54 protein-coding genes and 2 pseudogenes (2 of these 56 only partly in view) are annotated in these 57,671 nt (G+C 53.7%); 30 read left to right on the top strand and 26 right to left on the bottom strand.

The window, feature by feature from the left end; translation table 11 throughout:
* The 10 genes from C3708_RS08315 to C3708_RS08270 all read left to right on the top strand — a co-directional run.
* Positions 1–324: the 3' portion of a phage tail assembly protein gene (locus C3708_RS08315; RefSeq protein WP_103948397.1), read on the top strand. The gene continues 9 nt to the left of window position 1, outside the view; 324 of the gene's 333 nt are visible here — the last part of the coding sequence; its start codon lies beyond the left edge, outside the window; its stop codon occupies positions 322–324.
* Between the two features lie 105 nt (positions 325–429).
* Positions 430–2,334 carry a hypothetical protein gene (locus C3708_RS08310; protein ID WP_103948396.1) on the top strand — a complete coding sequence of 635 codons (1,905 nt, stop codon included), beginning with the start codon at positions 430–432 and terminating at the stop codon, positions 2,332–2,334.
* Between the two features lie 125 nt (positions 2,335–2,459).
* Complete coding sequence (locus tag C3708_RS08305) at positions 2,460–3,830, top strand: DNA circularization protein (RefSeq protein ID WP_103948634.1); 1,371 nt, start codon at positions 2,460–2,462, stop codon at positions 3,828–3,830.
* Positions 3,827–4,900, top strand: a complete 1,074-nt coding sequence (locus C3708_RS08300; RefSeq protein WP_103948633.1) for a phage baseplate assembly protein — start codon at positions 3,827–3,829, stop codon at positions 4,898–4,900. Before C3708_RS08305 ends, C3708_RS08300 begins: the two co-directional genes overlap by 4 nt.
* A gap of 32 nt (positions 4,901–4,932) precedes the next feature.
* Entirely contained in the window at positions 4,933–5,526 is a 594-nt protein-coding gene (locus C3708_RS08295) for a phage baseplate assembly protein V (protein WP_165790669.1), read from the top strand.
* The gene (locus C3708_RS08290; protein WP_103948632.1) at positions 5,523–5,960 is read left to right on the top strand and encodes a phage GP46 family protein; all 438 of its coding nucleotides are present in this window, start codon (positions 5,523–5,525) and stop codon (positions 5,958–5,960) included. The genes C3708_RS08295 and C3708_RS08290 overlap by 4 nt, the downstream gene beginning before the upstream one ends.
* A 1-nt stretch (position 5,961) precedes the next feature.
* Positions 5,962–7,137: a baseplate J/gp47 family protein gene (locus C3708_RS08285; RefSeq protein ID WP_103948631.1), complete on the top strand. Its 1,176-nt coding sequence runs from the start codon at positions 5,962–5,964 to the stop codon at positions 7,135–7,137.
* Positions 7,134–7,697 (top strand): YmfQ family protein, encoded by a 564-nt coding sequence (locus C3708_RS08280; protein WP_103948630.1) that lies wholly within the window; start codon positions 7,134–7,136, stop codon positions 7,695–7,697. Before C3708_RS08285 ends, C3708_RS08280 begins: the two co-directional genes overlap by 4 nt.
* Positions 7,698–7,742: 45 nt before the next feature.
* On the top strand, positions 7,743–8,693 hold the full coding sequence (locus tag C3708_RS23775) for a hypothetical protein (RefSeq protein WP_199184155.1): 951 nt from the start codon (positions 7,743–7,745) through the stop codon (positions 8,691–8,693).
* A gap of 12 nt (positions 8,694–8,705) precedes the next feature.
* The gene (locus C3708_RS08270) at positions 8,706–9,107 is read left to right on the top strand and encodes a tail fiber assembly protein (protein ID WP_103947619.1); all 402 of its coding nucleotides are present in this window, start codon (positions 8,706–8,708) and stop codon (positions 9,105–9,107) included.
* A gap of 210 nt (positions 9,108–9,317) precedes the next feature.
* Here C3708_RS08270 and C3708_RS08265 read toward each other — a convergent pair whose 3' ends face one another.
* A complete protein-coding gene (locus C3708_RS08265) occupies positions 9,318–9,734 on the bottom strand; it encodes a serine acetyltransferase (RefSeq protein WP_233210404.1) in 417 nt (138 codons plus the stop codon).
* Between the two features lie 962 nt (positions 9,735–10,696).
* Between C3708_RS08265 and C3708_RS08260 the strand changes: the two are divergent.
* Positions 10,697–11,059: pseudogene (locus C3708_RS08260) on the top strand (DNA adenine methylase); the annotation flags it as partial.
* A gap of 361 nt (positions 11,060–11,420) precedes the next feature.
* On the opposite strand, the gene C3708_RS08255 reads toward C3708_RS08260, so the two are convergent.
* From C3708_RS08255 to C3708_RS08245, 3 genes and pseudogenes are all read right to left on the bottom strand, one after another.
* A complete protein-coding gene (locus tag C3708_RS08255) occupies positions 11,421–11,849 on the bottom strand; it encodes a hypothetical protein (protein ID WP_103947617.1) in 429 nt (142 codons plus the stop codon).
* A 446-nt stretch (positions 11,850–12,295) separates the two neighbouring features.
* Positions 12,296–13,448: pseudogene (locus tag C3708_RS08250) on the bottom strand (IS3 family transposase).
* Between the two features lie 154 nt (positions 13,449–13,602).
* Positions 13,603–13,839, bottom strand: coding sequence for a hypothetical protein (locus tag C3708_RS08245; protein WP_103947616.1), 237 nt, complete (start codon positions 13,837–13,839; stop codon positions 13,603–13,605).
* Positions 13,840–14,457: 618 nt separating this feature from the next.
* On the opposite strand from C3708_RS08245, the gene hinT reads away from it, so the two are divergent.
* The 8 genes from hinT (at position 14,458) to C3708_RS08205 (ending at position 20,543) form a co-directional block, all read left to right on the top strand.
* A complete protein-coding gene (hinT, locus tag C3708_RS08240; protein ID WP_006809243.1) occupies positions 14,458–14,817 on the top strand; it encodes a purine nucleoside phosphoramidase in 360 nt (119 codons plus the stop codon).
* A 1-nt stretch (position 14,818) separates the two neighbouring features.
* The gene (locus tag C3708_RS08235; protein ID WP_095281604.1) at positions 14,819–15,193 is read left to right on the top strand and encodes a YcfL family protein; all 375 of its coding nucleotides are present in this window, start codon (positions 14,819–14,821) and stop codon (positions 15,191–15,193) included.
* 9 nt (positions 15,194–15,202) lie between these two features.
* On the top strand, positions 15,203–15,853 hold the full coding sequence (gene lpoB / locus C3708_RS08230; RefSeq protein WP_217450018.1) for a penicillin-binding protein activator LpoB: 651 nt from the start codon (positions 15,203–15,205) through the stop codon (positions 15,851–15,853).
* Entirely contained in the window at positions 15,834–16,658 is an 825-nt protein-coding gene (gene thiK, locus C3708_RS08225; protein ID WP_103948629.1) for a thiamine kinase, read from the top strand. Before lpoB ends, thiK begins: the two co-directional genes overlap by 20 nt.
* Before the next feature lie 11 nt (positions 16,659–16,669).
* Positions 16,670–17,695 carry a beta-N-acetylhexosaminidase gene (nagZ, locus tag C3708_RS08220; protein ID WP_103948628.1) on the top strand — a complete coding sequence of 342 codons (1,026 nt, stop codon included), beginning with the start codon at positions 16,670–16,672 and terminating at the stop codon, positions 17,693–17,695.
* A 35-nt stretch (positions 17,696–17,730) separates the two neighbouring features.
* Complete coding sequence (gene ycfP, locus C3708_RS08215) at positions 17,731–18,273, top strand: alpha/beta hydrolase YcfP (RefSeq protein ID WP_095281607.1); 543 nt, start codon at positions 17,731–17,733, stop codon at positions 18,271–18,273.
* Between the two features lie 234 nt (positions 18,274–18,507).
* Positions 18,508–19,812 carry an NAD(P)/FAD-dependent oxidoreductase gene (locus C3708_RS08210; protein ID WP_095281608.1) on the top strand — a complete coding sequence of 435 codons (1,305 nt, stop codon included), beginning with the start codon at positions 18,508–18,510 and terminating at the stop codon, positions 19,810–19,812.
* Between the two features lie 191 nt (positions 19,813–20,003).
* On the top strand, positions 20,004–20,543 hold the full coding sequence (locus tag C3708_RS08205) for a glycine zipper 2TM domain-containing protein (protein WP_095281609.1): 540 nt from the start codon (positions 20,004–20,006) through the stop codon (positions 20,541–20,543).
* A 64-nt stretch (positions 20,544–20,607) separates the two neighbouring features.
* Here the strand turns inward: C3708_RS08205 and C3708_RS08200 are convergent, their stop codons facing one another.
* Both C3708_RS08200 and comR read right to left on the bottom strand, forming a co-directional pair.
* The gene (locus C3708_RS08200) at positions 20,608–22,800 is read right to left on the bottom strand and encodes a TonB-dependent siderophore receptor (RefSeq protein ID WP_103948627.1); all 2,193 of its coding nucleotides are present in this window, start codon (positions 22,798–22,800) and stop codon (positions 20,608–20,610) included.
* Positions 22,801–23,000: 200 nt separating this feature from the next.
* Entirely contained in the window at positions 23,001–23,636 is a 636-nt protein-coding gene (comR, locus tag C3708_RS08195; RefSeq protein WP_095281611.1) for a TetR family copper-responsive transcriptional repressor ComR, read from the bottom strand.
* Positions 23,637–23,882: 246 nt separating this feature from the next.
* Here comR and bhsA point away from each other — a divergent pair, with 246 nt between their 5' ends.
* A complete protein-coding gene (gene bhsA, locus C3708_RS08190; protein ID WP_103948626.1) occupies positions 23,883–24,140 on the top strand; it encodes a multiple stress resistance protein BhsA in 258 nt (85 codons plus the stop codon).
* An 81-nt stretch (positions 24,141–24,221) separates the two neighbouring features.
* Here the strand turns inward: bhsA and C3708_RS08185 are convergent, their stop codons facing one another.
* From C3708_RS08185 to C3708_RS08175, 3 genes are all read right to left on the bottom strand, one after another.
* Positions 24,222–25,181 carry a L,D-transpeptidase family protein gene (locus C3708_RS08185; RefSeq protein ID WP_103948625.1) on the bottom strand — a complete coding sequence of 320 codons (960 nt, stop codon included), beginning with the start codon at positions 25,179–25,181 and terminating at the stop codon, positions 24,222–24,224.
* A 148-nt stretch (positions 25,182–25,329) separates the two neighbouring features.
* Positions 25,330–28,776 (bottom strand): transcription-repair coupling factor, encoded by a 3,447-nt coding sequence (mfd, locus tag C3708_RS08180; protein WP_103948624.1) that lies wholly within the window; start codon positions 28,774–28,776, stop codon positions 25,330–25,332.
* Positions 28,777–28,914: 138 nt separating this feature from the next.
* A complete protein-coding gene (locus tag C3708_RS08175) occupies positions 28,915–29,988 on the bottom strand; it encodes an acyltransferase family protein (RefSeq protein WP_103948623.1) in 1,074 nt (357 codons plus the stop codon).
* A 269-nt stretch (positions 29,989–30,257) separates the two neighbouring features.
* On the opposite strand from C3708_RS08175, the gene lolC reads away from it, so the two are divergent.
* From lolC to cobB, 5 genes are read left to right on the top strand one after another with little or no spacing between them, the layout of a single operon-like run.
* Positions 30,258–31,457 (top strand): lipoprotein-releasing ABC transporter permease subunit LolC, encoded by a 1,200-nt coding sequence (gene lolC / locus C3708_RS08170; RefSeq protein ID WP_103947609.1) that lies wholly within the window; start codon positions 30,258–30,260, stop codon positions 31,455–31,457.
* Entirely contained in the window at positions 31,450–32,151 is a 702-nt protein-coding gene (gene lolD, locus C3708_RS08165; RefSeq protein WP_095281617.1) for a lipoprotein-releasing ABC transporter ATP-binding protein LolD, read from the top strand. The genes lolC and lolD overlap by 8 nt, the downstream gene beginning before the upstream one ends.
* Positions 32,151–33,395, top strand: coding sequence for a lipoprotein-releasing ABC transporter permease subunit LolE (gene lolE / locus C3708_RS08160; protein WP_103948622.1), 1,245 nt, complete (start codon positions 32,151–32,153; stop codon positions 33,393–33,395). Before lolD ends, lolE begins: the two co-directional genes overlap by 1 nt.
* A 54-nt stretch (positions 33,396–33,449) precedes the next feature.
* Positions 33,450–34,361, top strand: a complete 912-nt coding sequence (nagK, locus tag C3708_RS08155; protein WP_095281619.1) for an N-acetylglucosamine kinase — start codon at positions 33,450–33,452, stop codon at positions 34,359–34,361.
* A gap of 15 nt (positions 34,362–34,376) precedes the next feature.
* On the top strand, positions 34,377–35,198 hold the full coding sequence (cobB, locus tag C3708_RS08150) for a Sir2 family NAD+-dependent deacetylase (protein ID WP_103947606.1): 822 nt from the start codon (positions 34,377–34,379) through the stop codon (positions 35,196–35,198).
* 266 nt (positions 35,199–35,464) lie between these two features.
* On the opposite strand, the gene potD is transcribed toward cobB, so the two are convergent.
* Genes potD through potA form a run of 4 tightly spaced genes read right to left on the bottom strand, consistent with a single transcriptional unit; the run spans position 35,465 to position 39,273 of the window.
* A complete protein-coding gene (gene potD / locus C3708_RS08145) occupies positions 35,465–36,511 on the bottom strand; it encodes a spermidine/putrescine ABC transporter substrate-binding protein PotD (protein WP_103947605.1) in 1,047 nt (348 codons plus the stop codon).
* Positions 36,508–37,299 (bottom strand): spermidine/putrescine ABC transporter permease PotC, encoded by a 792-nt coding sequence (potC, locus tag C3708_RS08140; RefSeq protein ID WP_103948621.1) that lies wholly within the window; start codon positions 37,297–37,299, stop codon positions 36,508–36,510. Before potC ends, potD begins: the two co-directional genes overlap by 4 nt.
* Positions 37,296–38,153: a spermidine/putrescine ABC transporter permease PotB gene (gene potB / locus C3708_RS08135; protein ID WP_103948620.1), complete on the bottom strand. Its 858-nt coding sequence runs from the start codon at positions 38,151–38,153 to the stop codon at positions 37,296–37,298. Before potB ends, potC begins: the two co-directional genes overlap by 4 nt.
* The gene (potA, locus tag C3708_RS08130; RefSeq protein ID WP_095281624.1) at positions 38,137–39,273 is read right to left on the bottom strand and encodes a spermidine/putrescine ABC transporter ATP-binding protein PotA; all 1,137 of its coding nucleotides are present in this window, start codon (positions 39,271–39,273) and stop codon (positions 38,137–38,139) included. Before potA ends, potB begins: the two co-directional genes overlap by 17 nt.
* Before the next feature lie 250 nt (positions 39,274–39,523).
* Between potA and pepT the strand changes: the two genes are divergently transcribed.
* A complete protein-coding gene (pepT, locus tag C3708_RS08125) occupies positions 39,524–40,747 on the top strand; it encodes a peptidase T (RefSeq protein WP_095281625.1) in 1,224 nt (407 codons plus the stop codon).
* Between the two features lie 99 nt (positions 40,748–40,846).
* Complete coding sequence (locus C3708_RS08120) at positions 40,847–41,338, top strand: transposase (protein ID WP_103948619.1); 492 nt, start codon at positions 40,847–40,849, stop codon at positions 41,336–41,338.
* 141 nt (positions 41,339–41,479) lie between these two features.
* Here the strand turns inward: C3708_RS08120 and C3708_RS08115 are convergent, their stop codons facing one another.
* The 7 genes from C3708_RS08115 to C3708_RS08085 form a co-directional block, all read right to left on the bottom strand.
* A complete protein-coding gene (locus C3708_RS08115) occupies positions 41,480–42,601 on the bottom strand; it encodes a cupin domain-containing protein (protein WP_095281627.1) in 1,122 nt (373 codons plus the stop codon).
* Positions 42,602–42,691: 90 nt separating this feature from the next.
* Positions 42,692–44,155, bottom strand: a complete 1,464-nt coding sequence (gene phoQ, locus C3708_RS08110; RefSeq protein WP_095281628.1) for a two-component system sensor histidine kinase PhoQ — start codon at positions 44,153–44,155, stop codon at positions 42,692–42,694.
* The gene (gene phoP, locus C3708_RS08105; protein WP_095281629.1) at positions 44,156–44,827 is read right to left on the bottom strand and encodes a two-component system response regulator PhoP; all 672 of its coding nucleotides are present in this window, start codon (positions 44,825–44,827) and stop codon (positions 44,156–44,158) included.
* A gap of 124 nt (positions 44,828–44,951) precedes the next feature.
* Complete coding sequence (purB, locus tag C3708_RS08100) at positions 44,952–46,322, bottom strand: adenylosuccinate lyase (protein ID WP_103948618.1); 1,371 nt, start codon at positions 46,320–46,322, stop codon at positions 44,952–44,954.
* A 19-nt stretch (positions 46,323–46,341) separates the two neighbouring features.
* Positions 46,342–46,971 carry a high frequency lysogenization protein HflD gene (gene hflD / locus C3708_RS08095; RefSeq protein ID WP_095281631.1) on the bottom strand — a complete coding sequence of 210 codons (630 nt, stop codon included), beginning with the start codon at positions 46,969–46,971 and terminating at the stop codon, positions 46,342–46,344.
* Positions 46,972–46,998: 27 nt separating this feature from the next.
* Positions 46,999–48,108: a tRNA 2-thiouridine(34) synthase MnmA gene (gene mnmA / locus C3708_RS08090; protein ID WP_103947600.1), complete on the bottom strand. Its 1,110-nt coding sequence runs from the start codon at positions 48,106–48,108 to the stop codon at positions 46,999–47,001.
* Between the two features lie 40 nt (positions 48,109–48,148).
* A complete protein-coding gene (locus C3708_RS08085; RefSeq protein WP_095281633.1) occupies positions 48,149–48,622 on the bottom strand; it encodes an NUDIX hydrolase in 474 nt (157 codons plus the stop codon).
* Positions 48,623–48,740: 118 nt separating this feature from the next.
* On the opposite strand from C3708_RS08085, the gene C3708_RS08080 reads away from it, so the two are divergent.
* On the top strand, positions 48,741–49,238 hold the full coding sequence (locus C3708_RS08080) for a methylglyoxal synthase (protein ID WP_095281634.1): 498 nt from the start codon (positions 48,741–48,743) through the stop codon (positions 49,236–49,238).
* On the opposite strand, the gene rluE is transcribed toward C3708_RS08080, so the two are convergent.
* Positions 49,233–49,895 (bottom strand): 23S rRNA pseudouridine(2457) synthase RluE, encoded by a 663-nt coding sequence (gene rluE, locus C3708_RS08075; protein ID WP_103948617.1) that lies wholly within the window; start codon positions 49,893–49,895, stop codon positions 49,233–49,235. The genes C3708_RS08080 and rluE overlap by 6 nt on opposite strands.
* Before the next feature lie 108 nt (positions 49,896–50,003).
* Here rluE and icd point away from each other — a divergent pair, with 108 nt between their 5' ends.
* A complete protein-coding gene (gene icd, locus C3708_RS08065; protein WP_103948616.1) occupies positions 50,004–51,254 on the top strand; it encodes an NADP-dependent isocitrate dehydrogenase in 1,251 nt (416 codons plus the stop codon).
* Between the two features lie 105 nt (positions 51,255–51,359).
* Here icd and C3708_RS08060 read toward each other — a convergent pair whose 3' ends face one another.
* From C3708_RS08060 to C3708_RS08040, 5 genes are all read right to left on the bottom strand, one after another.
* A complete protein-coding gene (locus C3708_RS08060; protein ID WP_103948615.1) occupies positions 51,360–52,040 on the bottom strand; it encodes a DUF1120 domain-containing protein in 681 nt (226 codons plus the stop codon).
* A gap of 332 nt (positions 52,041–52,372) precedes the next feature.
* Positions 52,373–52,951: a helix-turn-helix domain-containing protein gene (locus C3708_RS08055; protein WP_103948614.1), complete on the bottom strand. Its 579-nt coding sequence runs from the start codon at positions 52,949–52,951 to the stop codon at positions 52,373–52,375.
* Positions 52,952–53,055: 104 nt separating this feature from the next.
* Complete coding sequence (locus C3708_RS08050) at positions 53,056–53,610, bottom strand: hypothetical protein (RefSeq protein ID WP_103948613.1); 555 nt, start codon at positions 53,608–53,610, stop codon at positions 53,056–53,058.
* Positions 53,607–56,051: a fimbrial biogenesis usher protein gene (locus C3708_RS08045; protein ID WP_103948612.1), complete on the bottom strand. Its 2,445-nt coding sequence runs from the start codon at positions 56,049–56,051 to the stop codon at positions 53,607–53,609. The genes C3708_RS08050 and C3708_RS08045 overlap by 4 nt, the downstream gene beginning before the upstream one ends.
* 19 nt (positions 56,052–56,070) lie before the next feature.
* On the bottom strand, positions 56,071–56,769 hold the full coding sequence (locus C3708_RS08040; RefSeq protein WP_103948611.1) for a fimbria/pilus chaperone family protein: 699 nt from the start codon (positions 56,767–56,769) through the stop codon (positions 56,071–56,073).
* Positions 56,770–57,036: 267 nt separating this feature from the next.
* Here C3708_RS08040 and C3708_RS08035 point away from each other — a divergent pair, with 267 nt between their 5' ends.
* Positions 57,037–57,671 carry the 5' portion of a DUF1120 domain-containing protein gene (locus C3708_RS08035; RefSeq protein WP_103948610.1) on the top strand. The gene runs 28 nt beyond the window's last position, so only the first 635 of its 663 coding nucleotides appear in the window; it begins with the start codon at positions 57,037–57,039; the stop codon falls past the right edge of the window.

Below are 57,671 nucleotides of genomic sequence, written 5' to 3'. Positions count from 1 at the left end.
ATCTATGAATTACCGGAAGAGGAAACGATCCCCCTCAGCCACCCGATTTCTATGGGCAAAGAACACCGTGAATACGATGAGATCACGCTGAGGGAGCCCTCTCTGGATGAGGTGGACAATTTCTACAAGGAAAGAGGAAAGGAAGACAGTTTGCTTTCGGGTATGGGGCTGCTGATTTCGCTGGTGTCCGGTGTGCCGCGCCCTGCTGTGAGAAAACTGAAATTCCGGGACTACAAGCGCTGCGAGGTGTGGTTAACCCGTTTTTTGACGTGGGTGCCGCCGGAGAAGGGCGAGGAGAGCGGGGACGCCTCAGAGCCAACCTGACGTTTTACTGGAAGTGGGGGCCGGCTGATGTCGGCCCCCTGACCTTAAGGCAGGCGAAATACTGGGAGCGTCAGGCGCTCCGGATCAACAAAATCAGGAGTGGCGATGGCGGGTAATCGTTTTGACTTTGAGCTGGTCGCTAAGGATGAGGCCAGCGCCACCATTAAAGAGCTGGAAGCGACTGTTGCGAAAATGCTCCCCAACCTGGATAAGGCCGGGAGTAAGGTACAGCTGGGAGGGAAAAAGACCATTGAAGGCCTGGATGACCTTGGGAGCCGGCTGTCGAAAATCAATACCTTCGCGAAAAGCAGTGTGCAGTATTTTGGCGATATGGTGCCACCACTGAAGCTCGCCGGCGAACTCGCCGGCCGTTATGGCGGAGCTATCGCCAAAATAGGCGTGGGTGGGGCGGTTGCTTACGGCGTGGGTCAGGGGATCGCGTCCCTTGCCGGCAGCATGAAAGATGCCGCTGAAGATGCGTATAACCTGAATGTTCAGGCGATGGATGCGGGAATGAGTATTCATGACCTGACGCAGGTGGCCGGGGGAATGCGTATTCTCGGGGCTGACACCAACAAGGCGCGGGATTCGGTTGAAGCCTTATCCCGATCATTAACCGATGCCATGAACAATCGCCAGAGCACTCTTACCGGCGTACTGAACCAGATAGGTGTACCCATCGTGGAACGTGCCGACCATACGGCGGATACGATGAAAACGCTGGAAAATCTGGCGAAGGTATTTCCGACGATTGGCGCGCAAAAGCAAAAGACGGTATCCGATGCGCTGGGGCTCACGCCAGAGATGCTGGCACTTTTGCGTGATGGGGCGCATTACAAAGAGCTTCTGGCAAAATCCGATACGCTGGGTCTGACCCTTTCTGATGACACGGTTCAGAAACTGAGTGGCTTGAATGATTCCCTCAATGAGATCAGCGCATCCTGGGAGGGGTTGAAAAACAGAACAAAAAGTAACCTCTTCGGTGGAATGATGAATGACGTCACCGTTGGCAAACATACCGTTCTGAAGTCCGGTGTAAAAGATGGTCTTGACGGTGTGGCCGATCTTTTTAATAACGGCGATTTCACCGGGCTCTCTCACGCCATGGGGTTCATCAGTACCGAGAATGCCACTAAGCTCAGGCGTATGCAGGGTGATAAAAAGCTCTATAGCAGCCTGTCCCGGCGTGAGCGTGGGGCTGTAGATGCGGGGTTTTATACCGATGCGGTGAAAAAGCGCTATGACAGTGCGTACGGAGCAACCGATCAGGCCGGTCTGCTGCTGCAGGATATGAATGCCGTGACCCACTCTGATAATGCAGGTAAGCCGCCGGCCAATAATTCCATGTTTGACCAGCCACGAAATAATGCGCTGGGGTTACGTAGCCATAATCCCGTTAATCTCCGTTCTGCGTCGAACGAAACAGGGAAGGTGTACTCAGATAAAAGTGGTTATTTTTCTCAGTTTGCTTCAGACAAAGATGGTCTGGCCGCTGCGTCACGGCAGCTCTTTTTGTATGGAGACCGGGGCAAGCACACGCTGCAGGATGTAATCCAGACCTTTGCGCCCGCAAAAGAAAATAAAGTTGCTCCGTATATTTCAGACGTGTCCCGTGACACCGGTTTTAAACCCGGAGAGAACATCGATCTCCATTCACCTGATGTGCTCAGGCGGCTACTCCCCGCGATGATAAAACATGAGCAGGGGACGCAGCCGTTTAGCCGTTCGGAAATTGATACCGGTATTAATGATGCCATTATGGATCCGCGATGGAGTGGCAAGCGAAACCCAGAATATTTACAGGAGCAACGTAGCCAGGGTGAGCAATCTGGCATCATTACACCAGATCAGACGGCGGAATTGACGAAGGTCCTGAAAGAAATTACTGACCAGGCTGGAAAGGATGGAAAAACACAGATCGAAGTTCTTCTTACCAGCCCTGATGGTGAGAAGAAGCGTGTTGTGGTTCCGTTTGGTGGAAAGGTTACTGCTTCAATGAGCCCTTATTAAATATTGGTTAAGTAGCCATGTGGTAATTGAATAAACCATATCTTGTAACTCATTCGGTTTTGTAATGAATTAAATTTATGTATCCAGCCCGCTTAAATGCGGGCTTTTTTGTGGCTGGAGAAAAGATGACTTTAATCCACGATGCCGTTAATTCAGCAAAAGATTCGCTGTTTGGTCCCTCCGGGGACAGCTGGAAATGGCAGGAACACCTTCATAAGGCCACCTTTCGCGACGTACCGTTTGCGGTCGAGGGCGGAGAAGGGAGCTTTGGCCGTCGCCAGGCTGTACATGAATACCCGTATCGCGATCAGGCCTGGGTGGAAGATTTAGGACGCAGCACGCGGCGGATCACCCTGAACGGGTTTCTGGTGCAGAGCAGCCGGCTTTACACCGCACCGGACGTCATGACGCAGCGGGATTCCCTGATTGCTGCCTGTGAAACGGGGAGTGCCGGCACGCTTGTTCATCCTACGCTGGGAGAGCTGACCGTCAGCGTGCCTGACGGGGGGCTCAAAATCACTGAAAGTCTCGCGGGAGGGACGTTCTCTTTCACGCTGACGGTCATTGAATCTGGTCTGCGCGTGTTTGCCATTACCAGCTCCACGGATGCGGCCTCGACCGTTCAAACCTCCTGGCTGTCTGTGGCAGCCGAGGCGGCCAGCACCTTCATCGGTGAGATCCACGGTACGCTCAATTACTTCAATGGGACGTTAAAAACCCTGCAGAACACGGCCGATTTCTGGATCCGCAGCGTGACCAGCACCATGCAGTCAGCCAGCAATCTGGGTAACTCGCTGCATAACGTGTTCAGCCCTGACCGCTACGGTCGCTATAACCATGGCTCATTCAGCGCGTCGTCGCCGTCTGCTGAAGTACAAAAATCCATGGCGTCCACTGTGCAGCACACGATGGCCGTTCAGCGAAGTCTGTCAGCGCTGTCAGAGGATTACACGCCTGAATCCTATGCCCATGATGTTCTGAACGTGGTCAACGGCCTGCAACTGGTTATCCCGTCGCCGGCGGATCGCGTTCAGGCCCTGCAGATACTGTCCGGGTTTACCGATCCACAGTGGTATCCCCCGGGCGGCGAAACGCAGGTTTCCGACATTACTGTTCGCTACATGACTATCCTGACGGCCGGTGCAATGGCGGCCGCTGCCGCCCTGGTTCCGCTGCGCAGTTATGACGATGCGATGACCCTGCTGATGAACGTCAGCGATACCCTCGATAACGCCATGCTGGCGGCCGGTGACAGCGGCGAAGACAGCCTTTATGAGGCGCTGATGATACTGCGTACGAACACGATTTCCTTGCTGCAGACGCGCGGGGCAAACCTGGCTCCGGTGGTGGTGCAGCATTTTAATGCCACGTTACCCGCTTTGTACCTTGCCAACAGGCTCTACCAGGATGCAGGGCGTACTGATGAGCTGACCGACAGGGCCCGCCCTGTCCATCCGGCATTTATGCCACGAACCCTGAAGGTGTTAAGCGAATGAGTGACGAACTGACTCTGGAAGTCGGGGGCCGGTTGATTTCAGGCTGGGACCAAATCCGCGTGACGCGCAGTATCCAGCGCCTGCCCTCAGACTTTTCCCTGTCCCTGATGGATTACTACCCCGGCTCGGATGATAAGCAGCTGGTGGCCCCTGGCGAGCCGTGCGTTGTCCGTCTGGGGGATAACAGCGTGGTGACGGGATATATCGATCGCTGGGACGCCACCATTGGCCCCTCCCGGCACGAGGTACACGCCTGTGGGCGGGGTAAGTGTCAGGACCTGGTGGACTGTTCCGCGATTTGGCCCAACAACGTGATTGAGCAGGCCACCCCGTTACAGATCGCGCAAAAGCTGGCGACCCCTTACGGGATTAGCGTTGGAACCGACATTACCGACCTGCAGAACGTGCCCCAGTTCTCGCTTAACTGGGGGGAATCGTCGCAGGAGGTTATCGACAGAATGATGCGCTGGGCGGCGCTGCTGTATTACGACCTGCCGGATGGCAGTCTGTGGCTGACGCGGGTGGGGACCCGGAAAGCGGCCAGTGGTGTGGCGGTGGGGGTGAATATTCAGGAGGCCTGGTACAGCAGTTCCTGCGATGAGCGTTACTCGGAATATACCGGGATCTCGATGCCCACGACGGCGGTGACAGAAATCTCCGCCGGCGATGCTTATGCCTCCGTCACGCTGTCCACGGCCAGCGATCCGGAGATGGCCGCGATGCGTTACCGGAATCTGGCCGTGCTGATTGAAAGTACGCTCAACACCTACGGGGCCGCACAGCAGTATATCGACTGGGAGATGAACCGACGCTTTGGCCGTTCCCGCGTACTGCATGTCACCGTGGACAGCTGGCGGGATACCGGCGGGAAACTCTGGGAGCCTAATACATTAATTCCGATCACGGCTCCGCAGCTGAATCTTAACAATGAAGCCTGGCTGCTGGGGGAGGTGACCTTTCAGAAAGACAATCGCGGCACGACCGCTGAAATGATGCTGATGCCGGCGCAGGCCTTCACGGTTGAGCCTTACCAGTTCTACAGCAACATTATGGAGCTGAATTATTCATGAGAGACCTGCTACTGCAAATGATCATTAGGAAGCTGGGCGAGCTGGAGGGGAAGGTCCGGGTACTGTACCGAAAATCGATGATGGCCTTCACCACGGGGAAAGTGACCGCCATGAAAGACGCGGGTGGCGTGCAGGTCCTGCAGTATCAACATCCTGTCGAAGTGCGGGGCAGCACGCCGCGCATGGCTGAGTTTGGTTTTTCCTCCGGGCTACCGGCAGGGACGGATGTACTAATTGCCTGCATTGGCGGGGATCGGTCCTCCGGTATTGTCATTGCAACGAATAACTCAGCCTACCGGCACAATGGCCTGAACCCTGGTGAAACGGTGATTTATAACCAGTGGGGGCAGTTCGTGAAACTCACCCAAAACGGTATCGAGGTGCAGGCGAACGGCCAGGCGGTTGATGTTAAACAGGCCACGCAGGTCACTATCGAGGCGGCACAAGGGGTCATGATGAAAACGCCGCTGCTGCAGTGTACCGGTGACATTCAGGACAATTGCGAGGGCAACACCACCACCCTGAAATCCCTCCGGGAAGCCTATATCAAGCACGATCACGACGTCGAAGGTGTTGAGTCTGGTAATTCCACCAAAACCACTGAGCCGACAAAGGAGAAGCCATGAGTGATATTCGCACCCCGTGGCCGGCACCCGATGGCAGCAGTGCCGACTGGGTTGTGGTGTCCGGTGACCTGCAGCAGGGGAATGACCTGGAGACCGCCATTTACATCAGCCTGTTTACCGACCGGCTGGCGCGCGATGACGATAAGATTGACGGGACCGACCGGCGTGGCTGGTGGGCGGATACCGGAGAGACTTATCTGATTGGTTCGCGCCTGTGGCTGCTGCGCCGGCAGAAACTGACGTCAGCCATTGCCGGTAAAGCGGTGGACTTTTGCCGTGAGGCGCTGCAGTGGCTGCTCGATGACAGCATTGTCAGCAGCATTACGGTTCAGACCCGCATCATTCATCCCCGCACACTTCTGGTCGGGATCACCTATCAGGAGCCGGGCAAATCCGCGCAGAGCGTGAAAGATTCATGGGTATGGGAGAACTGATATGCCCTTTGCAAGACCGACGCTGAGTGAACTCCGGACACGTAATGTGGCGTTTATGGAGTCAGAACTCAGGGGAAACGGGGTGGGGTCCCTGCTGCGTTTTTCAAACCTCCGCATTCTGGCAAATGCTGATGCCGGCATGTCTCATCTTCACTATGGCTATCTCGATTATATTGCCCTGCAGGCGACGCCTTTCACTGCAACCGATGAATGGCTGGCGGGCTGGGCTGCGCTCAAGGAGGTCTTCCGTAAGCCCGCCACGGCGGCGACGTGTTCAGCAATGGCCTTTGCGGGGACGGCCGGCAGAACGATTACCGGCGGGAGCGCGTTAAGGCGCAGTGACGGCTATGGATACACCCTGGATGCTGATGTGACACTGGACGCTGACGGGACGGGAGCAGGCACCATTACGGCGATTCTTCCGGATCCGGCGACCGACATCACGGGGGGCGGTGATGCCGGGAACGCACCGGCGGGGACGATACTCTCTCTCGATGTGGCCGTAGCCGGTGTGGAATCTGCGGTTACTGCCCTTGACCCCATTCTGGGCGGGGCAGACATCGAGAATGAGGAGGCGTTCAGAGCCCGTATGCTGCTTGCCTGGCAGGATACAGCACAGGGCGGCAACGATACCGATTATGAGCGCTGGGCACTTGAGGTGCCGGGTATCACGCGTGCATGGGTGGTGCGGCGCATGATGGGCTTTGGTACGGTCGGGATTTACGTGATGTGTGATGGTGTCAGCGGTCATCCTGACGGTTTCCCGGTCGGGACGAGCGGGGTATCACGCTATGAGCCGGAAAGTGCGCAGGTGGCGACCGGTGATCAGGGGCGTGTGGCGGATGCGCTGTATCCGCTGCACAACGTTACCGCTGAGGTCTGGGTGTGTTCGCCGTCGCGGCTGCCGGTGGATTTTGTGATAAGCGGGATCAAAACGGCCAGTAATGAAACCAAAAATGCGGTCAGGGCGGCCATCGATCAGGTCTTCTTTAATGAAGGTCACCCGGGCGTAAAACCCGCCGTTGATACGCCACCGGTCATTATCAACCTGTCCGATATTGAGCTGGCGATCGCCAGTGTGCCAGGCACAAAGGGTTTTCTGCTCACTTCGCCGGTGGACAATATTTTGCCGGGGCTGGGAGAGCTGGCCGTCACCGGGGAGATTGATTATCTATGAACCCGAGTCGCTTTCGCACTGATGATTACATGCAGGCCCTGCAGGGGCTGATGCCCTCCGGGCAGGCGTGGGCGAAAAGCCAGAATGCGGTACAGTCAGCCGTTCTTCGCGCGCTGGCCCGCAGCTACCGGCAGAGTGATGCCGATGCGCTGGCGCTGCTCAGGGGCGCGTTTCCGGGAACGGTCGATGCTTTCCTTCCGGAGTGGGAGGCGACGCTGAATCTGCCGGATCCGTGTGTCTATAACGAGGACCAGACGACGGAGGCGCGGCAGCGTGCGGTGGTCGCTAAACTGACCTCCACGGGGGCACTTTCTCGACGGTACTATACGGACGTGGCCCGTGCGCTGGGTTTTATTGTCTCAATTACCGAATACCGGCCATTCCGGGCAGGCATGTCCGGTGCGGGCCAGCCGCTTAATCATGGTGACTGGCGCTTTACCTGGTGCGTCACCGTGATTTCGCCGCCGGTGACACCGGAAAATTATGACGCCTACCAGCAGATGGTCTGCACCCTGACCAGCGAATCGCCTTCTGAAACCCTGCTGATTTTCAGTCACTGACCCGTAAACCTTTAATAATCGCCGTCACCGGCGAGGGATTTTTGCATGCAAAAAATAGGAAGCAGTACCACAACAGCTGATGAGAACGATGAATTTACGGACGGCGACCCACAAACACAGGTCCCGTGTACATGGGTGATGGCCGCCTGGCTGAATACCCTGCAGCGTGAGCTGGTTCATCTGTGCGAAGAGGCCGGGATTACGATTGACCAGGAGGATGACACACAGGTTTATCAGGCCATCACGCAGCTGCTGAACACCAGTACGGAAGGGATGGTGAAAACCGTCAACAGCAAGTCTCCTGATGACCAGGGGAAAATTGAACTGACGGCCAGCGACGTCGACGCACTCCCGTCAGGTGGCACAGCTGCAGCGGCAACCAAACTGGCTACAGCGCATAAAATTGCAGGACATCCGTTTGACGGTACCGCTGACATCACCATCAGCGCTGGTGACGTCGACGCACTCCCGTCAGGCGGCACGGCAGCCGCAGCATCCAAACTGTCTACAGCGCATAAAATTGCAGGACATCCGTTTGACGGTACCGCTGACATCACCATCAGCGCTGGTGACGTTGACGCACTCCCGTCAGGTGGCACAGCTGCAGCGGCAGCCAAACTGGCTACAGCGCATAAAATTGCAGGACATCCGTTTGACGGTACCGCTGACATCACTATCGCAGCGGGTGATGTGGGGGCATACACAAAAGCGGAGTCAGATTCCCGCTACCTGCAAACACTGACCCTGGCTAATACCGGTGCGGTGGGAACTCTGGCCCTGCTTTGTCACGATACAGCGTTGGGGCTGGGCGCTACTGCTGCAGGTTCAGAGCTTTTTTATTCTGGTTTTGCCGCACAGAAGGACTCCTATGGAGACCATTCCATGATAAGTCGACTGACCTCACCTCAGCCAACCGGGACATGGAAATGTCTGGGCGCTGTGCCTCCGCCTAATAATAACGACCGTGGCGCATCACTTTTCTGCCGCATTGCCTGAGGAATAACAAGCATGAATTACACCGATGTAAAAAGCCCAGAATGGTCAAACGAAGAGCAGAGTCTGATTACCTGTCAGGTCAAGTTTGAGAGCTTTGATGATTACCTACCTTTTACTGCGTCTCCTGATGACGATACGGAATGGGGGCCGCAAATCTTTGAGGAGTGCCAGGCTGGCGAATGGGGGGATATTGCTGATTACATCGAGCCAGCTATTGATCACGTTTCAGAAACTGGAGCACAGAAACGTGCTTTGCTTAGGGAGGCGGGGGAAATCATTTTCCCCCTGACGCTCGCGGTTAAGCATGGAATGGCGACAAAAGAAGAAATCGCCAGTCTGGATGCATGGGAAAAGTACAGTGTGCTTGTGAGCAGGGTAAACCCCGGAGACAATTGGCCGCTGAAACCTGAGTAGTGTCATCAAGAGATGAGTACCAGCACGGGACTAGTCTCTGATTGTGAAAATCGTATTCAGTGGCCTGATGACTATAATGTATAAAAAGGGCATCATTGCGATGCCTTTCTCTTTTTTATCAGAGTGATTTTTAATTTTGAGTAAATATGAAGAGTGAGAGTAAAAAACAACCTAAAAGTGATGCTATTGTTAAAACGTATGTGGCGAAATCTAAATTATAGTTGTGATTGCTGATTGCTGATTGCTGATTGCTGATTGCTGATTATCCATGTTTTTTGTTAGATATGTTTTGTTTGATTTAACAGTGTAAACAGTATGATTATCCGGGATGTCTTTATCGATAAATGACATTGCACCTATTGTTACATTGGAACCAATGTTGATATCCCCAAGTATGAAGCTGTTAGCGCCTATGTCCACATGATCACCAATAATCACCGTCCCTTCACCATTAAATGTTTTGCTACCAATTGTAGTATTTTGACGCAGTACGACTTTTTTCCCAATTATGCATCCCGGGCGAATAACAATTCCGGGGAAATGGCGGATTCTAAAGCCTTCACCTATGACTGCATCAGGTGCGATATCTATAGCATATTGATGATTCAACCGGTTAAGTCGTTTCATGGAAAATTTGTGAATGAAACCAGTGTTAGTCTTGTAAATGTAACCCCAAATGCGATACCAGAAATAAAAACGGCGATCAGCGCATTTAAGTCCGCAGTGAATAGTCTTAAACCACGAAAAGGGGCGAGGACTTCTGATAACTTCATCTGACAAGCAACGAATTAGGAAGTCATATGCATTTTTTTTAAGCAAGTGGTTACCTTTTAGCTAGTGAAAACAATTTTACTTGATGAAAGACTATTTCACTTCAGGCGATATCAACTTTTAAAGTGATGTATCACCGACAGTTTCCTTAATCCAAGTCATAAAGAATCAAATTCTTCTATTCTCGAAACGGATTATTTAACTGTCAATAACATCCGTGAGGATTGTGAACAGGAATGAGGGGACGGCCTGAATTGTGCTTTACGGGATTTGACGTCCCTTTCACATTATTACCGTCCGGTCGAATCAGGGAAGAATTTTTGTGATCGGCATGTTTGTTGACTGATATTTTTCGTTGCTAATGGTGACAGCGCTAATCTTCAGTTGAGCCGGCGCAAAGGGGGTCACTGAAGAAAAGCACTATCATGGGCGGTGGCGTTAACATGACAGATTACTGCAATTCAGGGGATGGACATGAAAACGCCACCATAGAGGGTGGCGGTGCAGTTTTTTTGGGTAACCCAACAACGTGAGATGGAGGTTAAATCTGCACCACCATTGAAGTCAACACAGCACCGCATCCGTGCGGAATCCTACTAGCTGTGTCTTGTCTGGGAACTGGTGGAAGCCAGACAGTCATGATACTCGGAACGGTTTGATTAACTGTCAATACCGTACGTGAAGGTTGTGAACAATGATGAGACGAAAGTCTGTGTTGTGACATCGAAAAAAATGAATGCCAGCCATGAGCTGGCTTTTTTACGCCCTAGCTAAACAAACGTGAGGTTGATAATGGCAAAAGCGATCCTGGTTATCCCCTGGGTGGTAAACGAAAACTGGCAAAAGTAATTCTGCCGCTTTTCCCTGAACATACCTGCTATGTGGAGCCGTTCTGCGGCGGCGCGGCGTTGTTCTTTATGAAACCACCGTCCGAGGTGGAAGTGTTGAACGATATCAAAAGCGATATTGTGAACCTGTACAGGGTTGTACAGAATCACCTTGAGGAATTTATCAGGAAGTTCATGTGGGCTTTAACCAGTCGGGAAGTCTTCGGCTGGGCAAAAGATACTCCGCCGGAAACGCTGACTGATATTCAGCGCGCGGCTCGTTTTTACTATCTCCAGAAGCTGTGCTTTGGCGCAAAATCTGAAGGTCGGACGTTTGGTACCAGCGCAACCAGTCCTGCCGGGGAAGCCCTTATAGTACAATAATTTTCGATATCCAAACTGACCCCAGAGCGGAATACGCACATAATTGACCTTTAAACCCTAATACCAATTCCAGCAGTTGAATTCAACATCAAAAACGATAGTCATCACGTTACCGCGAGATTAAACAAAGAATGGGTGCGACAGAATAGTTATCTGCCGCACCATACAATGGAGGAAATAGACCATGCCGTTGAAAATGAAGTAGCTGCCACTCAACGCCTACCAGGGGCGTTACCAGACCGGAAGGCTGTAACTGAATTAACACCACCTTGACGGACTCGACCGAGCGGTTTATTAAGCTTGCCTCGTTTTTTACAGAAATACGGGCATGCTAGGCGCGCACAAACTCCCAATTTGCCCCTATCCCCATAAATCCAATAGCTCCATCCTTGAGCATCCCTAATTGATTGAAAGAATAACTGATATCATCTAGGTGTATGAAAACAGCTGAATCGGTTACAGATTCCTGATAATGATCAAAAAACAAACTGTAAATCTTTTTTTGTGATAAGACAGCATCGCAAGGCCCTTTATCCGCCACTGGTTGTACATACAAGGTAGGATACTTACCTATCTGAGTCTCTATGGTGTAACCTGAATTAGGGTCTGCAGGGTCAAAGAGGTAACTCCCCCATGGATATGGTTTTTCAGTTAAAAGCAAGGGAGGTAGAGGTAGTGTAGTTTCTGGGTCACATGCAAGATACCACTCGTCCTTTGGGTGACCTTCTTTTATAAATTTAATATATACAAAATTGCTCATATTTAGCTCCATTTTTAACGGATCATTTTATCACAGTGCCTCAGCACTATACGGGACGGGAGTGTGGGATACCTTCGGTGCCTCATTCCCGCTAGCGTTATCTCAACGGATTTGGTTCTTTCCAAAACTATTTTTGTAAATAAATAAAGAACGTAGCGCTCCTGCCATGGCGCCTCCCCCTTTATTTATTCGTAAGCGGCTCATTTGAACCGTGTTGACGATTAGACGTTGGTGAGGTTGAGCTGCCTGGTGAATCGCTACGGATAATTTAGACGCTTCCGAGCCGTTTGGAGTGCCCCCGAGCCTGTAGACAAATCTGACCTATATTTTGAGCATAGGAGGAGTCTATGGGTACACCACGTTTTACCCCTGAATTTAAGGAAGAAGCTGTCCGCCAGATCACTGAGCGGGGCTACTGATCTTACCCACATAATGTGGACACGGCTTTAAGCGAGGTTCTGCTTTTCAAATTGTTCCGAGCTGAGACCGCCGCAGGCACTGTGCCGACGCCAGCGATTGTAATCGCACTCAATATAGTTAAACACTGTCATCCGCATCATTTCACGGCTGCTAAAGCGCTCTCCGTGGATACATTTCACTTTCAGTGAGTGAAAGAAGCTTTCCACGCAGGCATTGTCATAACAACAACCTTTTGCGCTCATGCTTCCACGTAGATTATGGCGTTTCAGCAAGGTCTGATAGTCCGATGAACAGTACTGCCCACCACGATCCGTGTGAACGATGACATTTTTCGGGCGTTTACGCCGCTAGAGCGCCATTTACAGCGCTTCGCAGTCCAGTTGGGCTGTCATGCGCGACGACATCGACCAGCCAATGACGGAACGTGACCACAGATCGATGACCACCGCCAGGTACAGCCAGCCTTCGTCCGTGCGCAGATATGTGATGTCACCCGCCCACTTCTGGTTCGGGCCGTCAGCGCTGAAGTCCTGCTCTAACAGATTATTCGATACCAGCAGAATATGTTCACGGAAGCTGACCGGGCTAAACTACCGGGCGGCTTTCGCCTTTAGCCCCTGACGACGCAGGCTGGCAGCAATGGTTTTGATGTTGTACTCCGGCAGTTCGTCTGCGAGACGAGGTGCACCATAGCGCCGTTTTGCCTCCATGAATGCCTCACGGACAGCCTTATCACGGATGAGACGGAACTATTGACGCGGGCTTTGCTGATGGTGGCGCAAACGCCAGGCATACCAGCCGCTGCGGGCAACCCGAAGCACACGACACATCGCTTTGATACTGAACTCAGCCTGATGGTTTTTGATGAAGACATACTTCATTTTAGGCGCTTCGCGAAGTACGTCGCGGCCTTTTGGATAATGGCCAGTTCCTCTGCCTGCTCAGCCAGTTGACGCTTAAGGCGGGCAATTTCAACAGCCATTTCCTGCTCACGTTCGGAAGAGGAATGTGCATTCTTCAGCAGCTTGCTGCGCCAAGCATAAAGCTGCGATTATTACAGGCTAAGTTAACGGGCAGCGGCAGCCACACCGATACGCTCAGCAAGTTTCAGGGCTTCGTTGCGAAATTCAGGCGTATGTTGCTTACGGGCTTTTTGCTGGTTGATGCTGGTTTTGTCATGAGTCACCTCTGGTTGAGAGTTTACTCACTTAGTCGCGTGTCCACTATTGCTGGGTAAGATTATTACACGGTAGGGGGAAATAACGGACACAAAGCTGGTGAGTTAATAATCTGTAATTTTGAGGCCGGTCATCAATAACCGTCTACTGTCTGCTTACAGGGCCTCGATACCAGCAGCAGTGAGCATGTAATGGCCCCAGTGCGTTTTTTTGATATAACCCGCCAGCTCCATCTGGGTGACGATAAACTCGGTGTTGTCCATTTCCATACCCGCATACTCGGCCAGCTCCCGCAGTGGCCAGGTACTGCGGATACCGGCGTTTACCATTGAGTCTCTGATGCAGCGTGCGGTATCGGTCATTGGGCGAGTTTTGGCGATCTGAATAGTCATGCTGTGTTTTCCGAAAATGATGTTTTGTTGCTGCAGACACTAACTCTGGTCGCGGCAGCCATCCAGTCCAAAAGTAATTTTGTGGCAGAGATAGGTGTTACAAGAGTCGATGGGGAAGAAAAAAGGTAAGATGATGGCGTTACCCTGACAGACAGCTGTGACACAAGGGCTTGAAACCGTGGGAATGGCGGTGCTTCTGCGGACTGTCTTCTGCTCGGGAGAGAGAAACAGAAAGCACCGCCATATCTGGAAAACCGGCAGGAAAACCAGACGTCTCAGATAATCGAAACGGTTCCTTTCTTTGTCAATGCCCAGGAATGTTCAGATAAAAGCAGTAGCTGAAAAGGGCGGGCATAGTATTTTTTGCTGAAAATTTGGGGGCAAAAAAAGGGGCAACTTAACGATGGGGGCACCTACGGGGGCATTAGAAAGGCCTGTTATGTCCGTTTATGTCCTTTGCTGGTAATTCATAAGTAATTAATTATCATTGAAAATATAATATTTACAGTAACATAGTGAATTCTGTAACATACTCTTGTGTTGTGTCACGGGCAATACGCCGCACGTCAGCATTTGCCACTCACGTCACGCCAGATTAAACAAAAAAAGGAAAACGTCATGGCTGAAGAAACGATTTTCAGTAAAATTATCCGCCGTGAAATCCCGTCGGATATCGTGTATCAGGATGAACTGGTCACGGCTTTTCGCGACATTTCACCTCAGGCTCCGACACACATCCTTATCATCCCCAATATTCTGATTCCGACCGTCAATGACGTGAAAACTGAGCATGAAGTGGCGTTAGGCCGTATGCTGACGGTAGCGGCAAAAATTGCTGAGCAGGAAGGGATTGCCGAAGACGGATATCGTCTGATCATGAACTGTAATCGTCATGGTGGGCAGGAAGTTTATCATATTCACATGCATCTGCTGGGCGGTCGTCCGCTGGGTCCGATGCTGGCGCATAAAGGTCTTTAATATGCAAAGAGGGCGTATTGCTGTTCTGGCTCTGACGATGGTACTGGTGGGCTGTAGCGCCCGCCCCGCGATCCCTGTCAGCGATGAACAAACGCTGGTGATGGAGTCGTCGGTTCTGGCTGCGGGCATTACCGCTGAAGCGCCGTCGCTTACGGTCAGCGAAATCCAGCCGTCGGCGTCCTCTAAGCTCTATAACGAAAGACATGAGCCCGTCACCGTCCACTATCGGTTTTTCTGGTATGACGTAAGAGGCCTCGAAATGCATCCACTTGAAGCGCCGCGCAGCGTCATCATTCCGGCGAATTCGTCGGTCACGCTTTATGGCAGCGCTAATTATCTGGGTGCGCATAAGGTCAGACTTTATCTTTATTTGTAGGGGTGAACCTTGATTAAGAATTTGGGCCGTTACGCGCTCGTTACCGCTTTTGCGCTGTTCCTGTCGGGGTGTATCAACCGTACTGAACAGCAACCCGCGCCCGTTGATGAGGTTAAACCCGGCACTGAACAGCCGGTGACGCCAACGGAACCTGTCCCGACGGTGCCATCCGTTCCAACGATTCCTGAACAACCGGGGCCGATTGAACATCCTGATCAAACGGCACAACCGACGCCGCGCGTGCGCCACTATGACTGGAACGGTGCCATGCAGCCGATGGTCGGCAAAATGCTGCAGGCTCAGGGTGTCACCGCAGGCAGCGTGCTGCTGGTGGATAGCGTAAACAATCGCACTAACGGCTCGCTGAATGCCGGTGAAGCCACGGAAACGCTGCGCAATGCGCTGGCGAATAATGGCAAATTTACGCTGGTTTCCGTGCAGCAGCTGTCAGTCGCCAAGCAGCAGCTGGGTCTGTCACCGCAGGACAGCCTGGGCTCGCGCAGCAAGGCTATCGGCATTGCCCGCAACGTCGGGGCGCAATACGTGCTGTATTCCAACGCCACAGGTAACGTCAATACGCCAACCCTGCAAATGCAGCTGATGTTGGTCCAGACCGGTGAGATTATTTGGTCAGGTAAAGGTGCCGTTACACAACAATAACGCCACGCGCGAAGCCATTATTTCGCGCTATTTTCCGCAATATCGCTTCATCGCGCCGCAAGCCCACGCCGGGTTTAGCGGCGCGAGTTGCATTATTGAGCACGGCGATCGCCGTCTGGTTTTACGCCAGCATCACGATGCGAGTGGGCCAGCCTTCGCTTTTCGCCGTCAGTACCATGTCCTGAAACGCCTTCCCGCAAATCTGGTTCCGAAACCGCACTTCTTTCATCATGGCTGGATGGCGGTGGAGTATCTTGTGGGCGAGATCAAATGCGAGCTTCCCGATACCCAAACGCTGGCGGGCATGCTGTATTATCTGCATCAGCAATCTCGCCTGGGATGGCGCATCGCAATCTTACCGCTGCTTGACGATTACTGGCAGCGGGCGGCGCCTTCCAGACGATCGCCATTCTGGCTCGCCACGCTCAAACGCCTGCATCAGCGCGGTGAACCGCAGCCCCTGCGCCTGGTGCCGTTGCATATGGACGTTCATGCCGGAAATATCGTGCACACCCCAACGGGAGAACGGCTGATCGACTGGGAGTACGCAGGCGATGGCGACGTGGCGCTGGAACTGGCGGCGGTCTGGATGCCGTCAGAAAACGCCCGGCGGGCTTTGGTTCAGGCCTATGCCAAAACGGCGAACATGGACGCGTATCAACTGCAACAGCAGGTACAGCGCTGGCGGCCCTGGGTTTTGATGATGATGGCCGGATGGTTCGAATTGCGCTTTCAGCAATCGGCGGACAAACAATTTATTGCGCTGGCAGATGACGTCTGGCGTCAGTTACAAACTAAAGGATAAGAGAGGTTCGTGTGGGTCCAGTAATGTTGGATGTCGAAGGGTATGAACTGGATGCGGAAGAGCGCGATATTCTGGCGCATCCGCTGGTGGGGGGGCTGATTCTGTTTACCCGCAACTATCACGATCCCGCGCAGTTGCGCGAGTTGGTCCGCCAGATTCGTGCGGCGTCCCGCAACCGTCTGGTGGTTGCGGTCGATCAGGAAGGCGGACGCGTGCAGCGTTTTCGCGAGGGCTTCACCCGTCTGCCGGCGGCACAATCTTTTGCTGCGCTGCTGGGTACAGAACAGGGCGGCAAAATGGCGCAGGACGCGGGCTGGCTGATGGCGAGCGAAATGATCGCGATGGATATTGATATCAGCTTTGCCCCGGTGCTGGATGTTGGGCACATCAGCGCCGCAATTGGCGAGCGCTCTTACCACGAAGATCCGCAGATTGCGCTTACGATGGCGACGCGTTTTATCGACGGTATGCACGACGCAGGAATGAAAACCACCGGGAAACATTTCCCTGGACACGGCGCGGTCACAGCGGACTCCCACAAAGAGACGCCGCGCGATCCGCGTTCTGAAGCCGATATTCGAGCTAAAGATATGTCGGTGTTCCGCTCGCTGATTACCGATAACAAACTCGATGCCATCATGCCCGCGCATGTTATCTATAGCGATGTTGACCCACGTCCGGCCAGCGGTTCCCCGCACTGGCTCAAAACTGTGCTGCGCCAGGAGCTGGGCTTTAACGGCGTGATTTTCTCCGACGATTTGTCGATGGAAGGAGCGGCGATTATGGGCAGCTACGCCGAGCGCGGTCAGGCGTCACTGGATGCAGGTTGCGATATGATCCTGGTCTGCAATAATCGTAAAGGGGCGGTTAGCGTGTTAGATAACCTGTCGCCGATCAATGCTGAACGTGTTACACAATTGTATCATAAAGGTTCATTTAGCCGTCAGGAGCTGATGAGTTCGGCTCGCTGGAAGACAGTGAACGCAGAGCTGGAAGCACTCAATGAGCGCTGGCAGGCACACAAAGCGGGCCAATAAACCCCTCTCGGAAGGCGTCGTGTGGTGAGGAAACAATGATCATTTATTTGCACGGTTTTGATTCGAACAGTCCAGGTAACCATGAGAAAGTGCTGCAGCTGCAGTTCATCGACCCGGACGTGCGGCTGATTAGCTACAGCACGCGCCATCCGAAGCATGATATGGCGCATCTGCTCAAAGAAGTGGACAAAATGCTTCAGCTCAACGTTGACGATCGCCCGCTGATTTGCGGCGTGGGTCTCGGCGGCTACTGGGCAGAGCGAATCGGTTTTCTCTGCGATATTCGCCAGGTGGTTTTCAATCCTAATTTGTTCCCTGATGAGAACATGGAAGGCAAGATTGACCGCCCGGAAGAGTACACCGATATCGCCACTAAATGCGTGAGCAATTTCCGCGAAAAGAACCGCGACCGCTGCATGGCGATCCTCTCCCGTCACGACGAGGCGCTGGATAATCTCCGCGCGGCAGAACTGCTGCATCATTACTATGAAATTGTCTGGGACGAAGAACAGACCCACAAATTCAAAAATATCTCCCCGCATCTACAGCGCATCAAAGCCTTTAAAACCCTGGGTTAATCCCCTCTGACTGACTCAAAGCCCGGCCACGTAAGCGTGCCGGGCTTTGTCTTTGCTACAATTGAACAATTTTCAATCATCAAAACTTGATTCATATCAATTTTGGTATGACCAATGCGCCTTGCGTGTTATTCTCAATACCGTTGAATGGTTTCAGTGCTGTAACCTGTTGTTAATTAAGGGTTATTATCATAACTTTTAATTAACAATTGGTTAATAATTTAGGGGGTCACATTGACTACGCCATTGAAAAAGATAGTGATTGTAGGCGGCGGTGCCGGTGGGCTGGAGCTGGCTACGCAACTCGGCAAGAAGCTGGGACGTGGCAAGAAAGCCAAAATTACGCTGGTCGATCGCAACCACAGCCATCTGTGGAAACCGCTGCTGCATGAAGTCGCCACCGGTTCTCTGGATGAAGGTGTCGATGCCCTGAGCTATCTGGCGCACGCGCGTAATCATGATTTCCAGTTCCAGTTGGGTTCGGTGATGGATATCAACCGCGAAAGCAAAACCATTACCCTGGCAGAGCTGCGCGATGAAAAAGGCGAGCTGTTGGTCCCTGAGCGTAAACTGCCGTACGACACGCTGGTCATGGCGTTGGGCAGTACCTCAAACGACTTCAACACCCCAGGCGTGAAAGAAAACTGCATCTTCCTGGATAACCCGCATCAGGCGCGTCGTTTCCACCAGGAAATGCTGAACCTGTTCCTGAAATACTCCAACAACCTCGGTGCCAGCGGCAAAGTGAACATCGCGATTGTCGGCGGCGGGGCGACGGGCGTGGAGCTTTCTGCGGAACTGCACAACGCGGTAAAACAGCTGCACAGCTACGGCTACAAAGGGCTGACCAACGAAGCGCTGAACGTGACGCTGGTCGAAGCGGGCGAGCGCATTCTGCCTGCACTGCCACCACGCATTTCCGGTGCTGCGCACAACGAGCTGACCAAAATGGGCGTGCGTGTTCTGACCCAAACTATGGTCACCAGCGCTGATGAAGGCGGTCTGCACACCAAAGGCGGCGAGTATATTCAGGCTGACCTGATGGTCTGGGCGGCTGGCATCAAAGCGCCTGATTTCATGAAAGAGATCGGCGGGCTGGAAACTAACCGCATTAACCAGCTGGTGGTCGAGCCGACGCTGCAAACTACGCGCGATCCGAACATTTTCGCCATCGGTGACTGCGCATCTTGTGCACGTCCTGAAGGCGGATTTGTCCCTCCTCGCGCGCAGGCCGCGCACCAGATGGCAAGCCTGGCGCTGCACAACATTCTGGCGCAGACCAAAGGCAAAGCGATGAAGTCTTACGTTTATAAAGACCACGGCTCGCTGGTGTCTCTGTCTAACTTCTCCACCGTAGGCAGCCTGATGGGTAACCTGATGCGCGGCTCAATGATGGTCGAAGGGCGTATCGCGCGCTTCGTCTATATCTCGCTGTACCGTATGCACCAGGTCGCGCTGCACGGCTATTTCAAAACCGGCCTGATGATGCTGGTGGGCAGTATCAACCGCGTCATCCGTCCGCGCCTCAAACTGCACTGATCCTTCAGTCCCTCCGGGCCTCCGGAGGGATTTTTAGCATTTCCTGCTGACAATATCCGTCAGGGTGCTTAAGAGTTCTCTGAAACGCGCTGGTTTTCATTTCACTCCTCTCTTTTTGAGCGTTATTCCGATAGTCGACTCTTGTCTTTGATTGCAAAATTGTTACCAATAGCAACAAAGGAGGAAGTCCCGTGAATAAATCTATGTTGGCGGGTATAGGGATTGGCGTAGCTGCGGCGCTGGGCGTGGCAGCAGTGGCCAGTCTGAACGTGTTTGAACGCGGCCCGCAGTACGCACAAGTTGTTTCAGCCACACCGATTAAAGAATCGGTGAAAACCCCTCGTCAGGAGTGCCGCAATGTCGCGGTGACCCATCGTCGTCCGGTGCAGGATGAAAACCGCATCGCAGGCTCCGTGCTGGGGGCGGTCGCGGGTGGCGTAATCGGTCATCAGTTTGGCGGCGGACGCGGGAAAGATGTCGCGACCGTGGTCGGCGCACTGGGTGGCGGCTACGCCGGTAACCAGGTCCAGGGCGCGATGCAGGACGGCGATACCTACACCACCACGCAGCAGCGCTGCAAAACCGTGTATGACAAATCAGAAAAAATGCTCGGCTACGATGTGACCTACAAAATTGGCGATCAGCAGGGCAAAATCCGCATGGATAAAGATCCGGGTACCCAGATCCCTCTGGATAGCAACGGTCAGCTGGTTCTGAATAACAAGGTGTAAAAAAAGCGGTATTTTTGAATTTGGCTCCTCAAACGCTCAGGCTGAGGAGCCTTTTTTTCGCCTGTCAGAAGGTCAGGGCGTAGTTCAGACCGAAGGTCCGTCCGCGGCCTTTATACTCGTACAGCGCCGCATTGCCGTAGGTTGGGCTGTAGAGCAGCGGAGCACGCTGTCCCCAGACGGTGGTGTACTCTTTATCGAGCAGGTTTTCGACGCTAAACGTCAGTTTGCCCAGTGGGAGCTGATAGCTGCCGATAAAATCAACGGTATTGTAGCCATCGATTTTATTGCCCGACGCATCGCTCAGATCGAATGCCTGCTGGGTTTGCAGACGCAACGCCCACGGTTCTGGCGCCCAGCCGACGTAGGCGGTGGCTTTGGATGGCGACGCCTGCGTCACGTCCCATTTCTCCCAGGAACCGTTGGTTTTAATCTCGGATTTCAGGACGTTGAAGTTCCCGCCTAAACTCCAGTCGCTATCAGGAATAAAGTAATCCACCGCCCCTTCGACGCCGTAAATCCGGCGCTTTTGCGGATTCACATCAATAGTCATATCGGCACGATTGATATCAATAGATTTATCCGACAGCGAGTAATACGCCGCAATCTGGGTGCGCAGCTGATCGCCGGTGAAGCGCCAGCCCAGCTCGTAGGAGTCTACTTTGATGCCTTCGAGTTTTGCATCATTCGGATTCACGCTTTTACCGAGCGCCAGATGGCCTTGTGCATCCACTGGTTTATAAGCACCGTTGCCGTAATACTTCCCTGGGTCCGGTAATTCAACGCCCTGGGAGAAGTTAAACCACACCTGCTGGCGCTCGGTAAGGTGCGCCAGAATACCCGCGTTAAAGAGGAAATTATCGTAATCGGTTTTGCCGCCTGGAATCGCGTCGGCGGAGAGCGCATCACCTTTGGCGATTGTTTGCTGCTCTTTATAGCCGATGAAATCGTCGACGCGGTTTTCCGTCCACTGATAACGCACGCCGCCGCTGAGGGTGAACACGTCATTAATGTCGTAGCTGTTTTGCAGGAACGGCGCGAAGTTAGTAATGCTGTAGCCCGGATAGCGGCCCGTGCTGTAAGCCGACTGGTTGTTCATGCCGCCAGAAGGAACGGAATTGGCCAGATCGAAGAACATCTGATTGGAATCGAAGGTTTCATGGTCAGCATCAATACCCCAGGTGAGCTGCCAGCCGTCGAGCGGTGTGCTGTTCAGCGTCAGCTTGGCGCCATACTGGTCGGTATTTTGCTCGGAAGCGGAGAAGCTGGAGATTTGCCCTTTAGCTACCGTCGGGAAAGGATAAAAACGCAGAGATTCATCGCGATAATAGATCTGCCCGACCAGTTCCTGCCCCCAGAAATCGGTGTCGGAATATTGCAGGCTAACCAGATGACGCTCGGTGCCAGGGATACGGTCAGAGCTAAAGCCGCTGGAGGTACGAGCCGTGCCATTGCCGGTGACGGCGCTCATATTCTTGTCCAGATACAACCCGTAATCATCGTCACCCTGGCTTTTGTAATACTGCGTGACCAGCTGTAGCTGACGGGTTTCGTCAATTTCAATCGTACCGGTGCCCATCACGTCCAGACGATCCGAATGCTGCAATCCGGTCTGGGTATTGTCGAAGGTGAGTGCATCACCGTTACCGTCGTACCAACCGCCAAAGCGCTGATAGGCTACGGACAGGCGGCCCGAGGCGTGATCGTTGCCACCGCTGACGGCGGCAGCCACGCGCTCATCGCGGTCATCACTGTTGTTAAAGCCGCTTTTACCGCCCAGTTCCAGGTCGACCTGGGTTTCCGGCTGGCCTTTTTTGGTGACGATATTAATCAGGCCGCCGGTACTGCCGCCGCCATACAGTGAAGTGGAACCGGAAATAACTTCAATGTGCTCGACGTTAAACGGGTCAATAGAATCCAGCTGGCGGCTGTCGGTACGCGACGAGTTCAATCGCACGCCGTCGATCAGCACCACAATCGCGCGGCCACGCATGTTCATTCCGTAGTTGGTGCGCCCCTGGCTGCTGACGTCCATGCCAGGAATCAGTTGGCCAAGAATATCCTTGAACTCTTTCCCGCCCTGAACCTGTTGTTCAATCTCCTGGCCTTCGATAATCCACGTCGTCTGAGCCATTTCGGCGACGGTGCGATGGCTACGGTTGGCGCTTACAATCAGATTGTCTTCGTTTTTTTGTTCTGCATACAGCGGCATCGCGATGGCCAGCAGAACAGGGTTGAGCACCCAGAGGCTCTTCTTCATCATCATTCCTTGTTGAGCTTTTGCTCTTTGTTTTCGGCAGGTCAAATTACACATTCGAAACATTGTGAAATAAATGTAAACACGAATAGTGCCGAGAAAGAGTCTCATTATCAACCCGCTGAATTAAGAGGGTTTACAGGATAAGAATTTGAAAAGGAGGGGGAGAGGACAAGAAAAAGGGCGGTGACCCGCCCTGATAATCAGAGTTTGAGCAGCTCAGGCCAAAGGCGCAGGGTGGTGCGGGAGATACTTTGCAATTTTTCCAGGCTTGCGCCTTCGCGCGCGCTGATCGACATCCCCTGAAGCACACAGCTTAAAAATTGTGTGAGTTCGAGGGGATCGCAATGCGCCGGGATCTCACCGCGTTCTTGTCGCTGGCGCAGAAACGCGCCCAACGTCTCTTCCTGCATCGCATGGCGCGATTTCACGGTATTGGCGATATCTTTCGACGCGGCGGCAAGCGTGGCGGAAGTGTTAATCATGAAACAGCCCGCTGGCGTGTCTTTGCTGGTAAAGCAGGCCGAGATGGCCGCGAAGTAATCCTGCAATGCTTGCTCAACGCTTTTCTCTTCGCAAAACAGCTGAGCTTCGTGTTTGGCCGCGAAACGCGTGATGTAGCGATCGAGCACTGCGCGGAACAGGCCTTCTTTATTGGTGAATTCTGCATACAGCGTCGGGGCTTTAGCGCCCGTCGCTTCGACCAGGTCGGAGAGCGAGGTGGCTTCATACCCATGCTGCCAGAATAGTGTCATGGCCTTATCGAGCGCCGCATCCCTGTCGAACACTTTCGGTCGGCCACGGCTTTTTTTTACGCAACTCGTGACGTCGGTTGTCATTTGCCGTTGTACCTGTGTTGGTTTGTTGAATGATCATTATAAAAATTATAGCCACCCGCGACCAGCACTGATTTCACAAAAATAAATTAATCATATGGGTATGAAAAATAAGAGGTTTAAAATTAATTTAATGGTCATTATAAAATTATGTTGACGTGTGACCTGGATCACATCTATCATTTAACTATCGATCGTTAAGTAAATAACTAACGACCTCCCAAATTCATCTGTTAAAGGCTAATAATCATGAAAACTATCAACACCCTTATCGCTACTGCTGTACTGAGTTCACTGTCATTCGCAAGCTTCGCGGCTGTAGAAGTGCAGTCCACCCCGGCTGACCAGCATAAAGTCGGTACTATCTCTGCAAATGCAGGTACCAACCTGGGTTCACTGGAAGACCAGTTAGCACAGAAAGCAGAAGAAATGGGCGCGAAATCATTCCGCATCACTTCTGTAACCGGTCCGAACAACCTTCACGGTACCGCTGTTATCTACAAATAAGCCTGGCGTAACCCTCATATATGCCACTGCTATAAAAAAGGCCCTGCTGAAAAGCAGGGCCTTTTTTCGTTCTATCTTTTCTTAAAGCGCCTGTTGCCCTACATCGTGATGCGGTGTGACATCCACCGGCATTCCCGAGCGAACGTCCATCGCTTTTTCCATCACTGCGCTATCTGCACGGGCCTTGAAGGTCTGCATCGCGGCGTTAAGCGTAATCGGCAGCGTTTGTGGATCATCGCCAATGTTCTTCGACAGCGGCTGGTGAATCTCCACCAGACGTCTCCCGCCCGGCTCTTCAGACACTTTGATCGGTGTGTTGATAATATTGACCTTGGTTCCTGGTGTTATCACGCGGAACAGCGTCTCGATATCCCCGTCGCGCAGGCGAATACAGCCAGAACTCACGCGCATCCCGATACCAAAATCAGCGTTGGTGCCATGCAGCAAATAGACGCCACCGTAAGCGGCGAGGCGAATGGCGTGATGACCCATTGGGTTATCCGGACCCGCCGGAACCACGGCAGGCAGATCAATCCCCTGGGCTTTATAGCGCGCACGAATATTGGCCGTCGGCGTCCAGGTTGGGTTGGCGCGTTTATCCGAAACGGTGGTCACCATCGTCGGCGTCAGGGTGTCGCCGCCCAACTGACCAATCCCGATGGGATAAACCGTCACTTCACTTTTACCCGGCGGGTAATAATAGAGGCGCAATTCGGCGAGGTTAATCACCAGGCCTTCGCGCGGTGCATCAGGCAGCAGCGTTTGCAGCGGGATGGTCAGGACGCTGCCGGGGCGCGGTACGTACGGGTCGACACCAGGGTTGGCCTGTAACAATGCCAGGAAGCCGACGTTGTATTTTTTGGCAATCGCCTCCAGCGAACCGCCATCATTTTCCACCACGTGGAAGCGGTTCTCGCCTACCAGACGGCTTCCGGCTGGGGGCAGAGGCCAGGTATTAGCCCGCGCGGGCAGGGCGATCGCGACGGTTGCCGCGAGAGCAAAAAGGGTTATCCAGCGAGTAAAACGCAGAGTCATCATCACCAATATCCACAATAATATTCAGGTTATTGTTATGTAAAAGTTAATTGCTGATTATGACCAACAGGCGTGTCGGGAAACGCAGGGGAAGTGCAAAGAGTTTGTAAATATTGCCCCGGCAGACGTCACGCAGCCGGGGCAGACAGCAAGATTACGCCGCCGCGTTCTCTTCTAGTTGACGCATAAAGTTTCGCACCCACTCCATGCGCGTTTTACGATCGCTCAGTTCCTGCATGAACTTCAGACGCGTTGGACCATCGAGGCGGAAATGCTGCGGCTGTTTTTGCAACAAACCAATAAGCCAGATCGGATCGACGTGATTTTTCTCCGCAAATTCAATCACACCGCCCTTATCGTTGCCTTCGAGCTTACGAATCCCCAGCTTCTGCGCCAGCTGGCGCAGGCGTGCAATATCGAGCAGGTTACGCGCCGCATCTGGCAGCAGGCCAAAACGATCAATTAGCTCGACTTTTAGCTCCTCCAGCTCGGTTTCTTTTTTGGCGCTGGCGATGCGCTTATAGAACGACAGGCGCGTGTTCACATCCGGGATGAAATCATCCGGCAGCAGGGCAGGCATACGCAGTTCCACCTCTGTTTGCTGGCTAGTAAGATCCTCCAGGGACGGTTCACGGCCTTCTTTCAGCGCATCGACGGCATTTTCCAGCAGCTCCATATACAGCGAGAAACCGATGGTTTCCATCGAACCACTTTGATCTTCGCCGAGCAGTTCACCGGCACCTCGGATCTCAAGGTCGTGCGTCGCCAGCGCGAAACCAGCGCCCAGATCTTCCAGGGAGGCGATTGCTTCCAGACGTTTTTGCGCGTCAGTGGTCATCGCTTTTGGATGCGGTGTCAGCAGCCAGGCGTAGGCCTGATGGTGAGAACGCCCGACGCGCCCGCGCAGTTGGTGAAGCTGTGCCAGACCGAAGTGATCGGCCCGTTCGATGATGATGGTATTCGCCGTCGGAATGTCGATCCCGGTTTCGATAATCGTGGTGCAGACCAGCACGTTGAAACGCTGGTGGTGGAAATCGTTCATCACCCGCTCCAGCTCGCGCTCGCGCATCTGGCCGTGACCGATGGCAATGCGGGCTTCGGGCACCAGCTCCGCCAGCTTATCTGCCGCTTTCTGGATATTTTCAACGTCGTTGTAGAGGTAGTAAACCTGGCCGCCGCGCAGCACTTCACGCAGGATCGCCTCGCGCACCACCAGGCTGTCGTATTCACGCACAAAGGTTTTCACCGCCAGACGACGGGCAGGTGGCGTGGCAATAATCGACAGATCGCGCATCCCGCTCATCGCCATATTCAGCGTACGCGGAATCGGGGTGGCGGTGAGCGTCAGGATATCCACATCCGCGCGCATCGCTTTAATACGCTCTTTGTGACGCACGCCGAAGCGGTGTTCTTCATCGACAATCAACAGGCCTAAATCTTTCCACTTCACATCGCTTTGCAGCAGCTTGTGGGTGCCGATCAGAATATCTATTTTGCCTTCGCTTGCCTGCTCCAGAATCTGCGTCTGCTCTTTGGCACTGCGAAAACGCGACAGCATCTCAATGCGCACCGGCCAGTTGGCGAAGCGGTCGCGGAAGTTGTCATAGTGCTGCTGGGCCAGCAGCGTGGTCGGCACCAGCACCGCGACCTGTTTATTGTTTTCCACGGCCAGGAAGGTGGCGCGCATCGCCACTTCGGTTTTGCCGAAGCCAACGTCACCGCACACCAGGCGATCCATCGCCAGCGGCTGACACATATCGCTGAGTACGGCGTTAATGGCCTGGGCCTGATCCGGCGTGGTTTCAAACGGGAAGCTGTCACAGAACAGCTGATATTGTTCTTTATCGTGCTTAAAGGCGTAGCCCGTTTTCGCCGCGCGCTGGGCATAAATATCCAGCAGCTCGGCGGCGACATCACGCACTTTTTCAGCGGCTTTCTGGCGCGCGCGCGTCCAGGCATCACTGCCCAGTTTATGCAGCGGGGCGCTCTCTTCCGCGCCACCGGCGTAGCGGCTGATCAAATGCAGAGAAGACACCGGTACGTAGAGTTTTGCGTCACCGAGATAGGTAATTATCAGGTATTCCGCCGTAATGCCGCCCGCTTCGAGGGTGGTCATTCCCGCATATCGCCCAACGCCATGTTCCAGATGGACAATGGGCTGGCCGACGTGCAGTTCGGCCAGGTTACGGATCAGCGTATCCGGATTAATAGTCCGACGATTGTCCTGACGACGTCGTGCCACACGTTCGCCGAGCAGATCGCTTTCGCAAATCAGCGCCCGGTTATTCAGGGTATCGATAAATCCGTGTTCGGCTGAGCCGATCATCAGATAGCGCCCATTATCAGCGGCTTCATCGAGGCGCAAAATGCGTTTTGGCGACACTTTGATGCGGGCCAGCAGTTCACCCAGTGCTTCGCGGCGGCCTTCACTCTCGACCGAGAAAATCACCGGGCCGGTGAAGTTTTCAAGAAACTTGCGCAGATTATCCAGCGGCGATTTTTGCTGCGCCTGAACGGAGAGGTCCGGCAGTGTCTTAAACGCCAGGTTAGTGTTGGCGGCTTTGCCCGGCAGATTTTCTGTTTTGAGCTGAACGCGCGGCCATTTTTTCAGTTCTGAAAACAGCTCATCGGTACGTAGCCAAAGCTGCTCTGGCGGGAGCAGTGGGCGCATCGGGTCGACACCACGATTCTCAAAACGGGCGCGGGTTTCACTCTCAAACCGGGTGGCGCTGGCCTCCAGATCGCCGGTATTGACGATCAGCGTTTTGGCCGGGAAATAGCTGAACAACGCCGGGAGCGGCTCGCTGAAGAACAGTGGCTGCCAGTATTCAATCCCCGCAGGCAGCGTACCTTTGCTGACCTGCTGATAAATGTGTTCGGCATCGCGCTTCACATCGAACTTATCGTGCCACTGGCTGCGGAAAAGCTCGATGGCGGTTTTGTCGGTCGGGAATTCGTGTGCTGGCAGTAAATTAATCGCTTCAACCTCTTCCAGCGTGCGCTGGGTGTCGGGGTCAAAGACGCGCAGACTGTCGATTTCATCATCGAAGAAATCCAGGCGATACGGCTGATCGCTGCCCATCGGGTAGAGATCCAGCAGTGCGCCGCGCGTGGCGTATTCGCCGTGCTCCATCACCTGATCTACGTGACGATAGCCCGCGCTGTCGAGCTGCGCACGCAGCGCATCGCGCGACAGGCGCTGGCCTTTTTTCATCACCAGCGCATGACCGTTCAGGAAGCTGTGCGGGCAAACTCGCTGCATCAAAGTGTTGACCGGAACGATCAGCACGCCGCGCTGCATTGACGGCAGTTGATAGAGCGTTGAAAGGCGCGAGGAGATGATCTCCTGATGCGGGGAAAAACTGTCGTAGGGCAGCGTTTCCCAGTCAGCCAGGTTGAACACCAGGCTGTCGGTAAACTGGCGGATCTCGTCGTGCAAACGGAGCGCATTTTGCATATCGGGGGCCACGAGGACCACCGGTCCAGAGTGACGCTCAACGATCTCTGCCACCAGCGTGGCGCAGGCAGCGCCCGTCAGTTCGCCTAGCTGGCGCTGGTCGCCCGCTTTGTTGGGCAGGGAATAACGGTATTGTTCAGGCATGGCTTTGTCAGAGTCTCTTATGAGTTTTGGGACATATCACTGATACGCAATGTCTTTATTATCCTTGATCGTTTTGCATTAGCAAACCGGAACCGCACAGAGCGTGAATTCGCCCCCGGAAGAGGGCGAAGGGAAGGGTTAGCGTGTGGCCTGAACCGGTGCGAGACGGGCGGGAGGAGCAAAGAAAACGTCACCAAACAGGGCGCTGGAGACTTTGCGCGCGCCCAGGCCAAACAGCGTACACACCAGCAGGCTGATGAACGGGTAGACCAGAATCAGGCTCAGCTCGGCCCACACCGGCCAGGTCCCGGCGTTGAGTTGACCAATCAGGAACAGGCTAAACATTTCAATTAAAATGCGATGGGTGGTGTAAATCGCAATGGTATTCGAGCCGACGACGTTCAGCAGATTGCTCGGATGGACGGCATAACGCTGCTCGACGCTGTAAAAGAGTTTCATGATCAGCAGAATCGACAGAAGCGACAGCAACAGGGGAACATTGGCAAACCACAGCACCACCGAGACCGCGCCAAATGCAACAATCGGCAGCCAGGTGCGGCGCATTGTCATCCCTTTCATCCACTCCATCAGCTGCGCGCCGTACCAGGCCCCAAGGCTGTAGTAGATCATATTGCGCACCACACTGTTCATCCCCCACCACGGCAGCGGCAGGAAATTAATCGCCAAGCTCGCCAGGGCCATGAACGCCAGAACCGGCAATTTCCAGCGGCTGAGCAGTTTGCACAGGATGAAATAGACAATCAGCGCATAGAGATACCACAGGCTGGTGCTGGCGGTGAGCATGGCACGCATAAATTCGCCGATCGAACCTGCGTATGCGGCGTTGGAAGAGGTGGCTAATTCACGCTCCGGCGCAAGCCAGGCGTTAATGTGGCTCAGCGCTTGCCACTGCAACACGCCCCACAGCGCCAGCACCCAGACGATACTCCAGATTCGCTTATCCAGGCTGATTCGCCAGCCTACTTCATCGATATAACGACGAATAAGATAGCCCGAAATAAAGAAAAACACCGGCATACGAAACGGTGCGAGATAGAGATTAAAATAGACCCAGCATTTGGCGAGCAGACCGGACAGCGGGTGTTGTAGCCCGTTCAGGTGAGGATAAAAGGTGATCACCGAGTGGTAAATCACCACCAGGCAGATACACAGCCCCTTTATCTGATTAATCCATAATGCTTTTTGTTTCATCGGTCTTCGAACCTTGTTTTGCCATAAAAGAAGCCGTTAATCCTGGGCGAAGGGGCCAGAGATGTAACGGGTAACAGTCTGTATCAGGACGATTTTCAGAAAAGGTGGAGAATGGCGCGTCTCTCGGGAATATTGATTCGTGAAGTAGCGTGATGATTTCTCAGACTTTTTCGCCAGAATCATTACCAAAGCTTACGGTTTCAGTCATTTACGCTTAACGGATTCGCTTATATACTCGTGGGTCTGCTATCAGCAACCAGACGGATTTCATGTATCAACCTGTCGCACTCTTCATAGGCTTACGCTACATGCGTGGGCGCGCCGCGGACCGCTTCGGTCGCTTTGTCTCCTGGCTTTCCACTATTGGCATTACGCTTGGCGTGATGGCGCTGGTGACGGTTCTTTCCGTGATGAATGGCTTTGAGCGCGAGCTGCAAAATAACATTCTGGGGCTGATGCCACAGGCGGTTCTCTCTTCGTCTAATGGCTCGATCAACCCGCAACAGCTGCCGGAAAGCGCGGTTAAGTTACAGGGCGTGAGCCGCATTGCGCCGCTGACCACCGGTGACGTGGTGCTGCAAAGCGCGCGCAGCGTGTCGGTGGGCGTGATGCTGGGTATCGATCCGGCGCAAAAAGACCCTCTCACACCCTATCTGACCAACGTCAAACAGACCGATCTTGAACCCGGCAAATACAACGTGATTCTCGGCGAACAGCTTGCCAGCCAGCTGGGCGTCAACCGTGGCGATCAGCTGCGCGTGATGGTGCCCTCTGCCAGTCAGTTCACGCCGATGGGCCGCTTGCCGAGCCAGCGTTTGTTCAACGTTATCGGTACTTTCGCCGCCAATAGCGAAGTCGACGGCTATCAAATGCTGGTCAATATTCAGGACGCTTCGCGCCTGATGCGCTATCCGCTGGGCAACATCAGCGGCTGGCGTTTGTGGCTCAATGAACCGCTGAAAGTGGATACCCTGAGCCAGCAAAAACTGCCGGAAGGCACCAAATGGACGGACTGGCGTGACCGCAAAGGCGAGCTGTTCCAGGCCGTGCGTATGGAAAAGAACATGATGGGGCTGCTGCTGAGCCTGATCGTTGCCGTCGCCGCGTTTAACATCATCACGTCTCTTGGCCTGATGGTGATGGAAAAACAGGGCGAAGTGGCGATCCTGCAAACTCAGGGGCTGACGCCGCGCCAGATTATGGCGGTGTTTATGGTTCAGGGGGCGAGCGCCGGGATTATCGGTGCGCTGCTCGGTGCCGTGCTGGGCGCATTACTTGCCAGCCAGCTCAATAATTTAATGCCGATAATCGGTATTCTGCTCGATGGTGCCGCGCTGCCGGTGGCAATCGAGCCATTGCAGGTAGTGGGTATTGCGCTGGTCGCAATGGCCATCGCGCTGCTCTCTACGCTTTATCCTTCCTGGCGCGCCGCCGCCACTCAACCCGCTGAGGCTTTACGTTATGAATAAGATCCTGTTGCAATGCGACAACCTGTCCAAACGCTATCAGGAAGGCACTGTGCAGACTGATGTGCTGCATGAGGTCACTTTCAGCGTGGGCGAAGGCGAAATGATGGCGATTGTCGGCAGCTCCGGCTCGGGCAAAAGTACCTTGCTGCACCTGCTGGGCGGGCTGGATACGCCCACGTCTGGCGATGTGATTTTCTCGGGCCAGCCGATGAGCAAAATGTCGTCGACGGCAAAAGCCGATCTGCGTAACCAGTCGCTGGGCTTTATCTACCAGTTCCACCACTTACTGCCTGATTTCACCGCGCTGGAAAACGTCGCCATGCCGCTGCTGATTGGCAAAAAGAAACCGGCAGAGATCAACACCCGTGCCAGCGATATGCTGAAAGCCGTTGGCCTGGGGCATCGTGCGAATCATCGCCCGTCTGAACTCTCTGGCGGCGAACGTCAGCGTGTGGCAATTGCCCGTGCGCTGGTGAATAACCCGCGTCTGGTGCTGGCCGATGAACCGACCGGTAACCTCGATGCGCGTAACGCAGACAGTATTTTCGAATTGCTGGGTGAACTTAACGCCTCTCAGGGAACCGCGTTCCTGGTGGTGACCCACGATCTGCAGCTGGCGCGTCGCATGAGCCGCCAACTGGAGATGCGTGACGGTCGTCTGACGGCGGAACTGACCCTGATGGGAGCCGAGTAATGGCTTCATCGTTATCCTTATTGATCGGTACACGTTTTAGCCGTGGTCGCCGTCGCGGCGGCATGGTGTCGCTGATTTCGGTGATCTCCACCGTGGGTATCGCGCTGGGTGTGGCGGTGCTGATTGTCGGCTTAAGTGCGATGAACGGTTTTGAACGCGAGCTGAATAACCGCATTCTGGCAGTGGTTCCGCACGGCGAAATTGAGCCGGTGAATCAGCCGTGGACCAACTGGAGCGAGGCCCTCACTAAAGTCGAAAAAGTGCCGGGCATTGCTGCCGCAGCGCCGTACATCAACTTCACCGGGCTGGTGGAGAGCGGAGCGAATTTGCGTGCTATTCAGGTCAAAGGCGTGAATCCAGAACAGGAAGCGCGTTTGAGCGCTCTGCCACAATTTGTGCAGAACGGCGCGTGGGCGAACTTTAAAGCCGGTGAACAGCAGATTATTATCGGCAAAGGCGTTGCCGATGCGCTGAAGGTCAAGCAGGGCGACTGGGTATCAATCATGATCCCGAACGCCAGTGCCGACCATAAGCTCCAGCAACCGAAGCGCGTGCGTTTGCACGTCACCGGTATTTTGCAGCTGAGCGGTCAACTCGACCACAGTTTTGCGATGGTGCCGCTGGACGATGCGCGTCAGTATCTGGATATGGGCGAAAGCGTCACCGGCATTGCCATCAAGGTGAACGACGTCTTTAACGCCAACAAACTGGTGCGTGATGCGGGCGGTGTGACCAACAGCTATGTCTATATCAAGAGCTGGATTGGCACCTACGGCTACATGTATCGCGATATTCAGATGATCCGCGCCATTATGTATCTGGCGATGGTGCTGGTAATAGGCGTGGCCTGTTTTAACATCGTTTCGACGCTGGTCATGGCGGTCAAAGACAAGAGCAGCGACATTGCCGTACTGCGTACTCTGGGTGCGAAAGACGGTCTTATTCGTGCCATTTTCGTCTGGTATGGTTTGCTGGCGGGACTGTTCGGCAGCCTGTGCGGCGTGGTGATTGGCGTGGTGGTTTCTCTACAGTTAACGCCCATTATCAACGGGATTGAAAAGCTGATCGGGCATCAGTTCCTGTCCGGTGATATCTATTTTATTGACTTCCTGCCGTCTGAGTTGCACTGGCTGGACGTTATTTATGTGCTGGTTACAGCACTTTTACTGAGTCTGCTGGCAAGCTGGTATCCGGCGCGTCGCGCAAGCCGAATTGATCCGGCGAGGGTGCTAAGTGGCCAGTAATTACGTCATGATTTAGCGGTTTTAGGGCCGCCAAATCAGAAAGAGGAATGCGTTATGTATTATGGATTTGATATTGGTGGCACCAAAATTGCGCTCGGCGTCTTTGATGAACAGCTCAAACTGCAGTGGGAAACCCGCGTTCCCACGCCGCGCGAGAGCTACGACGAATTTTTAAACGCGGTCGCCGCCCTGGTGACCGAAGCCGATACCCGTTTTGGCGTGAAAGGCTCCGTGGGGATCGGCATTCCTGGGATGCCGGAAACCGACGACGGCACGCTGTACGCGGCCAACGTTCCCGCCGCCAGCGGCAAACCGCTGCGCGCCGACCTCTCTGCTCGCCTTGACCGCGACGTGCGTCTCGACAACGATGCCAACTGTTTTGCTCTCTCCGAAGCCTGGGATGACGAGTTTCGTCAGTATCCTTTAGTTATGGGACTGATTCTGGGTACCGGCGTCGGCGGCGGGATTATCATTAACGGCAAGCCGATTACCGGGCGCAGCTATATCACCGGCGAGTTCGGTCATATTCGCCTGCCGGTGGATGCACTCGAGGTGGTCGGGCGTGATTTTCCCCTGACACGCTGCGGCTGCGGACAGCATGGCTGTATTGAGAATTATCTTTCCGGTCGCGGGTTTGCATGGCTTTACGAACACTTCTATCATCAGAAACGTGAGGCCCCAGAAATCATCACCTTGTGGGAGCAGGGCGATGAACAGGCCCGTGAACACGTTGAGCGCTATCTCGATCTGCTGGCGGTGTGTCTGGGCAATATTCTGACCATCGTCGATCCCGATCTGCTGGTGATTGGCGGCGGATTATCCAACTTCTCGGCGATCACCGAGCATCTGTCCGGGCGACTGCCTCGTCATTTGCTGCCGGTCGCCCGCGTACCGCGTATCGAACGTGCGCGTCATGGGGATGCCGGAGGCATGCGCGGTGCGGCATTCCTTCATCTCACCCGCTAGTTATACGAGGTTTTTATGCTGTCGCGTCGGTTAGGTCGACTGAGCCGTTTTCGCAAAACTAAACGCCGCCTGCGTGAGCGCTTGCGCCAGCGGATTTTTTTCAGAGACAGGGTGATGCCAGAAGGTATGGAAAAGCCAAGAGTCGTAGTGTTGACCGGGGCGGGGATCTCCGCCGAGTCCGGAATTCGGACTTTCCGCGCCACTGACGGACTGTGGGAAGAACACCGTGTAGAAGACGTGGCGACGCCGGAAGGTTTCGCCCGTAATCCTGAGCTGGTGCAAACTTTCTATAACGACCGCCGCCGACAGCTTCAGTCGCCGGAGATTGCGCCCAATGCGGCGCATCTGGCACTGGCGAAGCTCGAAGAGGCATTAGGCGACCGCTTTCTGCTGGTGACGCAGAACATCGACAACCTGCATGAACGCGCCGGGAATCACAACATCATCCACATGCACGGCGAACTGCTGAAAGTGCGCTGCGCGTGGAGCGGGCAGGTGCTTGACTGGACCGGCGATATCACCCCGGACGATAAGTGCCACTGCTGCCAGTTCCCGTCCCCTCTGCGTCCGCACGTGGTGTGGTTCGGCGAAATGCCGCTCGGCATGGACGAGATCTACAGCGCGCTGGCGATGGCCGATGTGTTTATCGCGATTGGTACCTCCGGGCATGTCTATCCGGCGGCGGGTTTTGTCCATGAGGCGCGCCTGCACGGTGCGCATACGGTGGAACTGAATCTGGAACCGAGCCAGGTGGGCAGCGAGTTTGAAGAGAAGCAGTATGGTCTGGCGAGCGTGGTGGTGCCAGATTTTGTCGAGAAGTTGTTGAAGGGATTGTAAGAGCGGTTTCTCGCTCTTGTAGGCCCGGTAAACGTAGCGCCACCTGGCATTATTCAGCCCGCACAGTCGTTTTTTGCCGGGTGGCGGCTTCGCCTTACCCGGCCTACTTGACGTTAGCGACCCGCTTTCAGGTGCCAGATTGAAGGGATTGTAAGGCGGTTTCTCGCTCTTGTAGGCCCGGTAAGCGTAGCGCCACCGGGCATTATTCAACCCGCACAGTCGTTTTTTGCCGGGTGGCGGCTTCGCCTTACCCGGCCTACTTGACGTTAGCGACCCGCTTTCAACTTCTGATAATAATCTTCATAAATGCGGCTCGCGTCGCCCACGTCGTTTTGCCACTCGCCTTTCTTGACCGTTTCTGCATCCGGATACAGTGACTTATCGTTCGCCACTTCCGGGCTCAGCAACTTGCGGGCCGCCAGGTTTGGCGTGGGATAACCGATGGTTTCGGCCACCTGTTTTGCCACTTCCGGGCGCAGCAGGAAGTTAATCAGCTTCATCGCGCCGTCGACATTTTTAGCATTTGACGGAATCGACAGGCTGTCCATCCAGAAGATCCCGCCTTCTTTCGGCCACACAACTTGCAGTGGAGTCCCCGCCTGACGCGCCACGTAGGCCGAGCCGTTCCACACCATCCCCAGATTCACTTCGCCTTCCATATACGGGTTGGCCGGGTTGTCGGAGTTAAACGCCGCCACGTTGGGCATCAGCTTTTTCAGCTCGTTATATGCCGCTTCAATCTCTTTTGGATCGGTGGTGTTACCGGAATAACCCAGTTTGCGCAGCGCCATCTGGAACACTTCACGCGCGTCGTCAGTCAGCAGCAGGCTGCCTTTGTACTCCGGCTTCCACAGATCGGCCCAACTGGTGACAGTTTTTGGATCGATCTCGTCGCTATTCACACCGATAGCCGTCGCGCCCCAGATGTACGGAATGGAGTAGTCATTGTTCGGGTCGAACGGCTTGTTCAGCATCTCCGGATCGAGATTATCGAAGTTGGTGAGCTTGGTTTTGTCGATCTTCTGGATCATCCCTTCTTTGCGCATTTTGTCGACAAAGTAGGTTGACGGCACTACCAAATCGTACGCGCCGTCTTTGTAGGTTTTGAGCTTGGCATACATGGTTTCATTCGACTCGTAGGTCGAATAGATCACCTTGATCCCGGTCTCTTTGGTGAACTGCTCCAGCAGGCCCGGAGGCACATACTCGGTCCAGTTGTAGAAGTAGAGCGTTTTACTGTCGTCCGCGTGCGCGGCGCTCATGCCGATTGCGAGAGCGCCTGCCGCGAGCAGGTGGCGTGACCATTTTTTCATTTTAACGTCCCCTGAGATTTAGTTGTATCACGAGCAATAAGCTGGCTGGCAATCACCATCACCAGCGATAGCACCAGCAGTATCGTCGCCAGCGCGTTCACCTCAGGCGACACGCCGACTTTCACCATCGAATAAATCTTCAACGGCAGAATTTCATAACCCGGACCGGTGACGAACGATGAGACCACCACGTCGTCCATCGACAGGGTAAAGCTCAGCAGCCATCCGGCGGCGACCGCAGGCATCGCCAGCGGCAGAATGATTTTGCGCAGGATGGTCATTTCACTCGCGCCCAGATCTTTCGCTGCTTCGAGCATCCGCACGTCAAAGCCTTTCAGACGGGAGTAAACCGTCACCACCACGAACGGCAGGCAGAAGGTGATGTGGGAAAAGAGCAGCGACCAGAAGCCAAGCTGAATGCCGAGGAGCATAAACAATACCAGCAGGGAGATCGCCATTACGATGTCAGGCGACATCATCACCACAAACAGCATCCCGCTGACAAACGGTTTACCGCGAAAACGGTAGCGATACAGCGCCACGGCGGTCAGGGAGCCAATCAGCGTGGCAAAGGTCGCGGAGACTATCGCCATCGTCAGGGAGTGCTGTGCCGCCTGCAACAGGCTATCGTTGTTCATCAGCAGGCTGTACCAGTTGGTGGTAAAGCCTTGCCAGTTAATTCCGAATCGCGAACTGTTAAACGAGTTCACGATCAGAATGATAATCGGGATGTACAGGAATGCGTAAATGGCGGACATAAAACCGCCGCGCAGCAGACGACCGATCATTCGAGATCTCCCTTCTTATTCAGCCAGCGGGAGGCACGCCAGTAAACGAGCAGCATCAGGCCCATTACCACCGTTAGCGTTATGCTGGTGGCGGAGCCAAACGGCCAGTCGCGAATGTTCAGGAACTGGCTCTTAATCACGTTGCCGATCAGCAGGTTTTTTGCACCACCCATCAGATCCGAGACGTAGAACAGCCCCATCGCCGGGAGCATCACCAGCAGACAACCGGCAATAATGCCCGGCATGGTCAGTGGAATAATGATCCGCAGGAAGGTTTGCAGCTTGCTGGCACCGAGATCGCGCGCCGCTTCGAGCAGCGGTTTATCGAGCTTTTCGATGCTCGAATAGAGCGGCATCACCATAAACGGCAGCAGAATATAGACCAGGCCGATAATCACCGCGCTCGGGGTGAACATGATACGAATCGGTGTATCAATCACCCCCACCCAGAGCAAAAACTCGTTCAGATACCCTTTGGTGCTGAGGAAAATCTTCAGGCCATAGATGCGGATCAGCGAGTTGGTCCAGAAGGGAACAATCAGCAGAAACAGCAGCAGCGGGCGGATTTTTTGCGGCAGCCGCGCCAGAAACCAGGCGAAGGGATAGCCCAGCACCAGGCAGGCGAGCGTGGCAATCAGCGCCATGTTGAGGGAGTGCAGCAGGACCTCGAAGTAGAGCGGGTCCAGCAGGCGCGCGTAGTTATCCAGCGTAAAGACCAGGCTGACGAAGTTCGTATCGTCGCGGGTCAGAAAACTGGTGACAATGATCATCAGGTTGGGCAGAAAAACAAACAACACAAGCCAACCCACGATCGTGGCGATCACCGCGTTCTGGAATTTACTGGTGTTCTTCATCGGCCAGCACAACCTCCCAGCTTTCTACCCAATTAACGACCATTTTCTGATCGAGCGGATGGTCAAAGTCGGGGTCATCCTCGTTAAAGAACTCACTGACCATCACCATTTTGCCGTTTTCCAGCTCAACTACGGATTCAAGCGTCATACCTTTGTAGTTACGCTCGCGGATGTAGCCGATCAGGCCTTCCGCGTCGGTGGTATCGTGAATTTCATCGACGCGAAGATCTTCCGGGCGCAGCATCACGTTCAGCTTCTGACCTTTCTCGACGGCAAAATTGACGTAAATGTTGCACTCGCGGCCTTCCACGCTGGCACGCACGCGCTGCTCGTCGAGACGCTCAATCACCGTGGCATCAAAGATATTGATCTCGCCAATGAAACTGGCGACAAACAGGTTTTTCGGCTCTTCGTAGATTTCGCGCGGCGTGCCGTCCTGCTCAATTTTGCCGTCGCGCATCACTACGATACGGTCCGACATGGTCAGGGCTTCTTCCTGATCGTGCGTAACGAATACAAAGGTAATGCCAAGCTTACGCTGCAGTGCTTTCAGCTCGTTCTGCATCTGCTTGCGCAGCTTGTAGTCGAGCGCGGAGAGGGACTCATCCAGCAGCAGCAGGCGCGGTTTATTGACCACTGCACGGGCAATCGCCACACGCTGTTGCTGGCCACCGGAGAGCTGATGCGGTTTACGCTGGGCGAACTCGTCGAGCTGAACCATTCGCAGGGCATCGTTCACACGCGGGGTGATTTGATCGGCAGGTGTTTTTTGCATGCGCAGGCCGAATGCCACGTTTTCGAACACGGTCATGTGCGGAAACAGGGCGTAGCTCTGAAAGACGGTATTAACGTGACGATGTTCGGCGGGAACATCGGTGATGTTCTGATTTTCAAGATGAATTTGGCCGTTGTCGACGTTTTCCAGTCCGGCAATCAGGCGCAGAACGGTTGTCTTGCCGCAGCCAGAAGGGCCAAGCAGCGTGAGAAACTCACCGTTATTGATAGTCAGGTTAAGATCGTCAATGACGGTTTTACCATCGAAACTTTTGCTGATCCCCGACAGAAGAACCAGCGGTGACAGTGTTCCTGGTTGTGTATTCAATTTTTGGCGCTGTCCCATATAAACGCGTCGGTGGGTTTACCGACTGCGGGGTTTGTGTGTAACCACCTTGGTGACTCTTAATGAGGGCGGTCATTCTACGGCAAACCACTGAAATCACCAATCCTTGTGACTGATTGATAAGCTACATTTATTAACGAATCACGACAAAATCGAAAATATTCTCGTTTACGGGATAAAAGTGACCTGACGCAATATTTGGGATTTGATGCTTCCTGATAATGTTGTCACAAAAAGTGAGGGTGACTGCATGGAAAAATTACTTGAGCGTTTTTTACAGTACGTTTCGCTGGATACCCAATCTAAAGCGGGTGTCAGACAGGTGCCGAGCACCGAGGGCCAGTGGAAGCTTTTAAACCTGCTGAAGGATCAGCTGGAGGAGCTCGGCCTGGTCAACGTGACCTTGAGCGAGAAGGGCACGGTGATGGGGACGCTGCCGTCGAATGTCAAAGGTTCGGTTCCGGCGATTGGATTCATTTCTCACGTTGATACCTCACCTGATTTTAGCGGTAAGAACGTCAACCCGCAGATTGTTGAAAATTACCGTGGTGGCGATATCGCGCTGGGTATTGGCGACGAGGTGCTCTCGCCGGTGATGTTCCCGGTGCTGCATCAGCTTCTGGGCCAGACCATTATCACCACCGACGGCAAAACGCTGCTGGGCGCGGATGATAAAGCCGGTGTGGCGGAGATCATGACCGCCCTGGCGGTGCTGAAAGGCAAAAACATTCCGCACGGGGATATCCGCGTCGCCTTTACGCCGGATGAAGAGGTGGGCAAAGGGGCGAAGCATTTCGACGTCGAAGCGTTCGATGCGAAGTGGGCTTACACCGTTGACGGCGGTGGCGTGGGGGAGCTGGAGTTTGAAAACTTTAACGCAGCTTCTGTGACCATCAAAATCGTTGGTAATAATGTCCATCCCGGTTCGGCAAAAGGGGTGATGGTCAACGCCCTGTCGCTGGCTTCGCGGATTCATGCGGAAGTGCCCGCCGAAGAAAGCCCAGAGCAGACTGAAGGCTATGAAGGTTTTTACCATCTCACCAGCATCAAAGGCACGGTGGACAGTGCGCAGATGCACTACATCGTTCGCGATTTTGACCGTAAAGCCTTTGAAGCGCGTAAGCGTAAGATGATGGAAATCGCCAAAAAGGTCGGCAAAGGGCTGCACCCGGATTGCTACATTGAGCTGATCATCGAGGACAGCTACTACAACATGCGCGAGAAAGTGGTGGAGCATCCGCACATTCTCGATATCGCCCAGCAGGCGATGCGCGATTGCGACATCGAACCCCAGCTCAAACCGATTCGCGGCGGCACCGACGGCTCGCAGCTCTCGTTCATGGGACTGCCATGCCCGAATCTGTTTACCGGTGGCTATAACTACCACGGTAAGCACGAGTTTGTGACGCTGGAAGGGATGGAGAAAGCGGTGAAAGTGATTGTGCGGATTGCGGAGTTGACGGCGAAGCAGTGAAAAAAACGCCCGGTGGCGCTGCGCTTACCGGGCCTACAAAACCCGAACCGTAGGTCGGGTAAGGCGAAGCCGCCACCCGACACCCGAAAAGGATTTCCCATGTCAAATTACCGCCGAAACTACATCCCCGGTGGAACCTGGTTTTTCACCGTCAATCTGCAAAACCGCCAGAGCGATCTGCTCACCCGCCATATCGACCCTCTACGCGCCGCAATCAAAACCGTCAAACGCACAAAACCCTTCACCATCAACGCCTGGGTGGTGCTCCCCGAACATATGCACTGTATCTGGACGCTCCCGGAAAACGATGATGACTATTCGGGGCGCTGGCGGGAAATCAAGAAAACCTTTACCCGCGCGATTGAAATGCGTTACGTGTGGCAACCGCGTTTTTGGGAACATACGATTCGTAATGAACAAGATTACCGGCGGCATATGGATTACGTGTATATCAATCCGGTGAAACATGGGCATGTCAATCGCGTGGCGGATTGGCCGTTTTCAACGTTTCATCGGGACGTGCGTAGTAGATTGTATCCGGAAGATTGGGCGGGAGATTTGGAGGACATTGCAGCTGGGGAGCCGAAATAAAAGCCGGGTGGCGGCTACGCCTTACCCGGCCTACAAAATCTAACTCGTAGGTCGGGTAAGCGAAGCGCCACCCGACATCAACAAACCGCACCGTTTTTGTAGGTCGGGTAAGCGAAGCGCCACCCGAAACAAACAGGCAACTCAGTCCTCGAAGAACCAATACCCGCTATTCACCAGCGCCGCCAGCATGGCGAGGAATGACGGATCTTCCAGCGCATCACCGAAGGTTTCTGCATTCAGCACCAGATGGCTGGCAAGGGCTTCCAGCGCGGGACGGTGCGGGGAATCCAGTTTTTCGCCGTTGACGAAAATATCATCGCCAATGCGCAGCACGCGCAATCCACCCAGACGGACCAGCGAATCACCCTGTTGCAGGGCATCGTAAATTTCATCCGGCTGATAAGGCGGCTCGGCGGGCGCAACGTCCAGCTCGTGACGTGACTGGCTGACAAACTCGCCAAACCACTGGCGGAAATGCTCCGGCTCGTTAATCAAACCGAGCATCATTTCGCGCAGTTTATCCAGCTCCTGCGGCAGAATGTCGGCAGGATGTTCACGGGCAGGCACGTCCGGGTCGCTGTAGCGATGGCTGCCCAGCTCGCGTTGCAGAACGTAATCCGCAAATCCGCTGATCATCTCGCGACCGCTTGGCGCACGGAAGCCAACCGAATAGTTCAGCGAGTTCTCAAGAGAATAGCCTTCATGAGGGAATCCTGGCGGAATATAGAGAATATCGCCCGGCTCCATCTCTTCGTCGATGATGCCTTCGAACGGGTCAACCTGCAGCAGGTCCGGGTGCGGGCAGTGCTGTTTCATCGGCACTTTATCGCCGACGCGCCAGCGACGACGGCCAGTTCCCTGAATGATAAACACATCGTACTGGTCGAGGTGCGGGCCCACGCCACCGCCCGGAACAGAGAAGGAGATCATCAGATCGTCCATGCGCCAGTCGGGCAGGGCGCGGAACGGATGCATCAGCGCAGCGGTAGGTTCATGCCAGTGGTTAACGGCCTGAACCAGCAGCGACCAGTTGGTTTCACCGAGATGATCATAGCTTTCGAAAGGACCGTGGCTAACCTGCCATTTCCCATCCTGATGGCTCACCAGACGGCTGTCGACTTCGTTTTCCATCGCCAGTCCAGCCAGTTCATCCGGCGAGATCGGGTCGACAAAGTTGCTGATGCCGCGTTTAAGAACGACCGGGCGTTTCTGCCAGTAGCGTTCGATAAATTCGGGCCAGTTAAGTGTTAATTGATAATCCATAATTATATTTCCGCAGGCTCTTACTGACTCGGATTATAACGGAAGCGCAAGAGCCTGAGTGCGACAATCTCGCTTTTTTCACATTCCGCTCTAACTATCGTCAGATGAGGGATGCTGGCGGCCAAAAATGGCGACCATGCGCGCCCCGCCTAGCAGGCTGTCGCTGGTTTCAATTCTGCCGTTGTACTGATCGACAATCTCCTGCGCAACGGATAAACCGACACCCTGACCAGGGCGGAGCGTATCGGCGCGTTGACCGCGATCAAACACCACGTCACGCTTGTTTTGCGGGATACCGGGGCCATCGTCCTCAACGATAATTTGCAGCTCGTCATCGGTCTGGTGCGCAGAAACCTCGACAAATTCGAGGCAATATTTGCAGGCGTTATCCAGCAGATTGCCCATCACTTCCATAAAGTCATTTTTCTCACCGACAAAACTGATTTCCGGCGAAATATCGAGGCTAATGTTCACCCCTTTGCGTTGATAGACTTTATTCAGCGCTGAGGTCAGGCTATCCAGCAGCGGGGCGACGGGGTGCAGTTCACGGCTTAACAACGGGCTGCCGGAGCGCATACTGGCGCGGTGGAGATAATAGCCAATCTGCTGGGAGATACGGCTGATTTGCTCCAGCATTACCGGCTCGGCGTCGTCGACGCTGAGCTTCGAGCTGCGCATCGATCGCAACGTGCTTTGCATCACCGCGAGCGGCGTCTTCAGACTGTGCGTCAGATCGGTCAGGGTGGTACGATATTTATCGTAACGTTCGCGCTCGCTTTTCAGCAGGCGGTTGAGATTTCGTACCAGGCTGGTGAGTTCGCGCGTGGTTTGCGAATTGAGCTTATCCCGGTTGTGTTCTTCGAGCTCGCGGACCTCTTTCGCCAGCGATTCGATAGGACGCAGGCTCCACCAGGCAGCGACCCACAGCAGCGGGATAACCAACAGCAGGTTGGCAGCCAGAACATATACGAACCAGCTCCAGACCATGTAGGAACGTTTAAGCTCTACCGGAATGGTGTCGATGACTACGATGGTGAGCTGCGGCATATCAATGGTCGCCGGGTAGAGATTAATCGCTACCGAGTGCGTCATCTCTGTATTGTCGTCATCCTCACGAATTTCAGCGAGTTCGCGCTGCATGGACTCATCGTTGCCCAGCAGTGAACTGGTCGCATTCAGATCGGCTTCAATTTCGTGGAATCCGTTAGTTTTAAGCCACTCCGGACGAATGCTTTTTTCCACCCACGGCACATGGCGCTGCGCCCACAGCAACTGACCTTTTTCATCATAAATCAGTGCCATCGTCGGGCTTTGCCGGTTGAGATTTTCCGGCATTTCCACGCTGATTCGATTATTTTCCCATTTAGCCAGGGTGTAGAAGAGATTGCTCTCGCCGCGCAGCAGACGGAATGTGGTCTTGTCGAAGCTGACGCTATACCCGACCAGCGCCACCATGCCGTAAGCGAGAGACAGGATCAGCACCACGGCAGCGGTGGCCAGTAAAAAGCGGACCCGCAGCGACAGCGGCAAAAAGTGGCGAAGGATTTTTTTCATTTAGCGTAATTCAAACAGGTATCCCTGACCCCTCACCGTGGTGATGACGTCTTGTGGGTATTGTGCCTGGATTTTTTTACGTAAGCGGCCCATCAGCACATCAATGGTGTGGCTCTCGCGCAGTTCGGCATCGGGATAAAGCTGGAGCATTAAGGAATCTTTACTCACCACTTTGCCGCTGTTGCGGATCAGCGTTTCCATAATGGTGTATTCAAACGCCGTCAGCTTGATAACTTCGTCGTTGATCGAGAATTCACGACGCGAGAGATCCACCTGGAATGGCGGAAGGGAGATAACCTGGGACGCCAGACCGCTGTTACGGCGCATCAACGCCTGCATACGGGCGGCCACTTCTTCGATATGGAACGGTTTGGTGACGTAATCATCAGCGCCTGCGCTGAGCACTTCAACTTTGTCCTGCCAGCCTTCACGGGCAGTTAGAACCAGCACCGGAAGAGAGACATCGTGGCTGCGCCAGCGGCGGATCAACGATAAACCGTCTTCATCCGGCAGCCCCAGATCGACGATGGCGATATCGGGCAGGTGTTCATTGAGATAATAATCTGCCTCTTTTGCGTCTTCCGCGTCATCCACCTGATGCCCCATTTCCTGAAGCTGCACTTTCAGGTGATGACGTAGCAATGCATTATCCTCAACAACCAGTACGCGCATCATCTCTTCTCCCTAACATGAATGGTATGAATAGTTTAACGTGATTATGTTGTTACGGGGATAAACATTGCGTAAACCGCAGAGGAAGGAACCCTCTTTCCGGGCGGAAAGAGGGTAAAGGCAATTACTTCAGCTCATCAACCATTTTAATGGCGCGACCGATGTAGTTCGCCGGTGTCATTGCTTTCAGGCGCGTTTTCTCGTCTTCTGGCACGTCCAGACCGTCGATAAACTGTTTCATGCCTTCAGCGTCCACGCGTTTGCCGCGCGTCAGCTCTTTCAGTTTTTCGTATGGCTTTTCAATGCCGTAACGACGCATCACGGTCTGGATTGGCTCGGCCAATACTTCCCAGTTGTGATCCAGTTCGTCCAGCAGACGATCGCGGTTCACTTCCAGTTTGCTCACGCCTTTCAGGGTGGACTGATACGCAATCAGCGCATAGCCGATACCCACGCCGAGGTTACGCAGGACGGTGGAGTCCGTCAGGTCACGCTGCCAGCGGGAAACCGGCAGTTTGCTCGCCATGTGTTGCAGCAGGGCGTTCGCCAGACCCAGGTTGCCTTCGGAGTTTTCGAAGTCAATCGGATTCACTTTATGCGGCATGGTGGACGAGCCGATCTCACCGGCGATAGTTTTCTGCTTGAAGTGGTTCAGAGCCACGTAGCCCCACACGTCGCGGTCGAAATCGATCAGGATGGTGTTGAAACGCGCGATGCAGTCAAACAGCTCGGCGATGTAATCGTGCGGCTCGATCTGAGTGGTGTACGGGTTCCACTGAATTCCCAGAGAGGTCACGAACTCTTCGCTGAACTGATGCCAGTCCACTTCCGGATACGCCGCGATGTGGGCATTGTAGTTCCCGACTGCGCCGTTGATTTTACCGAGGATCTCAACCTGCTCCAGCTGGCGATACTGACGCTCCATACGGTACGCCACGTTCGCCATCTCTTTGCCCATCGTGGACGGTGTGGCTGGCTGGCCATGAGTACGGGAAAGCAGCGGGATATCACGGTATTGCACGGCCAGGTCTTTCACCGCGTCGATGATTTTGCGCCAGTAAGGCAGCACCACGTCCTGACGCGCAGTCGACAGCATCAGGGCATGAGACAGGTTGTTGATATCTTCAGACGTACAGGCAAAGTGGATGAACTCAGACACCGCGTGCAGCGCCGGTACGCTCTCTACTTTCTCTTTCAGGAAGTATTCAACCGCTTTCACATCGTGGTTGGTGGTGCGCTCAATGGTTTTGATACGCGCCGCGTCGTCTTCGCTGAACTCCGCGACGATTTTATCAAGGTAATCGTTTGCCTGGGCGTCAAAAGCAGGAACTTCCTTGATTGCTGCCTGGGTAGCTAACTTTTGCAGCCAGCGCACTTCAACCTGTACACGGAACTTCAGCAGACCATATTCGCTGAAGATCCCGCGCAGCGCGCTGACTTTATCGCCGTAACGTCCATCGACAGGGGAAACGGCGGTCAGTGAGGATAATTCCATAATTCGCAACTCCGGGAGGTTAACAATGAGCAAGAATTTGTTTTGCCTGAGTCGTCAGGCGATTACGAGAGAACATTAACTGCAGTCGGCCACCGCCAACCTGATGCCACAGCACGGCGGCACGAATCCCGGCCAGCAGCGAGGCGCGGACTTTTGCCTGTACCTGTGGGCTTTGCAGCACGGCAGGGGAGCCGGTCACCTGAATGCGTGGACCGAGCGGGCTGATGACATCGACGTAAATCGCGGCCATCGCACTCATCAGGGTTTCGGACTGCAAATCAAAATGGTCAAGCTGACGCTGTAAACCGTCAATACGGTTGCCGAGCGTGTCCATCGCGCCTTTTGCGCCGCTCAGCTTACGCTCCAGCACCATCAGGCTTAAGGTGTAACGGGTCAGTTCTGCGTTCAGTCCCTGACGGTTGCTGGCATTCAGCACGCCGAGCAGGGTTTCAAGGCCGAGGCGAAGATTGGTTTCGCTGCCACCGAACACCCCAAGCGTCGAGCCTGGGTTAAGATCGATAACGCTGTTGAGCGAAACGTGCAGCGCATCAGCGTCGCAATGACCCTGATGTGCCAGCTGTTGCACCAGACGGGCGGACTGGCAAATGCCGGCCAGCGCCAGGGTGATGTCATAATAATTCTTCGCCACACGTGCTCCTTTTGGTGTGCAAACTGTTTATTCGGCCAGCGGCAGACGCTGTTCAATGATCCCGCCGCCGAGGCAAATTTCGCCGCTGTAGAAGACAGCGGACTGGCCAGGCGTGACGGCAGAAACCGGCTCGTCGAAACGCACTTCGATACGTTCGTCATCAATGGCGGTGACAGTGCAAGGGATATCAGTCTGACGATAGCGGGTTTTCACCGTGCAGCGCAGGGTGCCGGTAAACGGTTCACGATCGACCCAGTGCAGCTGCTGAGCGATAAGCCCGACGGACATCAAACGCGGATGCTCGTGGCCCTGAGCCACCACCAGAATATTGTTTTCGACATCTTTATCGACCACGTACCACGGCTCTTCGCTGCCTTCTTTGGTGCCGCCAATGCCCAGACCTTTACGCTGGCCGAGGGTGTGGTACATCAGGCCCTGATGCTCGCCGACGTCATCGCCGTCAACGGTGATAATTTTGCCCGGTTGAGCAGGGAGGTAGCGCCCCAGAAATTCGCGGAATTTGCGCTCGCCGATAAAGCAGATGCCGGTGGAGTCTTTTTTCTTCGCGGTGATCAGATCCAGTTCTTCGGCGATTTTACGCACTTCTGGTTTTTCCAGCTCACCGACCGGGAACAGGCTTTGTGCAATCTGTTCGTGACCGAGGGTGTAGAGGAAATAGCTCTGATCTTTATTGCCGTCGAGACCGCGCAGCAGCTGGCTTTTGCCATCGACATCCGCGCGGCGCACGTAGTGACCGGTCGCGATGTAATCTGCGCCCAGGTCTTCAGCGGCGAATTCGAGGAAGGCTTTGAATTTGATCTCTTTGTTGCAGAGGATATCCGGGTTTGGGGTGCGGCCCGCTTTGTACTCTTCCAGGAAGAGTTCGAACACGTTGTCCCAGTACTCGGCAGCAAAGTTAACGGTATGCAGTTCAATGCCGAGTTTGTCGCACACGGCCTGCGCATCTGCAAGATCCGCCGCCGCCGTACAGTATTCCTCGCCATCGTCTTCCTCCCAGTTCTTCATGAACAGGCCTTCCACCTTGTAGCCCTGTTGTTGCAACAGGTACGCGGAAACGGAGGAATCGACACCGCCGGACATGCCGACGATCACTTTTTTCTGGCTGTTATCTGACATGGAATACTCACGACATTGAACTTAAAGGCGGCGTATTCTATCACGCGCCCCCCGCGTTGGCACCCTCTGTAAACGGCCAGTTAAATTCCGCGATCACCTCAAGCGGCAGGCGGCTACCGGACTGATAGCAGCGAATGCTTTCGGCAACCAGCGGTGAGCGCAGGTTTGGCGCGTTCAGGATCTCCTCTGCCGTCACCCACAGGCAACGGTCGATATCGTCGTCATGCGGCTCAGTGGCGCACATTTCGTTAAGTTCGACCACAAACAGAAAGCGTAAAAACGGCGTGCGATCGGGCGCGATCCACTGGTGCAGTCGCACAAAATGCTGCGGTTCGGCGTGAATACCGGTCTCTTCCCACAGCTCGCGACGCGCGGCCTGAACCAGCGTTTCGTCGGCTTCAAGATGACCCGCGGGCTGGTTCCACAGCGCTTTGCCGTTGATCGTCTCTTCGACGACGAGGAATTTGCCTTCGGCGTGAACCAGGGTGGCGACGGTAACGTGTGGTTTAAACATCGTTTTTCCTTAGTTAGCTGAATGACGCAATTCAATATCAATATTTGATCTGGATCACATTTTTACCCGGTGCTCTATACTTGCTGAGGTTCTGATTCTCACCACCGAGGGTACCATCATGCAGCTTACCACGCGTACTATGCCGCAAAAGAAACGTATCGCTTTAGTGGCTCACGATCCCTGCAAACCCGACCTGCTCAACTGGGCAATCGATAATCAAACGGCACTTGAGGGCCACACCATCTACGCCACCGGCACCACCGGAAACCTGCTGCTTGCCCACACGCGTTTGCCCGTCCTGGCGCTGATGAGCGGCTCGATAGGCGGCGACCAGCAGCTGGGTTATCTCATTGCGTCGGGCCAGATTGATGTGCTGGTCTTTTTCTGGGACCCGCTCAGCGCGGTGCCGCATCACTCGGACGTGAAGGCCCTGATGCGTCTGGCAACGGCGTGGAATATCCCCATCGCCAGCAACGCCTGCAGCGCCAATTTCCTGATCCACTCGTCGCTCTTTGAGCAGACGTTCGATATCACCGTTCCGGACGGAGATGCGTTCCTCAGCAGTCGCGTATCCCACGTCACGCAAAACGGCGTGCATACGCAGCATCTTCTATAACGAATTGACAGGGATTTCCCGCCACTCACCCGACGCCAGATTGTCCAGCGTCAATGTCCCCATCGCATACCTTATCAGGCGCAACGTTGGAAAACCGACATGCGCCGTCATGCGTCGCACCTGGCGATTCCGCCCTTCATATAAGGTGATTTTCAACCAGCTGGTGGGGATAGTTTTGCGTTCGCGAACCGGGGGATTGCGCGGCCACAGCCACTCTGGTTCTTCGACCAGCTCAATACCGGCGGGCAGGGTGGGGCCGTCATTGAGCGTCACGCCATTGCGCAGGGCATCAATCGCCTCAGTCGTCGGTTCGCCCTCCACCTGCACGTAGTAAATCTTACCGGTGCGCTTGCCCGGCTGGGTCAGTCGCGCCTGGAGCTGTCCGTCGTTAGTCAGCACCAGCAGGCCTTCGCTGTCCCTGTCTAAGCGGCCAGCGGCATAAATTCCTTGTAACGGGATGTAATCTTTCAGGGTGCTGCGTCCCGCCTCATCCGTGAACTGCGGCAGCACATCATAAGGTTTATTGAAGATAACCAGCCGCTTCGGTCCAGTGTCAGGCTTTTTTTTGGCGTTGCGTCGCGTGCTGAATCGTTCAACTTGGTGATTTCTAAAAGAAGTTTTGTTCATAGTGTTTTCAGAATGGGTGGATTCGAGCATTATAACGGAAATTCATGAGTGATTGGCGCGAGCCTGATATTCGAGTAGTATGAGCTCGCATATTACAACTCATTAACAAAAAACCAGAAGCGCTCGAAGGAGAGGTTAATGGAAAGCAAAGTAGTCGTTCCGGCGGAAGGTAAGAAGATCACCCTGCAAGATGGCAAACTGAACATCCCTCACAACCCAATCATTCCTTTCATTGAAGGTGATGGTATCGGTGTGGATGTGACGCCAGCCATGATCAAAGTGGTGGATGCCGCCGTGCAGAAAGCCTATAAGGGCGAGCGGAAAATTTCCTGGATGGAAATCTATACCGGCGAAAAATCTACCCAACTGTATGGCCAGGATGTCTGGCTGCCAGAAGAAACTCTGGACCTGATTCGTGATTACCGCGTTGCCATCAAAGGCCCGCTGACTACCCCGGTCGGTGGCGGTATTCGTTCCCTGAACGTTGCGCTGCGCCAGCAGCTTGACCTGTACGTGTGTCTGCGCCCGGTGCGTTACTACGCGGGCACGCCAAGCCCGGTTAAACACCCTGAGCTGACCAACATGGTTATCTTCCGTGAAAACTCCGAAGACATCTATGCCGGTATCGAGTGGAAAGCCGACAGCGCCGAAGCCGAGAAAGTGATCAAGTTCCTGCGCGATGAGATGGGCGTGACGAAGATTCGTTTCCCTGAACATTGCGGCATCGGCATCAAGCCGTGCTCAGAAGAAGGCACTAAACGCCTGGTGCGTGCAGCCATCGAATACGCGATCACCAACGACCGTGATTCCGTGACCCTGGTGCACAAAGGCAACATCATGAAATTCACCGAAGGCGCTTTCAAAGACTGGGGTTACCAGTTAGCGCGTGAGGAGTTTGGTGGTGAGCTGATCGACGGCGGCCCTTGGGTGAAAATCAAGAACCCAAATACCGGCAAAGAGATCGTGGTCAAAGACGTGATCGCCGATGCGTTCCTGCAGCAAATCCTGCTGCGTCCGGCTGAATACGACGTGATCGCCTGTATGAACCTGAACGGTGACTACATCTCCGACGCCCTGGCAGCCCAGGTTGGCGGTATCGGTATCGCCCCAGGCGCAAACATCGGTGACGAGTGCGCACTGTTCGAAGCCACCCACGGTACAGCACCTAAATACGCAGGCCAGGATAAAGTGAACCCAGGTTCCATCATCCTGTCCGCGGAAATGATGTTGCGCCATATGGAGTGGTTCAAAGCCGCAGATCTGATCGTTAAAGGTATGGAAGGCGCGATTAACGCTAAGACCGTAACCTATGACTTTGAACGTCTGATGGACGGAGCTAAGCTGCTGAAATGTTCAGAGTTTGGTGACGCGATCATTAAAAACATGTAATCCATTTTCCGGGTTAAATGAAAACGGGAGCCGAAAGGCTCCCGTTTTTTTATGTCTGATTGGGTATGACTCTCTTCTGTGAGAGCTGCGTTCAGAAAAGCTGTCTTACAGGTACTTGATAGAGATGGTGGCCTGACCGTCGAGTACGGTGTCATCAGTGATCGCCAGGGTAGTGGTGTTCTGAATGGCAGCACTTATAACCAGAACATCCGCAGCGTCCTTGAACGCGATTGGATTACCCTGTGCATCAGAGTAGGTGAAGAGTCGTGTACCATCAGGGCGGGAATAAACAGATGATGCAGGGTCTGCTGCCCAGGTCGCGCCATTATCTGTTGAATCTGCAAGTATCCCAGCAGCTCCGTCAACCACGATATCATGGGCCTCTGTAACGACAGAGTATGAGCCCAGTTTGACATCATCTGCTGTTACGCCCAAACCAAACTCAGATGCCGGAGCACCAGGGTTGCCCGTCTGGTCGATAGGTCCAGTATCGACAACGCTTGAACTGCGATCATCGGTAATCGTCCAGGCAACTTTAGTTGGGCTGGTACATGCCACACTCAATTGAATACTCTGCTGACCTAACTGGTTTACAGCAGTATCACTCAGTGAATCTACTGACATTGAACCATAGTCAACCACACCTCCGGAAGCCAGGGTCGGCGTACAGGAACCCATCACCAGTTTGCCCGTAACCTTCATCACTGCGGTTTCAGCTGCAAATGCTGAGTTAGCGGTGGAAATAACGAGTGCAGCGGCTGCACAGAATTTAAAAATAGTTTTCATGGAATAACGACTCTTCAGTTGGATGATTTAAAATAAGACACTGTTGTCTGGTTCGACATATTATCTGTATTCATTCATAATGGTTCAATTCAATAAGATCGCAGTTATATATTCATTATTGAGTGTAAAATTGGACTCAATAATATAAAAATAAAAAACAAGATGTGAAGACTTAATGATGCACGTCAGTAAAGAGAGTAATTTACTGACTTAACGGAGTAAGTAGAACGGAAGGTAAGAATAAACAGCAGGGAAGGGGCGGATTGCCTTCAAAGTTGTTCAGGCTTTCCGCTATGTCGAACTAAACTGTGCGGCAGGCTACTCCAGGTTTTTCACATCCAACCCTTGCTAAGAACCACTTTGCCCTCAGACTTGAACTGGGCCAGCATTTTCATCACCGTGCTGCGCGACAGGCCACTCTTATCAACAACGTAATCGGCTGCCGTGCGACGTAAGCGGATAATATCTGGCTCGGCCTGTAGCTGGTAAAGGCAATGGATGACCAGAGCATAGCTGGAGACGCCAGACATGTTATTGATGTATTTCAGCATATTAGCAATGGTTAGCATATGATTGATGGATACGGTTTCCCACAGATTTTTCTCATTAATTATTTTTTCAGCCTCTGACAACGCCAGAAACTCATAGCTAATATCAGTACAGGCGCGGAAGTATAATAACGTTGTGTCTATAAATTGATTGAGACCAAAAATTCGAGGAGCAGTAAAATTGACTAACAGGCGATCGTCACCGGGCCTGCATCCCGCGATAATCCCCTGATGGAAGATCAGAATGTTTTTTTCAGTAAACCCATCCATTGTGATAAGTTGATTTTTACGCTTGGTGAAAATATTTTCTGTCCGTGATAAATGACTAATTAATAGCTGAATGTTTTCCTTGGAATTTAGCATGATTGTTCCCACTCATTATTGTTGCAATTAATAGTAGTCTATCTTCAGTGAAGATGTGTGTGAATTGACACTACGTGGAGCCTGTACCTTTTACCAGACTTTTATTACTGGCTCTCAAGCTGAATACCCAGGTTAGTGAGTAAATCTTCTTCATCCTGTGCAGAATGCAGGCCAGGTTTAAGTACGGGGTGGATGTGCAAAAGAAAAGAGAATTGCTGACCTATTTGCACCTCTCCATTGCGAACGGGGAGAAGACCGTCGTTGTTCAAAACCAGAAGCTTTCTTCGATTCCTTTCCTGATTCGGTGTGAATGAGCCATGCGTCAGGGTTTTACCGAGATCGACAGACCTGCCATCGAGTAAACCCTGCTGCGCAGAAATCACCAGAACACCGGCACTACCGAAGCGAAAACGTCTGAACCCTGAAGTGTCACTGATAAAAAGTGCCATCGTCTGTGGCTCACTGCAAATCGCATTCACTCTAACCTCTCGCTCATCCAGGCTATACATGCCGCCGCGATGACTGCTGATTTCGCTATTGCTGAGCTTGCCGTAATCCACTGTTGTCTCGGAGACGCTGACGTCGCATTCTGCGCGGGCAGCGCTTGCGCAGAGTAATCCGGCCAGCAGAGCCCATTTCAGGATGGATCGGATGTTCATTTGCATACCCCGTTAATATTTTCATAAGTCTGTTTTTCGCCCTCTGGTGAAAGGGTGTAAATGATCTGGCAAATCTTCACGCTGTCTTCGTTCGTGAGATAAAGCGACGGTTTGGCGGAGACGTCCTCCATAAACAGCAGGCCGTCGTCTACCGCCGTAGCAGCATAATTACCGTCCCCATCAACCACGGTGCTACCTTTTTTCAGGGTTTGACCATTCGCCATCTGCACGTGGATCATTGCCCGGTGGACGTGTAGTGAACTGAACTGCACATGTCCGACGGCACCGCGTCCTGCTGCCAGTTCGCCGAACCCGTTTTCGACGTCCACATCCTGTGGAAGACTGTTCGTATCCAACTCAACGTGCACTTTATGATACGGATTGACGGACGGTACGATGGCCTTGCCCCAGCGATCGGTCCAGACGTCACCGGCCGGTGTCTTGATCCGTGTTCCGGCCAGATCTTTGCCTGCATCAACGATAGCGAAGGTATCCTTAACCGGCCACGGTGAGAGAGTCACGCCGTTCTGATGGGCTACCACACCACCGGATAGTGCCATGCCATAGTTACGTCCATTTGGCCCGTCGGCTCCGGCGCTTAAACCCAGACGGGTAAAGTGCAGATTACTGTTGATAGAACCGTTGAAACTGTTTTCCCGATCGGCCAGATCGCGTTCAGCAGAGAGGGAATACTCGGTGCTTTGGCTTATATCCCCGCTGGTCTGCATACCCATATTCGTTTCGTGGTGCATAGTGTGGGAATAAGCGCTGATACGGTGGCCGCCCAGCGGCATGCTGATATTCACAAACACCGTATCCCCGTTGTCGTCGCTGTTGTTGCGTTCATCGTCCTGGTCATCGCTTTTCTGGTTCACAGACCGCTGCCAGCTGACGTTGAGGTTCATGTGGCCAAATGACCTGCCCCATGAGGCGTTCACAAACTCGCTTCCTTCATTTCCCTCAGTACCCTGGTTCTTTGAGTAACGCAGACTAAAAGAACCCAAATTCGCCAGGGAGTAGTGCAGCCCAGCGGAATATTGCCCTTCGTACTGTTGAAAATTGTCCTCAAGAGAGTCTTCCAGCTCGCGATAGCCCTGGGTGTAACGCGTCGTGCTGACATCGGTCGTCAGTTGGCCGGACAAGGCGTAGCTGGCTGACAAGGTGCTGCTACGTCCTTTTTCGCCATGCTCTTCATCCATCGACGCTTTAAAGGTGGCCGATAGCAGCATTTTGTTAAAGGGTAAGGTATCCAGTGTCAGAGCAGCGGAGTCATAGCCCTGTGCAGTCATCACGCCGGTACCGATATTCAGCCAGGGTTTGACCCGCCAGCCGTCGGAGAGGGTCGCCAGCATCGGCTGGCTCTCTTCGTCGCCGTTGCTGCGATAGCGGCCCACGGCGGCAGAAAGGCCTGACGGGCTGGTTAGCTGGTGACTGTTCACCGCATCAGCAGGGATCACGAAATGGCTTTTGCTGCCGTCGGTTTCCGTGACCGTGACATCGAGTTCGGCATTGCTGCGAATAATCGGAACATCGTTCAGGGTGAACGGACCGGCGGGGACCAGCGTGGAATAGACCACCCGGCCCGCCTGGCGGACTTCAACGCGCGCCTGGGCCGAGCGGGCAATACCTGACACGCTGACACCGCTGCTGCCTTCCGGGCTTAATGCCTCTTCCGGCATAATCTGTACACCTGAAATCGATGTGCCAGCAAAAATCGAACCACCGGTGTTGATCTGTCCGGCCTGGAAAATTTTCTGGCTATCCACCAGCGTGTGCTGCAGATAGGCGTACAGGTTATCGGTGGTTCGTGACCCATTCTCTTCATTCAGAGACTGGCGGCTGCGGAACAGCCAGTCATGCATGTTCAGACCTTCTTCCAGCATCAACTGCTTTGTCTCGCTGTTGTTGCTGTCTGAGGTATTTTGCGTCGCAAAGGCGGTGTAATTGAAAATGCCCGCCGTACCGCCCGTGCTGTAATCTTTGGCCTGGTCACCTTCGCTGGTGGTATCGATGGCTTCTTGCGGAACGACCAGATCCAACTCCTCCTGTGCAGGAACGGCAGTAATGACCGTGCCTGGGAAGGTTTTCGTATAGTCGAAACAAGCATTGCTCTTATCGTCATCGCCGAGCTTTGCCACTTCACGCGGGACCACTAATGAGGCTCCCTGCAAAAAAGGCGTTGTGGCACACAGCTGGCCATCCTGGCCAAAGGTTGCGGAAACCTTTCCTTTTTTCTCGCCATTCACCACCACAGTGACCATTTTTACGCCGGGCGTAAATTTCGGCGCAGAGGCGAAATAATGACCCAGAGACGGATCAAGGCCGCGGTCTTTCATGATGCTGGTATCAAATTCCAGCGGGGCTTCTGCCGCAGAGGAAAGTACCGGGTACAGACAGCAGAGAACAGCTAACGATAAATAACGATGCGATAACGAAACCATCTCAGAATACTCGTTTAGATTATTTATTCAGAGTGGCGGTGTAGCTTGGGACATCAATGCCGTAGCGACTGGCCGGGAAAAATTTCAATTGGCTATCACCTGCCAGAGATGTTTTTGCCTCTGCAGTTAGCGTCTGACCCGGTAAAATATAGGTCTGCTTTATTTTCATTTGCGTACCAGACGGTTTTGCCACCAAATTTTCAGCCATGCGGACAACATAAGGTGAATCATTTTTTACCGTGACGGTATTACCCGCTGCTGACCATTTCAGCAGGGTCCAGGCATCTTTGACAACTGGGAGATTTACAGGATGAATCAGCACCGGAATATCCTGGCGAATATTAATGGACACCCGGCTGTGATCGCTTTTTATTTTCGGTGGAATACCTTCAAAGGTCACGCGCTTCAAATGTTCTGTTGTTAATGGGGCATCGGTTGCCAGAATAAAACGCAGCTGTTGGGTCTGACCATCTTCGACACGGGTGACGGGTTGGGTGACGGTCAGATGCGTACCTGTATCCCCAGGAATATCGACAATATTGGTATACAGCAGGGAAGGGTGCGGGTCGGTATTTTTAACATTAATGCTACCGCCTTTATCCTGCTCTTCAATAATAAGCAGTGAGGATTCTGGAACCATACCCGTTGCCAGTGCGGCGGCGGATTTAATAATAAGTAATAATGTAATGAGTTTTGCTGACTTTTTCAGGTGAACCATATTATCTCCAGTCGTTAATTGAATTATATTAAAAGGCGGAGGTTGATGACGAACATCGCTATCCGATGCCGTGCATTCTAATTAGGTGTACTGTTAAAATCAGCTCGAAAATAAACCAAAAACAAAGTCGATTCTGAGTCCGATTTTGCGATCTATTTATTTGCGAAATGGAAAAATAGCCGTATATCATTAACTTCTGAACAGATTCGTTAAGGGTATTCATAATATGGATGCTGTATTTACCCGTCCTCAAAATGGGAACTGGCAATGATAAAATCATTAATGCGTGCAGCAGCGGTTGTCCCGCTGCTGCTTTCACCTGATGTCATGGCCGCAGATACTGCGATTATCAAAGTCCAGGCCATGCTGATAATGGGCTCCTGTACGCCTTCGTTAGATAACGGCGGATTACTCGATTTTGGCGGATTTCCCGTGGATCATCTTTATGAGGATACCCCGAGCGGACTGGATACGCGCAATATCAGCCTGCATATCACCTGTTCTGAACCTGTCGCGTTAGCCTTCACCTTTCAGGATGACCGCAGCGATACCCTGGACGGCGGCAGCGCGGATATTGCCACTTACGGATTTGGCATCGGCAAAACCGCAGGGGGCGTGAATATCGGCCACTATTACCTCTACCTGGTCGGCCCCGACACGCCGGTGGTCAATAATGCTCCGGCCCGCACGATCTTCTCTGACAATAACGGCGCTGACTGGAACCTGGCCTCCAGCTCAACCCGGGCGTCGAACAGCGGCAGCAATCTGGCGGCCTTCTCCGATACCCAGGATTTCACCCATCCGCTGGCCGTTGAAACCGCCGAAGTGGTACTGTCAGTCCATCCCATCGTACAAAGCCGCAAAACCCTCGCGCTGACGGACGACCAGCCGTATGAAGGGCT

This window comes from Lelliottia sp. 7254-16 (assembly GCF_002922995.1).
GTDB classification, from domain to species: Bacteria; Pseudomonadota; Gammaproteobacteria; order Enterobacterales; family Enterobacteriaceae; genus Enterobacter; species Enterobacter jeotgali.
Note: the sequence above shows the minus strand (reverse complement) of the source record. Positions and strands in the feature narration are given on the sequence as shown.

Excerpts from the sequence above, each read along its gene's own strand:
- C3708_RS08310 (WP_103948396.1), top strand. The coding sequence starts at position 430 with ATGGCGGGTAATCGTTTTGACTTTGAGCTGGTCGCTAAGGATGAGGCC.
- C3708_RS08305 (WP_103948634.1), top strand. The coding sequence starts at position 2,460 with ATGACTTTAATCCACGATGCCGTTAATTCAGCAAAAGATTCGCTGTTT.
- C3708_RS08300 (WP_103948633.1), top strand. The coding sequence starts at position 3,827 with ATGAGTGACGAACTGACTCTGGAAGTCGGGGGCCGGTTGATTTCAGGC.
- C3708_RS08290 (WP_103948632.1), top strand. The coding sequence starts at position 5,523 with ATGAGTGATATTCGCACCCCGTGGCCGGCACCCGATGGCAGCAGTGCC.
- C3708_RS08285 (WP_103948631.1), top strand. The coding sequence starts at position 5,962 with ATGCCCTTTGCAAGACCGACGCTGAGTGAACTCCGGACACGTAATGTG.
- C3708_RS08280 (WP_103948630.1), top strand. The coding sequence starts at position 7,134 with ATGAACCCGAGTCGCTTTCGCACTGATGATTACATGCAGGCCCTGCAG.
- C3708_RS23775 (WP_199184155.1), top strand. The coding sequence starts at position 7,743 with ATGCAAAAAATAGGAAGCAGTACCACAACAGCTGATGAGAACGATGAA.
- C3708_RS08270 (WP_103947619.1), top strand. The coding sequence starts at position 8,706 with ATGAATTACACCGATGTAAAAAGCCCAGAATGGTCAAACGAAGAGCAG.
- C3708_RS08265 (WP_233210404.1), bottom strand. The coding sequence starts at position 9,734 with ATGAAACGACTTAACCGGTTGAATCATCAATATGCTATAGATATCGCA.
- C3708_RS08255 (WP_103947617.1), bottom strand. The coding sequence starts at position 11,849 with ATGAGCAATTTTGTATATATTAAATTTATAAAAGAAGGTCACCCAAAG.
- C3708_RS08245 (WP_103947616.1), bottom strand. The coding sequence starts at position 13,839 with ATGACTATTCAGATCGCCAAAACTCGCCCAATGACCGATACCGCACGC.
- hinT (WP_006809243.1), top strand. The coding sequence starts at position 14,458 with ATGGCTGAAGAAACGATTTTCAGTAAAATTATCCGCCGTGAAATCCCG.
- C3708_RS08235 (WP_095281604.1), top strand. The coding sequence starts at position 14,819 with ATGCAAAGAGGGCGTATTGCTGTTCTGGCTCTGACGATGGTACTGGTG.
- ycfP (WP_095281607.1), top strand. The coding sequence starts at position 17,731 with ATGATCATTTATTTGCACGGTTTTGATTCGAACAGTCCAGGTAACCAT.
- C3708_RS08200 (WP_103948627.1), bottom strand. The coding sequence starts at position 22,800 with ATGAAGAAGAGCCTCTGGGTGCTCAACCCTGTTCTGCTGGCCATCGCG.
- comR (WP_095281611.1), bottom strand. The coding sequence starts at position 23,636 with ATGACAACCGACGTCACGAGTTGCGTAAAAAAAAGCCGTGGCCGACCG.
- bhsA (WP_103948626.1), top strand. The coding sequence starts at position 23,883 with ATGAAAACTATCAACACCCTTATCGCTACTGCTGTACTGAGTTCACTG.
- mfd (WP_103948624.1), bottom strand. The coding sequence starts at position 28,776 with ATGCCTGAACAATACCGTTATTCCCTGCCCAACAAAGCGGGCGACCAG.
- C3708_RS08175 (WP_103948623.1), bottom strand. The coding sequence starts at position 29,988 with ATGAAACAAAAAGCATTATGGATTAATCAGATAAAGGGGCTGTGTATC.
- lolC (WP_103947609.1), top strand. The coding sequence starts at position 30,258 with ATGTATCAACCTGTCGCACTCTTCATAGGCTTACGCTACATGCGTGGG.
- lolD (WP_095281617.1), top strand. The coding sequence starts at position 31,450 with ATGAATAAGATCCTGTTGCAATGCGACAACCTGTCCAAACGCTATCAG.
- lolE (WP_103948622.1), top strand. The coding sequence starts at position 32,151 with ATGGCTTCATCGTTATCCTTATTGATCGGTACACGTTTTAGCCGTGGT.
- nagK (WP_095281619.1), top strand. The coding sequence starts at position 33,450 with ATGTATTATGGATTTGATATTGGTGGCACCAAAATTGCGCTCGGCGTC.
- cobB (WP_103947606.1), top strand. The coding sequence starts at position 34,377 with ATGCTGTCGCGTCGGTTAGGTCGACTGAGCCGTTTTCGCAAAACTAAA.
- potD (WP_103947605.1), bottom strand. The coding sequence starts at position 36,511 with ATGAAAAAATGGTCACGCCACCTGCTCGCGGCAGGCGCTCTCGCAATC.
- potC (WP_103948621.1), bottom strand. The coding sequence starts at position 37,299 with ATGATCGGTCGTCTGCTGCGCGGCGGTTTTATGTCCGCCATTTACGCA.
- potB (WP_103948620.1), bottom strand. The coding sequence starts at position 38,153 with ATGAAGAACACCAGTAAATTCCAGAACGCGGTGATCGCCACGATCGTG.
- potA (WP_095281624.1), bottom strand. The coding sequence starts at position 39,273 with ATGGGACAGCGCCAAAAATTGAATACACAACCAGGAACACTGTCACCG.
- pepT (WP_095281625.1), top strand. The coding sequence starts at position 39,524 with ATGGAAAAATTACTTGAGCGTTTTTTACAGTACGTTTCGCTGGATACC.
- C3708_RS08120 (WP_103948619.1), top strand. The coding sequence starts at position 40,847 with ATGTCAAATTACCGCCGAAACTACATCCCCGGTGGAACCTGGTTTTTC.
- C3708_RS08115 (WP_095281627.1), bottom strand. The coding sequence starts at position 42,601 with ATGGATTATCAATTAACACTTAACTGGCCCGAATTTATCGAACGCTAC.
- phoQ (WP_095281628.1), bottom strand. The coding sequence starts at position 44,155 with ATGAAAAAAATCCTTCGCCACTTTTTGCCGCTGTCGCTGCGGGTCCGC.
- phoP (WP_095281629.1), bottom strand. The coding sequence starts at position 44,827 with ATGCGCGTACTGGTTGTTGAGGATAATGCATTGCTACGTCATCACCTG.
- purB (WP_103948618.1), bottom strand. The coding sequence starts at position 46,322 with ATGGAATTATCCTCACTGACCGCCGTTTCCCCTGTCGATGGACGTTAC.
- mnmA (WP_103947600.1), bottom strand. The coding sequence starts at position 48,108 with ATGTCAGATAACAGCCAGAAAAAAGTGATCGTCGGCATGTCCGGCGGT.
- C3708_RS08085 (WP_095281633.1), bottom strand. The coding sequence starts at position 48,622 with ATGTTTAAACCACACGTTACCGTCGCCACCCTGGTTCACGCCGAAGGC.
- C3708_RS08080 (WP_095281634.1), top strand. The coding sequence starts at position 48,741 with ATGCAGCTTACCACGCGTACTATGCCGCAAAAGAAACGTATCGCTTTA.
- rluE (WP_103948617.1), bottom strand. The coding sequence starts at position 49,895 with ATGCTCGAATCCACCCATTCTGAAAACACTATGAACAAAACTTCTTTT.
- icd (WP_103948616.1), top strand. The coding sequence starts at position 50,004 with ATGGAAAGCAAAGTAGTCGTTCCGGCGGAAGGTAAGAAGATCACCCTG.
- C3708_RS08060 (WP_103948615.1), bottom strand. The coding sequence starts at position 52,040 with ATGAAAACTATTTTTAAATTCTGTGCAGCCGCTGCACTCGTTATTTCC.
- C3708_RS08055 (WP_103948614.1), bottom strand. The coding sequence starts at position 52,951 with ATGCTAAATTCCAAGGAAAACATTCAGCTATTAATTAGTCATTTATCA.
- C3708_RS08050 (WP_103948613.1), bottom strand. The coding sequence starts at position 53,610 with ATGAACATCCGATCCATCCTGAAATGGGCTCTGCTGGCCGGATTACTC.
- C3708_RS08045 (WP_103948612.1), bottom strand. The coding sequence starts at position 56,051 with ATGGTTTCGTTATCGCATCGTTATTTATCGTTAGCTGTTCTCTGCTGT.
- C3708_RS08040 (WP_103948611.1), bottom strand. The coding sequence starts at position 56,769 with ATGGTTCACCTGAAAAAGTCAGCAAAACTCATTACATTATTACTTATT.